At 39.7% G+C, this 44,137-nt stretch carries 49 protein-coding genes and 1 tRNA gene; 28 read left to right on the forward strand and 22 right to left on the reverse strand.

The genetic code is table 11. The features are described from left to right. Positions 1-254: 254 nt before the first annotated feature. On the reverse strand, positions 255-1,940 hold the full coding sequence (locus tag VB711_RS02060) for a glycosyltransferase family 39 protein (protein ID WP_323284013.1): 1,686 nt from the start codon (positions 1,938-1,940) through the stop codon (positions 255-257). Positions 1,941-2,020: 80 nt separating this feature from the next. Between VB711_RS02060 and VB711_RS02065 the strand changes: the two genes are divergently transcribed. Continuing rightward, positions 2,021-4,291 (forward strand): ATP-dependent helicase, encoded by a 2,271-nt coding sequence (locus VB711_RS02065; protein ID WP_416233549.1) that lies wholly within the window; start codon positions 2,021-2,023, stop codon positions 4,289-4,291. Positions 4,292-4,552: 261 nt separating this feature from the next. Here VB711_RS02065 and pdxH read toward each other — a convergent pair whose 3' ends face one another. Further along, positions 4,553-5,197 carry a pyridoxamine 5'-phosphate oxidase gene (pdxH, locus tag VB711_RS02070; RefSeq protein WP_323284015.1) on the reverse strand — a complete coding sequence of 215 codons (645 nt, stop codon included), beginning with the start codon at positions 5,195-5,197 and terminating at the stop codon, positions 4,553-4,555. A 132-nt stretch (positions 5,198-5,329) separates the two neighbouring features. On the opposite strand from pdxH, the gene VB711_RS02075 reads away from it, so the two are divergent. The 3 genes from VB711_RS02075 to VB711_RS02085 all read left to right on the forward strand — a co-directional run bounded on the left by VB711_RS02075 (position 5,330) and on the right by VB711_RS02085 (position 8,724). Continuing rightward, positions 5,330-6,427, forward strand: a complete 1,098-nt coding sequence (locus VB711_RS02075; RefSeq protein WP_323284016.1) for an AI-2E family transporter — start codon at positions 5,330-5,332, stop codon at positions 6,425-6,427. Between the two features lie 164 nt (positions 6,428-6,591). Next, on the forward strand, positions 6,592-7,389 hold the full coding sequence (locus VB711_RS02080; protein WP_323284017.1) for a ScpA family protein: 798 nt from the start codon (positions 6,592-6,594) through the stop codon (positions 7,387-7,389). Positions 7,390-7,521: 132 nt separating this feature from the next. Next, a complete protein-coding gene (locus tag VB711_RS02085; protein ID WP_323284018.1) occupies positions 7,522-8,724 on the forward strand; it encodes an MFS transporter in 1,203 nt (400 codons plus the stop codon). 120 nt (positions 8,725-8,844) lie between these two features. On the opposite strand, the gene VB711_RS02090 is transcribed toward VB711_RS02085, so the two are convergent. Both VB711_RS02090 and VB711_RS02095 read right to left on the reverse strand, forming a co-directional pair. Next, positions 8,845-9,465: a glycoside hydrolase family protein gene (locus VB711_RS02090; RefSeq protein ID WP_323284088.1), complete on the reverse strand. Its 621-nt coding sequence runs from the start codon at positions 9,463-9,465 to the stop codon at positions 8,845-8,847. A gap of 79 nt (positions 9,466-9,544) precedes the next feature. Then, positions 9,545-10,201, reverse strand: a complete 657-nt coding sequence (locus VB711_RS02095; RefSeq protein WP_323284019.1) for an NAD(P)H-binding protein — start codon at positions 10,199-10,201, stop codon at positions 9,545-9,547. A 239-nt stretch (positions 10,202-10,440) separates the two neighbouring features. Between VB711_RS02095 and VB711_RS02100 the strand changes: the two genes are divergently transcribed. Next, a complete protein-coding gene (locus VB711_RS02100; protein ID WP_323284020.1) occupies positions 10,441-11,124 on the forward strand; it encodes a DUF1997 domain-containing protein in 684 nt (227 codons plus the stop codon). 74 nt (positions 11,125-11,198) lie between these two features. Here VB711_RS02100 and VB711_RS02105 read toward each other — a convergent pair whose 3' ends face one another. Together VB711_RS02105 and VB711_RS02110 are read right to left on the reverse strand one after the other, a co-directional pair. After that, the gene (locus tag VB711_RS02105) at positions 11,199-11,573 is read right to left on the reverse strand and encodes a hypothetical protein (protein WP_323284021.1); all 375 of its coding nucleotides are present in this window, start codon (positions 11,571-11,573) and stop codon (positions 11,199-11,201) included. A gap of 23 nt (positions 11,574-11,596) precedes the next feature. Further along, positions 11,597-13,300, reverse strand: a complete 1,704-nt coding sequence (locus VB711_RS02110) for an AarF/ABC1/UbiB kinase family protein (protein ID WP_323284022.1) — start codon at positions 13,298-13,300, stop codon at positions 11,597-11,599. Positions 13,301-13,657: 357 nt separating this feature from the next. Here VB711_RS02110 and VB711_RS02115 point away from each other — a divergent pair, with 357 nt between their 5' ends. Then, positions 13,658-13,885, forward strand: coding sequence for a helix-turn-helix transcriptional regulator (locus VB711_RS02115; RefSeq protein ID WP_323284023.1), 228 nt, complete (start codon positions 13,658-13,660; stop codon positions 13,883-13,885). Here the strand turns inward: VB711_RS02115 and VB711_RS02120 are convergent. The 7 genes from VB711_RS02120 to VB711_RS02150 form a co-directional block, all read right to left on the reverse strand. Further along, the gene (locus VB711_RS02120) at positions 13,872-14,162 is read right to left on the reverse strand and encodes a hypothetical protein (RefSeq protein ID WP_323284024.1); all 291 of its coding nucleotides are present in this window, start codon (positions 14,160-14,162) and stop codon (positions 13,872-13,874) included. The two genes, VB711_RS02115 and VB711_RS02120, sit on opposite strands and share 14 nt — an antisense overlap. Further along, entirely contained in the window at positions 14,101-14,253 is a 153-nt protein-coding gene (locus VB711_RS02125; RefSeq protein ID WP_323284025.1) for a hypothetical protein, read from the reverse strand. Before VB711_RS02125 ends, VB711_RS02120 begins: the two co-directional genes overlap by 62 nt. A gap of 66 nt (positions 14,254-14,319) precedes the next feature. After that, a complete protein-coding gene (locus VB711_RS02130) occupies positions 14,320-14,616 on the reverse strand; it encodes a transcriptional regulator (protein WP_323284026.1) in 297 nt (98 codons plus the stop codon). A 201-nt stretch (positions 14,617-14,817) separates the two neighbouring features. Beyond that, a complete protein-coding gene (locus tag VB711_RS02135) occupies positions 14,818-15,039 on the reverse strand; it encodes a hypothetical protein (RefSeq protein WP_323284027.1) in 222 nt (73 codons plus the stop codon). Then, the gene (locus tag VB711_RS02140) at positions 15,017-15,307 is read right to left on the reverse strand and encodes a BrnT family toxin (protein WP_323284028.1); all 291 of its coding nucleotides are present in this window, start codon (positions 15,305-15,307) and stop codon (positions 15,017-15,019) included. The genes VB711_RS02135 and VB711_RS02140 overlap by 23 nt, the downstream gene beginning before the upstream one ends. 114 nt (positions 15,308-15,421) lie before the next feature. Continuing rightward, positions 15,422-15,688 (reverse strand): BrnA antitoxin family protein, encoded by a 267-nt coding sequence (locus tag VB711_RS02145; protein ID WP_323284029.1) that lies wholly within the window; start codon positions 15,686-15,688, stop codon positions 15,422-15,424. Further along, complete coding sequence (locus VB711_RS02150; RefSeq protein ID WP_323284030.1) at positions 15,675-15,899, reverse strand: BrnT family toxin; 225 nt, start codon at positions 15,897-15,899, stop codon at positions 15,675-15,677. Before VB711_RS02150 ends, VB711_RS02145 begins: the two co-directional genes overlap by 14 nt. Here VB711_RS02150 and VB711_RS02155 point away from each other — a divergent pair. After that, complete coding sequence (locus VB711_RS02155; protein WP_323284031.1) at positions 15,877-16,218, forward strand: hypothetical protein; 342 nt, start codon at positions 15,877-15,879, stop codon at positions 16,216-16,218. The two genes, VB711_RS02150 and VB711_RS02155, sit on opposite strands and share 23 nt — an antisense overlap. A gap of 1,158 nt (positions 16,219-17,376) precedes the next feature. Beyond that, complete coding sequence (locus tag VB711_RS02160; RefSeq protein WP_323284032.1) at positions 17,377-17,643, forward strand: nucleotidyltransferase family protein; 267 nt, start codon at positions 17,377-17,379, stop codon at positions 17,641-17,643. 159 nt (positions 17,644-17,802) lie between these two features. Here the strand turns inward: VB711_RS02160 and VB711_RS02165 are convergent, their stop codons facing one another. The 3 genes from VB711_RS02165 to VB711_RS02175 all read right to left on the reverse strand — a co-directional run bounded on the left by VB711_RS02165 (position 17,803) and on the right by VB711_RS02175 (position 21,980). After that, positions 17,803-19,569: a ribonuclease J gene (locus VB711_RS02165; RefSeq protein WP_323284033.1), complete on the reverse strand. Its 1,767-nt coding sequence runs from the start codon at positions 19,567-19,569 to the stop codon at positions 17,803-17,805. A 338-nt stretch (positions 19,570-19,907) separates the two neighbouring features. Then, positions 19,908-20,792 carry a 4-hydroxy-tetrahydrodipicolinate synthase gene (gene dapA / locus VB711_RS02170; protein ID WP_323284034.1) on the reverse strand — a complete coding sequence of 295 codons (885 nt, stop codon included), beginning with the start codon at positions 20,790-20,792 and terminating at the stop codon, positions 19,908-19,910. A 138-nt stretch (positions 20,793-20,930) separates the two neighbouring features. After that, positions 20,931-21,980 carry an aspartate-semialdehyde dehydrogenase gene (locus tag VB711_RS02175; protein ID WP_323284035.1) on the reverse strand — a complete coding sequence of 350 codons (1,050 nt, stop codon included), beginning with the start codon at positions 21,978-21,980 and terminating at the stop codon, positions 20,931-20,933. A gap of 566 nt (positions 21,981-22,546) precedes the next feature. Here VB711_RS02175 and tig point away from each other — a divergent pair. From tig to VB711_RS02205, 6 genes are all read left to right on the forward strand, one after another. Beyond that, the gene (gene tig / locus VB711_RS02180; protein WP_323284036.1) at positions 22,547-23,953 is read left to right on the forward strand and encodes a trigger factor; all 1,407 of its coding nucleotides are present in this window, start codon (positions 22,547-22,549) and stop codon (positions 23,951-23,953) included. Between the two features lie 152 nt (positions 23,954-24,105). Then, positions 24,106-24,804, forward strand: a complete 699-nt coding sequence (clpP, locus tag VB711_RS02185) for an ATP-dependent Clp endopeptidase proteolytic subunit ClpP (protein WP_323284037.1) — start codon at positions 24,106-24,108, stop codon at positions 24,802-24,804. 9 nt (positions 24,805-24,813) lie between these two features. After that, positions 24,814-26,151, forward strand: coding sequence for an ATP-dependent protease ATP-binding subunit ClpX (gene clpX / locus VB711_RS02190; protein ID WP_323284038.1), 1,338 nt, complete (start codon positions 24,814-24,816; stop codon positions 26,149-26,151). Between the two features lie 106 nt (positions 26,152-26,257). Further along, positions 26,258-27,151: an alpha/beta hydrolase gene (locus VB711_RS02195; RefSeq protein ID WP_323284039.1), complete on the forward strand. Its 894-nt coding sequence runs from the start codon at positions 26,258-26,260 to the stop codon at positions 27,149-27,151. A 100-nt stretch (positions 27,152-27,251) separates the two neighbouring features. Further along, positions 27,252-27,698 (forward strand): DUF29 domain-containing protein, encoded by a 447-nt coding sequence (locus VB711_RS02200; RefSeq protein WP_323284040.1) that lies wholly within the window; start codon positions 27,252-27,254, stop codon positions 27,696-27,698. Positions 27,699-27,748: 50 nt separating this feature from the next. Next, a complete protein-coding gene (locus tag VB711_RS02205) occupies positions 27,749-28,198 on the forward strand; it encodes a DUF29 domain-containing protein (RefSeq protein ID WP_323284041.1) in 450 nt (149 codons plus the stop codon). A 163-nt stretch (positions 28,199-28,361) separates the two neighbouring features. Here VB711_RS02205 and VB711_RS02210 read toward each other — a convergent pair. Both VB711_RS02210 and VB711_RS02215 read right to left on the reverse strand, forming a co-directional pair. Further along, a tRNA-Ser gene (locus tag VB711_RS02210) sits at positions 28,362-28,446 on the reverse strand. A 96-nt stretch (positions 28,447-28,542) separates the two neighbouring features. After that, positions 28,543-29,463, reverse strand: coding sequence for a TIGR04168 family protein (locus tag VB711_RS02215; RefSeq protein WP_323284042.1), 921 nt, complete (start codon positions 29,461-29,463; stop codon positions 28,543-28,545). Positions 29,464-29,718: 255 nt separating this feature from the next. Between VB711_RS02215 and nadA the strand changes: the two genes are divergently transcribed. Continuing rightward, a complete protein-coding gene (gene nadA / locus VB711_RS02220; RefSeq protein ID WP_323284043.1) occupies positions 29,719-30,687 on the forward strand; it encodes a quinolinate synthase NadA in 969 nt (322 codons plus the stop codon). Positions 30,688-30,987: 300 nt separating this feature from the next. Here the strand turns inward: nadA and dcm are convergent, their stop codons facing one another. Then, positions 30,988-32,283: a DNA (cytosine-5-)-methyltransferase gene (gene dcm / locus VB711_RS02225; protein ID WP_323284044.1), complete on the reverse strand. Its 1,296-nt coding sequence runs from the start codon at positions 32,281-32,283 to the stop codon at positions 30,988-30,990. A gap of 46 nt (positions 32,284-32,329) precedes the next feature. Between dcm and VB711_RS02230 the strand changes: the two genes are divergently transcribed. The 6 genes from VB711_RS02230 to ureC are packed head-to-tail and all read left to right on the forward strand — an operon-like array spanning position 32,330 to position 37,439. Beyond that, positions 32,330-33,169, forward strand: coding sequence for an urease accessory protein UreD (locus VB711_RS02230; RefSeq protein ID WP_323284045.1), 840 nt, complete (start codon positions 32,330-32,332; stop codon positions 33,167-33,169). An 18-nt stretch (positions 33,170-33,187) separates the two neighbouring features. Further along, complete coding sequence (gene ureA, locus VB711_RS02235; protein ID WP_323284046.1) at positions 33,188-33,490, forward strand: urease subunit gamma; 303 nt, start codon at positions 33,188-33,190, stop codon at positions 33,488-33,490. Positions 33,491-33,531: 41 nt separating this feature from the next. Next, a complete protein-coding gene (locus tag VB711_RS02240; protein WP_323284047.1) occupies positions 33,532-34,701 on the forward strand; it encodes an AAA family ATPase in 1,170 nt (389 codons plus the stop codon). Further along, positions 34,698-35,354, forward strand: coding sequence for a DUF4276 family protein (locus VB711_RS02245; protein ID WP_323284048.1), 657 nt, complete (start codon positions 34,698-34,700; stop codon positions 35,352-35,354). Before VB711_RS02240 ends, VB711_RS02245 begins: the two co-directional genes overlap by 4 nt. Before the next feature lie 14 nt (positions 35,355-35,368). Then, positions 35,369-35,674 carry an urease subunit beta gene (locus tag VB711_RS02250; protein ID WP_323284049.1) on the forward strand — a complete coding sequence of 102 codons (306 nt, stop codon included), beginning with the start codon at positions 35,369-35,371 and terminating at the stop codon, positions 35,672-35,674. Between the two features lie 58 nt (positions 35,675-35,732). Further along, on the forward strand, positions 35,733-37,439 hold the full coding sequence (gene ureC, locus VB711_RS02255) for an urease subunit alpha (protein ID WP_323284050.1): 1,707 nt from the start codon (positions 35,733-35,735) through the stop codon (positions 37,437-37,439). A 78-nt stretch (positions 37,440-37,517) separates the two neighbouring features. Here the strand turns inward: ureC and VB711_RS02260 are convergent, their stop codons facing one another. From VB711_RS02260 to ndhC, 3 genes are read right to left on the reverse strand one after another with little or no spacing between them, the layout of a single operon-like run. Further along, positions 37,518-38,045, reverse strand: coding sequence for an NAD(P)H-quinone oxidoreductase subunit J (locus VB711_RS02260; protein ID WP_323284090.1), 528 nt, complete (start codon positions 38,043-38,045; stop codon positions 37,518-37,520). Continuing rightward, a complete protein-coding gene (gene ndhK, locus VB711_RS02265; protein WP_323284051.1) occupies positions 38,042-38,770 on the reverse strand; it encodes a photosynthetic/respiratory NAD(P)H-quinone oxidoreductase subunit K in 729 nt (242 codons plus the stop codon). The genes VB711_RS02260 and ndhK overlap by 4 nt, the downstream gene beginning before the upstream one ends. Further along, entirely contained in the window at positions 38,761-39,123 is a 363-nt protein-coding gene (gene ndhC, locus VB711_RS02270) for a photosynthetic/respiratory NAD(P)H-quinone oxidoreductase subunit C (protein WP_323284052.1), read from the reverse strand. The genes ndhK and ndhC overlap by 10 nt, the downstream gene beginning before the upstream one ends. A 262-nt stretch (positions 39,124-39,385) precedes the next feature. Between ndhC and VB711_RS02275 the strand changes: the two genes are divergently transcribed. The 7 genes from VB711_RS02275 to VB711_RS02305 form a co-directional block, all read left to right on the forward strand. Continuing rightward, positions 39,386-39,730: a rubredoxin gene (locus VB711_RS02275; RefSeq protein WP_323284053.1), complete on the forward strand. Its 345-nt coding sequence runs from the start codon at positions 39,386-39,388 to the stop codon at positions 39,728-39,730. A gap of 52 nt (positions 39,731-39,782) precedes the next feature. Then, positions 39,783-40,805, forward strand: coding sequence for a photosynthesis system II assembly factor Ycf48 (locus tag VB711_RS02280; protein WP_323284054.1), 1,023 nt, complete (start codon positions 39,783-39,785; stop codon positions 40,803-40,805). Positions 40,806-40,895: 90 nt separating this feature from the next. Continuing rightward, positions 40,896-41,144 (forward strand): cytochrome b559 subunit alpha, encoded by a 249-nt coding sequence (gene psbE, locus VB711_RS02285; RefSeq protein ID WP_323284055.1) that lies wholly within the window; start codon positions 40,896-40,898, stop codon positions 41,142-41,144. A gap of 9 nt (positions 41,145-41,153) precedes the next feature. After that, entirely contained in the window at positions 41,154-41,291 is a 138-nt protein-coding gene (gene psbF / locus VB711_RS02290; RefSeq protein WP_015115279.1) for a cytochrome b559 subunit beta, read from the forward strand. 9 nt (positions 41,292-41,300) lie between these two features. Further along, entirely contained in the window at positions 41,301-41,420 is a 120-nt protein-coding gene (locus VB711_RS02295) for a photosystem II reaction center protein L (RefSeq protein WP_015209609.1), read from the forward strand. A gap of 73 nt (positions 41,421-41,493) precedes the next feature. Continuing rightward, the gene (locus tag VB711_RS02300; protein ID WP_323284056.1) at positions 41,494-41,613 is read left to right on the forward strand and encodes a photosystem II reaction center protein J; all 120 of its coding nucleotides are present in this window, start codon (positions 41,494-41,496) and stop codon (positions 41,611-41,613) included. 468 nt (positions 41,614-42,081) lie between these two features. Further along, the coding region (locus tag VB711_RS02305) for a tetratricopeptide repeat protein (RefSeq protein WP_323284057.1) at positions 42,082-44,137 on the forward strand (2,056 nt) is incomplete at its 3' end.

Genomic DNA, 44,137 nt, shown 5'->3' on the forward strand with positions numbered 1-44,137 from the left:
CTCAAGAGGGGAGGGGATTAAGGGGTGGGGTAATACGTTTGTGGGACAACGATTAGAGCCTAAGTTGACACCAATGAGCAATGCTAAACCCCTACCCCACGGTTAATTTATCGGTAAAAGCATAATTACCCACAACCTGAAACAACCTATTTTGGTAAAAACAGATTATGATTAATTTGTACAGTGGGTAAGCCCTAATATAAATTTATTGGCAAGTTGTGTTTTAATGCCTTCCATGTTTGTGTAGTAGTGATTTATAATTCCCAGAAACTTTTCAAACTCTGACAACGATAAAGTTGATAAGGAAATCTTCCGATGCGATAATGTTGGTTAATATCTATATTGCAGGTCATTTGTTGACTAAGTTGTAACTGTGGTGAAAAGTCTTTTCTGATCATGCTTGCACCGACAATCCATAGATTTAATTGAGATACGTTGGGTGTGGAAATTTGAGAAAGCTTGTTTTTAAGAAGATCAAAACTGGGGGGTTTATTTATAAAAGCTAAACTATCCATGTTGTTATTTCTTACTTGATCTAAAGCTAAGGCAAAACTTAATCCTGCTGCTACTTCTTGATAATTATCATAACCTATCACTAACATTAAGGGTTTGGTTGGTTCTAGGTTGAGGTTTTTCGCAACTTGCTCTGGTTGAAATGGTTTTTGAAATGCTAAATTAGAAACAACAAAAACACAACTAATTAATCCTACCAACAGAAATATATATATTGAATTTATGCGTTTTAAAAATAAATTTTTATTTCTTGTGAAACTTGCTGCTAGTAAAACACAGAAGCTAGGATAATAAACAAAACTATAGCGAGGAATAATGGTGATATCTTTACCTAAAATATAGGCAATAAATAAAAATTGCAATAAGACAAATCCGGTAAAACTTAAAAGGGTGAATATGGGTAGGTTAGTTTTATTTTCTAACCAGAGAAATTTTAATGGTGGTAAGATTTGCCAAGTTACCCAAATAGTAAAGATTAACATTAACAATCCAGAACAAATGGCAATTACTAAAGATGGATTTTCTACAGGAAAAATAACGATCATTAATACCCAATTCATTAAGGTTTGATAAATTGGGGCAATGTGATTAGTGGTAGGCAACCAGCTAGTATCTGAACTACGAAAATGGCTGAATATGACTGATAACCAAGGAATAAAACTAATAATAATGGCTGTGGTAGATAAAACTAATTCTAGAATGACTCGACGCTGATTAATAATTTTCGATTTAGTCTGATAAAGCAATAGTGAAATTGTAAGAATTTGGGCGATGAATGCTATTATGAAAAAATAATGAATATAAAGACCGATTATATTAATAATTCCCCAAATTAACCAAACCCAAAGTCTAATTTTGGAACGTGTGGATATATCTTGCTGTATTTGTATTAGTCCCACTAATGCTAAAGTGATTAAGAGCATGGGTAGGGTGTAATGCCTTGCTTCTTGGGAAAGGTAAACAGCAAAAGGGGAAACGGCCATGATCCATGCTGCCATAATTCCCGATTTTGGGGAAAAAGCGAGACGGTTAAGGGCATAAATGGCTAGAATTGTAGTGATACCAAATATAACTGGTAGCGATCGCACTTTTGTCACCCATTCCGCACCCCAAGGATGCAACCACCCTAACCATTTGTACATCATACAAAAAAATAGTGGTGGGTGAGTAGATTGACTGGCAAGGTTTTCAGCAATTTGACTGCAAGTTATCCCAGGGACAAAAGTAAAAATTTCTGATACAGCGTTGAGGGGAAAAACTGTATTTAAAGGTAAATCAGCGTAATTTTTACCCAAACTAAAAATAGCAGTAATTACCTCATCCATCCACAGAGGTTTTAAATCTAAATACCAAAAGCGGAAAATAGCCCCCAGTAAAACTGCACCGAATAAACTGAAATAATGTTTGTCAACTCTGCCATTTGCCATTAGAACGGGTTTAAAAAGTAAATATGTTAAATCAAGAAACGAGAAATTCTATTGAGCAGTTAGAACAGAATATCATCAAAATGAGCGATCGCTTGCGTCCTGGACAAAAGCAAATGGCTGAGTGGAAATCCGGTTCATTAGCGGTTTCTGCTGTTCCTGGTGCGGGTAAATCCACAGGAATGGCCGTAGCTGCGGCCATAGCCATAGCTCGTCAATATCAACATTCTCTAACTACACAAACCAATTATCGCCGACAATTAATTATAGTCACCTTTACCCGTTCTGCTGCCGCCAATATTAAATTTAAAATCCGCCAAAATTTAAAAGAATTATCTTTACCACAAACAGGTTTTGCAGTTTACACCTTACATGGATTAGCCTTAAATATTGCCAGTCGTCATCCAGATTTATCGGGGTTACAATTAGAAAACGTCACCTTAATTACCCCCAACCAAAGCCACCGTTTTATCCGCACTGCTGTAGAACAATGGATTGTTAACCATCCCGGCATCTATTCTCGCTTACTCGAAGGTCAAAATTTTGACGGGGAAGAAACAGAAAGATTGCGTCGTCAGTCAGTATTAAGAACAGAAATATTACCAGATTTAGCCTATACCGTCATTCATGAAGCCAAAAGTTCCGGGATATCACCCGACAAATTACGGTTATGGAATCAACAAACAACAGATGAATATCAAATATTAGAAGTAGGCGCCGGACTGTATGAACAATATGAAAACTTAATGCGTCATAGGTCAAATAGAACACCAGACTGTATCGACTACGATGATATGATCTTAGCAGCTTTGCGTGTTCTCGACAATAAGAGCGGTCAACGTATCGAACAAAACCAAATTTTCGCCGTTTTTGAAGACGAAGCTCAAGATTCTAGTCCATTACAAACTCAATTACTAGAAATATTGGCTCAAAAAGGAGAAAATTCTTATAACTTAGTGCGAGTTGGCGACCCTAATCAAGCTATTAACTCCACCTTTACTCCCGCAGACCCGATTTATTTTCGTGATTTTTGTAAAAAGTGTCACCTTGAACAACGACTGGCAACAATGGATCAAGCTGGTCGCAGCACCAAAATTATTATCAACGCAGCTAACTTTGTTTTGGAGTGGGTGAATAATCAGTGGTCACAAACAACAGGAGAATTACCATTTCTACACCAGATGATTCAACCAGTTGGGATAGATGATCCTCAACCAGATGCTAATCCAGCACCCTGTGGTCAAGGGTTGGAACTATATAGCCCCCGTGATATTCATCATACAGTTGAGTTACTTTCTCACAAAGTAATTGAATTATTTACCCAAGATCCTAAATCTCGCGCTTCGGTGTTAGTCAGGGAAAATCGTCAAGGGAAATGGTTGGCTACAGCTTTAGAGTCGATATGTCAAGAGCATAAAATTAGACTTTATGATGTGGGAGAAAGAGAACGTCGATCTCATGTTCCCCAAGAAATTTTATCATTATTACAATTTTGCGATCGCCCCCATTCTCCAGATTATCTCAAAGCCAGTCTTGATGTCCTCGTCGCACGTCAATTAATTCCCACCCAAGACATCAACACCCTAGCCAGTATGCCTGAAGAATTTCTCTATCCAGGACCCTTAGCTGCACCCCAACTAGAAACAGTTCAGAAAGCTGCCCATTTATGTCGTAGTATCCTCCGCGCCCGTCTCCAACTTCCTCTGTATCAAATTATTTCCTTTTTAGCCTTAACCCTCAATTATAACCAAGCAGAACTGGCTACAGCCGACAAACTGGCAGAACGTATCAACCAGCAAATATTCGGTGATAATACAATGGGGGCGATGCTTTCGGCTTTAAGTGAGATTGTTAGTTCCGAACGATTTGAACCAGTGGATACAGAAAATTTAGAAGAACAATACACCAAGGAAGGTCAGTTAACAATTATCACCATGCACAAAGCCAAAGGGCTAGACTGGGATTATGTATTTCTACCCTTTCTCCACGAGAATCTGATTCCCGGTAAATTTTGGATTCCTCCCCAAAGCCAATTTTTAGGTGATTTTACCTTATCAGAAGTTGCCCGCGCCCAAATTCGGGCTGCACTCCATACAAAAACTGTACCGGAAATTAGTCAAGCTTGGGAACAGGCAAAATATTTAAAAATCGCTGAAGAATACCGATTACTCTATGTTGCCATGACTAGAGCCAAGCGGTTGTTATGGATGTCAGCCGCTCAAAAAGCACCCTTTACCTGGAATAAACCCGAAAATCTACAATCTTCCGCCCCTTGTCCAGCATTTGCAGCCTTAAAGCGTCATTTTATAGCAGGAGTCAGGAGTCAGGAGTCAGGAGTCAGGAGTAAAACCTAGACTTCTTGCAAAAGTCGTAATTTTCAAATTCTTCTTTGCTTCTTTGCGCCTACTCTGCGAGATCGCGAAGCGCGATTGCGTGAGCTTTTCAAGTATATTCTTGGCGACACCAAAGTATTTATGCAAGAGGTCTAATGTCCTTTACCTGCTAAGTAATGAGACAGAATTAATTACACAACTAATTTTTCTGTTCCCTGTTCCCTGTTCCCTGTTCCCTCTCTCAACGAATGAATTTAATTTTGTCCGACTACTTACAAAAAGTTAAGGTGATAAACGTTCTATTTTCCAACTGCCATGATCTAACTTAGTATACAGCAAGCGATCGTGTAAACGGCTGGGTCGTCCCTGCCAAAACTCTATTTCTTTCGGTATCACCCGAAACCCTCCCCAGTGAGGTGGTCTAGGAACTTCCTGATTTTCATATTCGCGCTGTAATTGTTGTAATTGCTGTTCTAATACTTCCCTGCTGGCAATGACTTGACTTTGATTAGATGCCCATGCACCCAAACGATTGTTAGGGGGACGCATATTAAAATACTTGTCAGATTCCTCTGGGGCGATTTTTTCTACAGTGCCAACAATCCTCACTTGGCGTTCTAATTCTGCCCACCAAAAAACTAAGGCTGCATGGGGATTTATGGTTAATTCTTGCCCTTTATGGCTGTTGTAGTTAGTAAATAAGACAAAACCCCTTTGGTCAAAGTCCTTTAATAGCACCATTCTCGCCGAGGGTTTACCATCTGGTGTACAGGTGGCAAGACTCATGGCGTTGGGTTCTGGTAGTTGGGCTGTTGTGGCTTGAGTAAACCAAGTTTGAAATTGTATAAAGGGATTGGGGTCAACCCCGTCTTCATGCAAATCTTGTAAGGTGTAGTCTTTGCGGAGGTCTGCTATGGTTCTATCCATTGAGGTTTAGTTTTTTGTTTTCAAATATACTTAATACAATTATTAAAAAAAATATTTATGATTACAATGAGTAATAACTTGAGTTTTACAAATTTTCTCTAATTTTCTCTACGAATCTTTTATTTAAATCAGATGCGCCGTTCAGCCTCTCTGCAAACTCTGTTAATTTACGGTCTGAGTGGCCCGATTATTGCTCTTAATGTTTGGCTGCTCTCTGTACTGTTTCGTTTTTTTCAAAACCCAATTACTATTTTAAGTATTGCGGCAATATTGGCTTTTTTACTTAATTATCCGGTAAAATTGTTTGAAAAAGCTAGGATTACCCATACTCAGGCAGTAATTATCGTTTTATTTATCACCTTAACTTTGTTCGTGGTTTTGGGTGTTACTCTTGTACCAGTTGTCATTGATCAAACAATTCAACTGTTAAATAAGATCCCTGATTGGTTATCGGCAAGTCAGGAAAATCTAGAAAAATGGGAGACATTAGCCAAGCAACGGCGATTACCTGTTGATTTAAGAGTCATAAGTGGTCAAATTAATGGCAGTATTCAAAATTTGGTGCAGCAAATAGCTTCTGGGGCTGTGGGGGTGGCAGGGACACTGCTATCAGGATTAATTAATGTAGTCTTGGTAATTGTCCTGGCATTTTATATGCTGCTCTATGGCGATCGCGTCTGGTATGGTCTAATAAATCTGTTACCATCTTCCATTGGAGTCCCTTTCAGCAAATCTTTACAACTCAATTTCCATAACTTTTTCCTCAGTCAACTATTATTAGGACTGTTTATGGTGGTAGCCCTTACCCCTATTTTCTTATTTCTGAGAGTACCATTTGCTCTATTGTTTGCGATCGTCATCGGAATTTCTGAACTTATTCCTTTTGTCGGAGCAGCTTTAGGTATTGGTTTAGTCACAATCTTAGTATTACTACAAAATTGGTGGTTAGGGTTTCCAGTAGCATTAATGGCAACCATTATGCAACAAATCAAAGATAATCTCTTAGCACCTAAATTATTAGGTGACTTTATCGGACTAAATCCCATTTGGATTTTTATCTCTATTTTAATGGGCTTTGAGATTGCCGGATTGTTAGGAACATTAGTTGCTGTACCTATCGCTGGTACTATCAAAGGCACTTTCGATGCCATCAAAAACTATAAACAGAGTGAATCTGTATCTAACTTTACTATTAATTACGACTCGCCACCAGATCAAGAGGAAGGCTGAGTTGACAAAAGACCTCTTGCAAAAGTCGTGATTTTCAAATTCTTCTTTGCGTCTTTGCGCCTTTGCGTGAGCTTTTCAAGAATATTCTTGGCGACACCAAAGTATTTATGCAAGAGGTCTAAAGTTTATGGTTTAAACAAGACCTGATCTAAAATTGACAATACATGGATGCTGCACAGCTATTAAAAACAATTACACACCTCATTGACCAAGCCGAACAAGGAGAAATTGACCCTTGGGATGTACAGGTAATTGAGGTAATTGACCGTTATTTAGAACTAATGGCTCCTGAAGCCACAATCAGAGGTTATGAATCTGACTTATCCCAATCTGGACAGGCTTTTTTATCCGCATCAATGCTAGTTTTATTTAAAGCTAATACATTAATGCAATTATCTACAGTCAATGATGCTACAGAAGATTTAGATGATGCTATTTTTCCAGATGAAGATGGGGCATTACATCCTGCTCATCGTCTTTATTTAGAGCGCCATTTGCGTCGTCGTCCCTCAGCAATGCCACCACCAAAGCGTCGTGTGACTCTGCAAGAATTAATCGATCAATTGCAGATCATGGCTAATCAGTTGAAACTGGTAGATAAAGTTAAAAAACCTCAGCGTCCTAAGCGTCAGGCTAGTGTACAAGCTATGCGCGAGGCACTAGAATTAGCTCACCAAGAAAATTTGACAGAAGTGGCAAGAGAAGTAGAAGAAGTGTTACATTTTTCGGCTAAAGAACTAAATTTAGAGGAAAATTGTTGGAATTTAGAACAATTGGTACAGATGTGGACAAAGGCAAAGCAACCAGATCAAACTAATTCTAGTCATGAGTCGGAGCATAGTCACTTAGTTAGTGTATTCTGGGCATTACTCTTGCTTTCCGCTCAATCTAAAGTGGAACTTTTTCAAGAAGAATTTTACCAAGAGATTAAAATTCGCCTACCTTTTAAAGAAATAGTTTAATTGGGGTTAGCTCAAAATGTACCACAAATGGAAGAGGAATGAAACGCAGATTAACGCAAATTAACGCGGATGAAGGATCAATTACAGATTATTTTTGTGGTGGGTTTAATCGAAAACTACTGTTAAGTAAAAATGCTCCAAAAAAATGCTGCTCTAAGGTTTGTTATTTTACTCGGATTTGTTAGCCTTTGTGCTGATGCTACTTATGAGGGTGCGCGTAGTATTACAGGCGTTTATCTGCAAGTTTTGGGAGCAAGCGGTACTGTAGTTGGTTTAATAGCCGGGTTTGGGGAGTTAATTGGCTACTGTTTTCGCTTGGTAATTGGTTATTTTAGCGATAAAACAGGCAAATATTGGATGATTACTACTTTAGGATTCTTCTTAAATACAGCAGTAGTACCTCTGTTAGCCTTTGCAGGAAGATGGGAAGTAGCAGCAGCTTTAATGATTGCTGAACGCACAGGTAAGGCAATACGGACTCCTCCACGGGATGCCCTACTTTCTCACGGTGTTAGTCAATTGGGTAGTGGATTTGGTTTTGGTTTACATGAAGCAATGGATCAAACTGGTGCGGTTATGGGTCCCTTAGCTGTAGCCGCAGTGCTTTATTTCCATGGAAGTTACCAGAATGGCTTTGCAATTTTGATTGTTCCTGCTGTTCTAGGATTGGTAATGCTGTTAATATTGCAAGTTATTTACCCCAATCCCCAGGATTTTGAAGAAGAAACCTTAGAAAATCAAGAAGAAGGGTTTCCGCAGGTTTTTTGGATTTATCTTGGTGCTGTAGCCCTAGTAGCGGCTGGATATGCGGATTTTCCTCTCATTGCTTATCACTTGCAAAAACAAGAAATCGCTACAGGTACAACAATTCCTCTATTTTATGCTTTAGCTATGGCAGTCGATGCTGTAGCAGCACTGATATTTGGGTATCTATTTGACCGCAGTGGAATATTAATTCTAGTTGTTGCGGTCTGCTTTTCTTGTTTATTTTCGCCTTTGGCTTTTTCTGATCATAGCACCTTTGCGTTAGCAGGAATGATTTTGTGGGGTGTGGGTATGGGCGCACAAGAATCTATTCTCAAAGCTACTGTTGCGAAGCTGGTATCTAAGAATAAAAGGGCTTCTGCTTATGGGATATTTAGTGCAGGTTATGGTTTATCGTGGTTTTTAGGTAGTGTTTTAATGGGTGTTTTATATGATAGGTCTATTATTTTATTGGTGATCTTTTCTGTTATCAGTCAGTTGATGGCAATCCCGTTTCTATTGTGGGTAAAATGGCAAGATAGATCGGCTAAACTAGAATTAAAAATTGAAAATGACCAGATATTCTCATAATAATTCTATTAGTGTCCAGATCTGCAATTTCTTTAAGAAGTCGGGGATCTTGTTTATCACGAATGATTTATGACCGCTATAAGTAGTTTATTAGGTGGGTTTTGGTGGGCAATGCCCACCCTACTTTGTTTTGATGTTTGATTTGGGAGATAATGTCGAATTGACAGATTTTAATTCTTCTTGTAAGACTTTTTGATAAACTTTGGGCAAAGAACTGGTGTTGGAATTAGTTTCTATCCCATATCCTAAACTTGTCCAAGTGGGAGAAAGTTGGCGTAAAACATCATTTAACTTTTTTTGACGTAGGAGTTGAGAAATGTCAGTTTTCCATATTTTCTGATCTTTTAACCAACGGTAAACCACTACGTCTTGATATTCTGGTTCAAAACTATAGTTAACCCAAAACATCACTTGGTTCGGTTTGGGATGATAGCGAGGGGCAATTTCATACCAAGTTGTATTGATGATTTGATATCTACCCGCAGCAGTGGAACAATTACCTGTATTGGGTCCTGTGACAATGGTGACGCATATTTCAGGATGTCGGCTGAGATCATTGACCTGTTGACCACCATACAATACAGAATAAGGACGATTACTGGTGGATTCACTGGCGGAGATGGTTCGCATTAAGGCACGAATGTAAGGGTCTCCTCCTTTCATCACCAAAACGGGCTGTTTACGTTCAAATATGGGATCCGAGGGCGATCGCACATCTCCACCAATATACCACTGAAACATATACACAAAGCCAAGGAGGGCAGCTATTGGGGCAATTAATTTTTCTACGCCTTTAAATTTCAAACTCCTAACTCCCAACTCAGCACTGTTGAAATAATTCCCTAAAACTTTTAGCTGTAGCCTCTGGTTTAGCCACAATCTCGACAATTTTATTATGTGCTGCCGTTTCAAATAAAGATTCTACACAAACCTGAGCCACTTTTTGCCGGGGAATGCTACCATCAAACAATGTATCAGCACCCTGCATCACTATTGGGTCGGTGTTATCTTGATTTTTTAGCCCCCCAGGTCGCACAATTGTATAGGTGAGTCCACTTTTTTGGATATATTCTTCGGCTTGTTTTTTCCAAAACAAAATTAACCAAAACAGGTTCAAAGGATGGAAAAACTGGGAAATACATAAGGAAGAAACCAAGACAAAATGTTGAATTTGCTGGGATTTTGCGGCATTTACTAAGTTTTTTGTACCTTCAAAATCTACTTTATAGGGACCAGTGGGGTCAAAGCTGGGTTTTGCACCAGTAGCGCATAATATTACAGTGCTATCACCCAATGCGGCTGCAAGGCTTTCTGGTTCTAATATATCGCCTACAACTAATTCAACTTCTGGAGGAATAATCGCTCTAGCTTTCTCGATATCCCGCACCAAAGCACGAACGGGTATATTCCGTGATACCAATTCTTGGACGATACGACGGCCTGTTTCACCGGTTGCTCCTGCGACAAATGCTTTCATAAAGTTTGTGATCCTGGGAAACTAATATAACTTAATTGTGATGATTTTTGGATAAAGTTGTGATTTGTATCGTAGTGCGATCGCTCTTTATATGGCAACATGAGAATCGATAATATTAACCTAGCCATTACAGGAGATTTTCTTTAACTTAGCATCTTGGTGTAAAAATCTCCATTCAGGGGAACTTTTAATCTAAACAAACGCCAAACTCAAAATATATAAAAACAAAAATCGGATTTATGGTTTCACAAAATAGGAAATTTCAATCCTTAGACATCAACGAATCGGGTTTACCCGGAAACTCCAATGTCGCGGACGGTGAACCGTTTTTTCAGCAATCCAATCCAGGGATAACAAAATTTTATGTTCGTTACCAAGACTGTATGGAAATGTACGCTCCTACAGCTAGTGTTATTGATTATCTAAATAATCACTCTTTATGGTTTGCTAACTGTGCTGAACCGATGACGGTGCAATCATTGGGAGAAAATGCTTATGCTTTAGTAATTGGTCGTTTTAGCTCTTTTGGTTATGAGGTTGAGCCAAAAATTGGCTTGGAATTATTACCCGCAGATCAGGGAATATACCGTATCCGCACTATCCCCATTCCTGATTACCATCCCCCCGGTTATGATGTGGACTATCAAGCATCATTACAGTTAGTTGAAGATATACCAAGTGATGTATCTACTAATGTCAATGAAGTTACCAAAGTTGAATGGCAATTGGATTTGAGGGTTGAGCTTAATTTCCCCAAATTTATCCAGCGTTTACCTCACTCTTTAATTCAGTCTACAGGCGATCGCTTACTTATGCAAATTGTTCGTCAAGTTTCCCGCAGGTTAACCCGAAAGGTGCAAGAAAATTTCCATCAATCTTTGGGTATACCGTTTCCGCTAAATTGTCACAAGCACAAAAAATAAGTTACTCGTAAAATCCATCAATCCTCATTAATCATAAAATCCGTGAAATCAGTGAAATCCATTTAATCCGTGATTTATGACCAAGAATCTAAATCGAGCGATCGCATTCCTTGACGTTGGACAAATACTAGCAAACTACCTAACTGTAACCACACTAATAAGCAGGTTAATAGGCTAATTGGTAAACCCACTCCTAAAGCTAGGGGAGAAGGAAAACCGAATATTTCTAAACCGCAGGAAAGAAATAAACACACTCCAGCAGTTATACCTAGAAAGGGGACAAATAACTGTTTTAATGAGGAACGAGGTTTGATATTTTCTTGGTTTTCACTAGGCCATTGCTGCACAATTACTTTTAACGTACCGGATAAGGCTAAACCAGAAGTTAATGCGGTGAGAAACCCTGCTAGAAGCAGAAAATATGGTGGTTGCAGTGGATAATAGTACATGAACACTCCTGATTTGTTAAAAATTAGTTTTTACTGGCAGCAAGGGGTTGATCTTTTGGCAGAATAGCCGCTACGCTTTCTTTGGAGAAATCTGTTAAAAGAGCGATCGCTACATCTAATAATCTATTTGCGGGTAGGTCATCTTTGACTAAGTTCCACAAGCTTTGCACTTCTTCGGTGTGTAAGCGGTCATCTTCAGTTAAAGCCAAGACTAACTGACGACGCAGAAACTTACCTTCTTCCGATAACATAAATTGCAACCCTAATTTGGCTGTGGGTAAGACATCAAAGTTACTATCGGTGCGAGCGATCGCTATTAAATTCTCTAACCTTTGCCATTGAAATTTACCATTTTTAAATAACACATTCAATAACCGTCGTCTTAATCCCGGTGATTCCCCGGTCAACAGTCGTCTTGCTACATAGGGATAAGCCACTTCCACAATTTTAAACTCTGGATTTAGGCTTAATGCAATTCCTTCTTGGGTAACAAGGGAACGAATGATCAAGGCAAATTTAGCAGGAACTCGAAAAGGATATTCATACATCAATTCCGAAAATTCATCGGTAATTGTTCTGAAATTAAAGTCCTTGACGTTCTTACCAATGGCGTTTCCTAACACCGCTTCTAAAGCTGGTACGATGGGGGCAATATTCGTATCTGAAGTTAAAAAACCCAGTTTTACAAAGTCTTCCGCTAGATCAGTGTAATCCTTATTCACCAAATGCACTAAGGCATCTACTAGGTTTTCCTTGGTACTTTCCTCCAACTGATCCATCATCCCAAAGTCAATGTAAGCCATCCTACCGTCAGGGACAGCAAATAAATTACCTGGATGGGGGTCAGCATGGAAAAACCCATGTTCTAAAAGTTGTTGTAAGCCGGAAGTTACGCCAATTTGAATTATTGCTTCTGGGTCTAAACCTACTTCCCGGATCTTTGTAGTGTCTGTGAGTTTGAATCCATTAATCCACTCCAAGGTTAAAACATGAGTGGTGGTATAGTGCCAGTAAATAGAGGGAACTTTTACCTGGAGATCGTCGCGGAAGTTACCAGCAAATTTTTCGGCGTTGCGACCTTCGTTAATATAATCAATTTCTTCAAATAACTTTGTCCCAAACTCATCTACAATCAGTGTCAAATCATGACCTAGATTGAGAGGTAGCCAAGGAGAAAGCCAACTAGCAGCCCAACGCATTAAATACAAGTCCCGCATCATTACAGGTCGTAGGTTGGGACGTTGTACCTTGACGGCTACTTCTTCTCCACTCCGCAAACGCCCACGGTAGACTTGACCTAAACTGGCAGCAGCTACTGGTTTGGGCGATAATTCGCTAAAAACATCCCAAATCGAACGTTCTAGCTCGGTTTCAATAATGTGGTATGCCAGATTATTATCAAAGGGTGGTAACTGGTCTTGTAGTTTTACCAGTTCTTCTAAGAAATCTTTGCGGATTAAGTCGGGACGAGTGGATAGGGCTTGACCAACTTTAATAAATGTTGGTCCGAGTCGGGTGAGCAGTTCTCGTAGCTGGATAGCTCGTTTTTCTTTGTGCTGCTCAATTTTATTTTGCCATTCGTCCCATTTCAGACCGAGTATAAATCCTGCAAAACACCAGATAATTCTTACCAGTCGTCCCCAAATTTCCCAGGGACGATAACGAAAGTAACTAGCGATCGCCTCTGGATTATACTGTTTAAGTTGAGCAGGTTGATACTGACCCACGCCTTTTTTCGCCTCTGGAACTTGGTTAAGTTAAAAAATAAAAACTATTTGCCTCTTACTAAGTAGTACACAAGGCAATTTCTAGCCGGATCTTACTGCCCGGAGCTTGTTTATCATTTTCTTAATCATACTTTAGAAAAGTACAAGTCTTTATCTAAAAACTTAATAATTTTATCATTTCTTAATATTTTTAGAAGTAAGGATGAAGGATTTTATCTCCTGTAAGAGTATCCAGGGTAAGCCAGCTACCAAACCCATCTGTTTCTTACCCCGTGCGTCATTCCTAGAGTTGATTCAGAAATTTATGGTACTTAAAGTCTGTGGACTCATAAGCAGCAATAGTTTTTAATCGCTGTTATGACAATACCTAATCATACAAATGTTAAGAAAAAATTCGGCGATCGTCTACGTCAAATTAGGCAAGCCCGTGGACTATCCCAGGAAGAATTAGCACATTTATGTCACTTAGATCGTAGCTATATCGGAGGAGTCGAGCGTGGAGAAAGAAATATAAGTCTTTTAAACATTCACAAAATAGCAGACGCTTTAAATATTTCACCCAGAGAGTTTTTTAATGACGACTAAAATACCAGAAAATATACGCGGATTTAAGATTTCGTCTTTGAGAGAGCATGGAAGAACCAAAAATAGATTCAATCCAAGAAGTAACATCTATAAAACGAATAGATTCCATTGCCTGTTTTACGAGATTTGTGGTAATTTTCAGTGTAAAGAGAGGAATCAATAAAATACTAGCGTAGCGATCGCTCTCCATCATTCCACCTACAGAAAGGCGATTCCTACGGATTGCTTGCGCGATCGCACTCCATTTTCCATAACGAAAGAAAAGCGATACCTCCAAATTGTTCTTGAATAGCTTGTTCAGCAGCTATTACTTCTGAGGAACTAATTCTTCTAGCATGATTAAAAGGAAATTCAGCTTTCTTCTTCATATTGTTGACGCTCCAATTTTGTTGCAAGTCTAGCACTGATAATTCTAATTTTGAGTTTATAAACTATTAATTAATCATTTCCTTTAAGGCTAGATTAATTATTTCCTCACTGACTCCGTGACGTTTCAGATTTTCAATAAAATCAGCGATTCCCTGATTACGACTTTCTAGATAATACAAAATTGCTGCGATGGGGGATGGAGGATCTATAGGATAATATTTTTGTTCATAAGCTTCTACTAAAGTTGTTAAAATATCTAATTTTTCATATTCTGGTGTATTTGGTTCAGCATCAAAAACCTGTTCAATTTCTTTTAATGCTTCTTGATAATCTGTTTCAGTTTTAATCGTTTTTAAATTCATAAGCTTTTAATTCAGAATGTTTGTATTATATCTAAATTGCGATCGCACTTTGGGGTAAAATAAAGATCGCTTTTTGGCAATGAGTTACTATATCTACAGTGAGCGATCGCACTTTCCCAACAACAAAAAGGCGATCTGCTGAAAGCAGCAGCGCTTGCGCTATCGCGTTAACCCACAGCAGGTATCGCTTTTCAAGACAGTTTATATTTCAGGAATAGCTGATAATAAACAACGTAAAGCGCGATTTACTGCTTCTGATGTTTGAAAAATTTTAGCAACATCAGGATCAAGGGTAATAGTAATTCTATTTTCTGGTGTTGATGCAAAACGATTAGGACGAGCTTTGCTATAATCGAAATCATATTCAGGCAATAAATCGTCTGATTCAAAAGAATCTTCGTTAATATTTGGTGTTTTGTTCATAATCCTGTCTTTCTTTTTTGGTGGTTAAACGAGAACTGAAAATACGGATTAAACCCTTTTCTCTTTCAGTAAAGCAAACTACAAGTAAACGATTTCTATTAGAATAACCAATAATAATTTCCCTTTGTTCACCGAAAGAATGAGCTAAATCATCAAATATCAATGCAAACGGATCATCAAATACTGTTTTTGCTTCCTCAAAATTTACTTTATGTTTATCAAAGTTTATTTGTGCTTTGTTATCATCCCATTCAAATTCTAACTTCATATAAATTAGAAATTATAACCTACTTTTAGTATAGGCGATCGCTCTCCGTTCTTCCTAAAAATCGCTCTCTGATTCCAGCAACAAGGCGATCGCTCTTTTTTACAGTACAAAAAGCTATGAAACAAGTTTTAGTAATGCTTCATTAATAATTGTTTGATATCCAACTCCCTGTTTTTCTGCTTCAGATTTTGCCCAAGTAATCACTTGAGGATGTAATCTAATAGAAACTGATTGATATTTTTCTGTTTCACTTTTAACTGGTCTTCCTCGTCGAGTGTAATTGATTCCAAACTGTTCTTGAATAGCTTGTTCAGCAGCTATTACTTCTAATGGAGTAATTCTTCTAGCATGAGCAAAAGGAAATTCATCATTCTTCTTCATATTGTTGACGCTCCGATTTTGTTGCAGGTCTAGCACTGATAATTCTAATTGTTTCGCTTCTCATTGTATAAACAACAACCAATAAACAATTTTTATAAGATTCTCCAATAATCCATTCTCTTTCTTCTTCTATGGAATGTTCTGGATCTGAGTTAAAAATTAAGTTTTTTATACAAAAGGCTATATCTATGGTAAGCGATCGCTCTCTCATTCCAGCAACAACGCTATCGCACATTCCCAACAACAAAAAAGCGATCGCTCTCTCATTCCACCAAAAAGGCGATCGCTCTCTGACCTCAAAACCAAACAGGCGATCGCACTCTCATTCCAACAACAAGGCGATCGCTCTCCGTCTACAGAAAGGCGATCGCTCTCTCATTCCAACAACAAGGCGATCGCTCTCCGTCTACAGAAAGGCGATCGCTCTCTCATTCCAGCAACAAGGCGAACTGACAGCGATTCTCATTTTGAAACGATTTTACGCCATTTCAGCGATCCCCGAGTTTGTTAAGAATGGTAAAACCCTATAACCGCAAGGGTTTCAATGTCATGAAACCTTAAAATGAGAATTGCTGGCGAACTGACAAGTCAGCGCTTCGCTATCGCACTTTGGGGTAAAATGAGGATCGCTTTTTAGCAATGAGTTACTATACTTATGGTAAGGCATCGCATATTCAATCCCTGTCAGCGTAGCTCATCGCAGGTATCGCACTCTCCCAAAAAATCGCACTCTCTAATTTTCACAAAACACCGTGTGGGTAGGGGTTTAGCATTGCTAAACCTTTGCAATTATTGACGTTAAACGAGCGATTAGTAGGTTAAATTTCGCTACACTAGGCCATTAAAGTTTAATAACATAGTCAAGGCAAACGCATCTTATTTTTAGAATGCTTACAGGACAAAAGTTTCAACCATTGTTTATTTTTGCAACTAAAATTTGAAACCCTTATTAGGCATGGATTACAGGATTTAGATGCGTTTGGTGGCGGACTACCTATTCGGGGACTATTTTACGCTATTTGAGGCTTGTTATTGAACGATTTACCCCGGATTATTGAGCGGTTACGACTAATGAATTAATGTTCCTATTTTACTGGCTGACTTTCCAACCACCGCTTTCCCTTGCTCGTTACTACATATTGAGGATGTAAAGACTTTGAAAGTGACTTTGATTCTATAAATCCGCTACTCTCTAAATTCTTTAATAAATTTATCAGTTTTCCGTCTATGGAAATTGAATGACCACGTATCGCTAGAATACGCTCTAGTGGATACCACCCTACTCCTTTACCATTTATAGGGATCATCTGAAGTAGAGTTACCATATCAGAAATCTCTTCTGTGCTAAAGTCCATATATTTTCAAAGTTAGTAGTATGATTAAGTGCATCCGTTATTCCTAAGAGTTATTGGGGATTGTCATAATTTGCTTTAATGTTGAGTTTCTTTACGTCAAACCAACCTACGAGGAATTGCGATTCTACTTAATGGAAATAATCGAACGTGTCAAGATCACTACAAAGTGAAGGGGAACTGATCTTGATAGCGGCCTAACCATCTATGAAAAACACAACTCACTCCAATCTATATCTGTTGGTTCACTTGCCATGAAAAATTTTGACCAACGGATGGTGGGAATTTCTTCAATTTATATTACAGTTAAAGTAGGGAATTCGTGAAGACTGGTTTATGGGAATAGAAGAAATATTAAAAATTGCAGCTAAATATGGCGCTTATGATGTGAGCATTTTTGGTTCAGTGGCTAGGGGTGAAGCAACACCAGATAGTGATGTAGATTTTTTAGTAGAACTAGATTCTCAATGCAGTTTATTTGACTATATAGCTTTAATTCAAGATTTAGCCGCATTATTAGGACGAAAAGTTGATGTTACTGAACCAGAAAATTTACATGAGTTAATTAAAGATAAAGTATTAAATGAATCTGTCCGATTATGAAAGATGAGCGTTTAGAGGATGTTTTAAAAGTTTTGGGCGACTAGAAGTCGCTACTACACAAGCTAAGTCCACCTGCGTGGATTAATGAAAAATCAAGGGTTTGAAACCCACGGAGGTGGGTTTTGTCTGTGTAGCCGCGACTTCTAGTCGCCAGGGCTTCTACGAAGCGACTTGTGCAGTTGTGCGAGTCCGTCGTCTTCTGCCATCAGATACCTTGACAGGTGGTTCATCGGGAATTTGCATCAACAAAGTCACAGTTGGTTGACATTGTAACTCTCGACGGATAGAACGTGCCAACTCTTTTTCTAAAGTTCCTTGCACACCACCCCAATCTATATCTCCTGGTTCATTACCTGTGACAAATTCTGACCAACGAACAGTGAGAATTTCTTCAATCCGTTGCTGTACCCATTTTAGCAGGAGCGATCGCTCTATGCTCGTCACCACACCCCGCAGATGAATATCCGGTTTAGCCAACAGTTTACCATTCCAATCAATGGCCGCAGCGATCGTAATAATCCCTTCTGAAGCCATGCGTTGCCGTTCTTGCAAGACTTTGGAACTGACCATACCAGAACTGGTTGTATCCACCAACTCAATCCCAGATTGGACTTTACCCGCTACACGGATAGATTCTTCCGTTAATTCAATTACATCACCATTCTGGAGAATCACCATATTCTCCGCCGGAATCCCCATACTCTGAGCGGTTTCTGAGTGTTTCACCAACATCCGATGTTCACCGTGGAAAGGCACAAAGAACTTAGGACGGGTTAAAGCAATCATCAGTTTTTGATCTTCTTGACAGCCGTGACCAGAAACGTGAATCCCTTTATCTCTACCATAGACCACCTTTGCCCCTTGAATCATCAATTTATCAATGGTGTTCACCACCGCAATCGTGTTACCGGGAATGGGGTTAGCAGAGAAAACTACCGTATCTCCTGCCCGAATTTTGATGTGGGGATGTTCTTGGTTAGCAATTCTGGTCATGGCTGCCATCGTCTCACCTTGAGAACCAGTTGTGAGAATCAACACATTCTCATCAGGCATACCACGGACAGAGTGCAAGGGTTGAAATATCCGATCCTCACACTTGATATAACCTAAATTCCGGGAATGGGCGATCAGGTTGAGCATGGAACGCCCTACAACTGACACTACACGGTTATGCTTTTTCGCCAGTTCCAAAACCATGTTGATGCGATGCACACTAGAAGCAAAGGTGGTGACAAATAATCGCCCGGTTGCTTGACTAAATACTCTGTCTAAATTGGGAAAAACAGAGCGTTCCGAAGGTGTAAATCCTGGTACTTCTGAATTTGTAGAATCACTTAACAAACACAGTACACCTTTTTCGCCGTGTTCTGCCAGACGTTGCAGGTCAAAGTGTTCGCCATCTACCGGGGTATGGTCAATCTTAAAGTCGCCCGTATGGATAACTACACCCAATGGGGTATGTATGGCAACGGTGAAACTATCAGCAATGGAGTGGGTATTGCGAATATATTCCACCATGAAGGATTGTCCAATTCTCACCATATCACGGGGACGGACTGATCTTAATTCGGTGCGATCGCGCACTCCTGCTTCTTCTAGTTTACCCTCCAACATGGCCATTGCCAGCCTGGGTCCATAAATCACCGGAATTTCAAATTGTTTGAGGTGAAAAGCTATCCCCCCAATGTGGTCTTCATGACCGTGAGTAACGATCATTCCTCGAATTTTGTGGCGATTTTCTCTGAGATAGGTCGTATCCGGCAATACTATGTTTACCCCGTGCATAGCCTCGGTGGGGAAGGCTAATCCTGCATCTAACAGCACTATTTCGTCATTATACTCGAACACACAGGTGTTTTTGCCGATTTCATGCAAACCGCCTAGTGGAATAATTTTTAGGGCGGACTTTACTTCGTTTTTAGTCATTTTCTCCTTGATATTGTCGCTTGTTTTTTTGGTATTAAATACAACACTAAATCTATAATTTAATTCAGTTCGTTTTTTTGAATAAAAGGAATCTGAAACTGAATGATTTTCATATCTTCCAGCTGTAGCATAGATATTTAAATTGACATTTACCTAACAATTAATCTCTGTCATTTATTATGTATTTTTTATCAACAATCAATTACTCAGTCTTTAATCTAAGTAGTCGGACAAAATTAAATTCATTCGTTGGGAGAGGGAACAGGGAACAGGGAACAGGGAACAGGGAACAGAAAAACCAGTTGTGTAATTAATTCTGTCTCATTACTTGTTTGCATTCAGATTAAACTCAGTTTTTCCATCACTACCTCCAACTTTTGACAAATTTCTGGTTCAGCTTCCCATAGTGGTAAACGAGTTGAACCAACTTCCCAACCTTGTAGTTTTAATGCTTGCTTAACAGGAATGGGGTTTGTATTTAAAAATAAAGCTTTAAACAATGGGAACAGACTGAGATGAATATCAGTAGCTATCTGAATTTTTCCCATATTAAAGGCTTGAATCATCTGCTGTAGTTGATTACCTACCAGATGAGAAGCTACACTTACCACACCCTTAGCCCCAACTGCTAACAGAGGCAAGGTTAAAGAATCATCTCCAGCGTAAATCTGAAATTCCTTTGGTGTCAAGCGGCGAATTTCACTGGACTGGTCTATGTTCCCACTGGCTTCTTTAATGCCCACAATGTTGTCAATTTCAGCTAAACGGACAACTGTTTCTGGACTGAGATTTTGACCGGTACGACCAGGAACGTTATACAACAACATGGGTAGGTCTGGACAGGCTTTTGCTATGGACTGAAAGTGATGATATAACCCCTCTTGGGGGGGTTTGTTGTAATAGGGAACAACTTGTAAAGAACCATGTACTCCTATTCTAGCTGCTTTTTGTGTCGCCGCGATCGCTTCCTTGGTTGAATTAGATCCACAACCGGCAATTACTTTAGCTTTCCCCGCTACAGCTTGCAATATTTCAGTGAACAACTGGTATTCTTCGTCCCAACTCAAGGTGGGTGATTCCCCTGTTGTTCCACAAACTACTAATGAGTCTGTGCCATTGTCACATAGATGTGCTGCCAGTTTTGCGGCTACATCATAGTTAACGCTGCCGTCTGTTTTAAACGGCGTGATCATCGCGGTTACAACTGTACCAAAATCTCCCACCCTCTTTATCACTCCTGATTAGCCCTTTTTGTTGTTTGTATCTTTGGTGGTTCTACTTTAATAACCTATTTGCAAATTACTTTCAAGGGTGATTCGCGTATTAATTCGGGAATCAAAAATTTTTACCACCTAATTTTTTTATTTCTCCCTTGCCACATAGGTATTTCTCTGGGAAAGGAGATTTTTTTCTACTAATAATTCGGCAATTTGCACTGCATTCAAGGCCGCACCTTTACGAATTTGATCACCGCACAGCCATAGTTCTAACCCACAAGGGTGGGAAATATCCTGACGGATTCTGCCGACTAAAACTTCATCCCGACCACTGGCTTCCATTGGCATGGGAAAATAATTTTTTTGCCAATCTTCTACTAATTTAATTCCCGGTGATTGAGCTAAAATTGCTCTGGCATCATCTGGGTTAAATGGTGTTGCAAATTCTAGGTTAATGGCTTCAGAGTGGGCGCGGAGTACGGGAACCCGTACACAAGTTGCCGTAATTCTAATTTCTTGATTGCCAAAAATTTTCCGGGTTTCGTTGACCATTTTTAATTCTTCTTCACAATATCCCAAATCGGTTAGGGGGGAGTTATGAGGAAAGAGATTAAAGGCTAGGGGGTAGGGCAACACTTGGGCAATTGGTTCTTCTCCTTGTAGTATAGCTTTACTTTGGATCTTTACTTCTTCCATGGCTTGGGCACCAGCACCACTAGCCGATTGATAGGTAGCGGCAACAATCCGTTTAATTGGGTTTACTTGATGGAGTGGCCAGATTGCTACTGTCATTAAAATCGTGGTGCAGTTGGGGTTGGCAATAATCCCTTTGTGATTAGCTATGGCTTGGGGATTGACTTCTGGGACTATTAGGGGAACATCGGGGTTCATGCGGAAGGCGCTAGAATTATCAATGACTATGGCACCCTGGGCTACTGCTACTCCTGCCCAGGTTTTGGAGATGCTACCCCCGGCACTGGCTAAGACTAAATCTACTTGATCAAAGGAGCGATCGCTCACTGCTTCTACTGGTAAACTTTCTCCTTTAAACTTTAGCGATCGCCCTGCACTCCGTTCTGATGCCAACAATTTTAAATCACTAACTGGAAAATTCCGGCTCGCCAATAATTCCAGTAATTCTGTTCCTACTGCACCAGTCGCCCCCAAAATAGCTACACGATAGGATTTAGACAAACTTAATTTCTCCTTTAATGTTTACGTGAATAACATTTTTTGTATTAATTTAAACTTCCGCTCCTGTCTAAAATAGGAGGTGTCAACTAGATTTTGGATATGTCCTTGCCTTTTTTTAACCTTAATGTATATTTAAGAATTTTCAAATAGTTATTTTTTGCTTTTATTTTTTAACCTAATGAATAATTCCAGTTGATAATAATTATCTTTGGGATGGACTATTAACTCAAATCATATACTACTATACAATAACTTGCAACTGAGTGAAAGAGAAAAAGACTGTCAATCACAGGTAACAGGTGAGAGGAGATCAATTATTCTTGCGTTTGTCGCCTTTTTCCCTGCCCCCTGCCCCCCAGGTCAGTAAAATTATATCAGTAAAGTGTTCAGTCTTTGGCCATTGGCTGTAAACTGGATCTTTGCTTAGGGCAATAGTCCCGTCCAGGGGTCTAAAACATGAGACAGTAAGTTAGCAAAGCAAGCAATGGCTATAATTGAGTCGTTGGGCTGGTTCTTGTCTGTGGTCTGAAGATAAAAACACGAGAAAATAGAGACAAAGCAAAAGCATGAAAGTTACCCAGGAAAAACTTCCCGCCAGCCAAATTGGGTTGGAAATAGAGATTACACCAGAAATTACCAAACAAAAATACGACCAGGTAATTAAAAAATTAACTACCACGGCAAATATTCCTGGGTTTCGCAAAGGAAAAGTACCCCGGCAGATATTGCTCCAGCGTTTAGGTATAAGTCGGATTAAAGCCACGGTCTTAGAAGAAATTATTCCCGATGGAATCGAGCAAGCAGTCAAACAAGCGGCTATTACTGCCATTGGTCAACCTCGATTACTCACCTCCTTTGAGGATTTAATCAGTAAGTATGAACCTGGTAAACCCCTAACTATTTCTATTTCTGTGGATGTGGCACCAGAAATTAATATCACGCAGTACACTGGTTTCCAAGTCCAAGCGGAAGAAATTAAGTATGATCCAACTCGTGTGGATCAACTGCTGGATCAGGAACGGCAAAAAATGGCGACCTTAGTGCCGGTAGAAGGAAGAGAAGCGCGATTTGGAGATGTTGCTATAGTCGATTTTAAAGGTGTACTAGGCAAAGTTGAAGGTGAAGACGAATCTAGCGAACCAAAACCAATTCCCGGTGGAGACGCGACGGATTTTCAAGTTGAATTGCAAGAAGATAAGTTTATTCCCGGTTTTATATCAGGGATGATTGGGATGAACCCTGGAGAAACCAGAGAAGTTGCGGCTCAGTTCCCAGATCCCTATGGTAACAACGAGTTGGCTGGTAAAGCGGCGCTGTTCACTGTCACCCTGAAAGAAATCAAACAAAAAGAACTACCGGAATTAGATGATGATTTTGCTCAAGAGGTGAGTGATTTTGAGACAATGGGCGAATTGCGCTCCTCATTAGAAGAGCGTTATCAAAAAGAAGCCGCAGATCAAACCAAAATCAACCAGCAAGAAGCCCTGTTAAGGGAATTACTCAAGCACGTAGAAATTGATCTACCAGAAACCTTGGTGGAGAAAGAAATTGATATGATGGTGACTCAATCAGCTATGCGGCTGTCTGAGCAGGGCATAGATGTGAAAAAACTATTGACTCAACAAGTTATATCAGAATTAAGAGAGCGATCGCGCCCTGATGCCATAGAACGGATAAAACGCTTCCTGTGTCTGGAAGAAATTAGTAAACGTGAATCTATCACAGTCACAAAGGAAGAAATAGAAGTCAGATTGACAGAACTTTTAGAGCAATATACCGATGAGGAAATAGACCAGGATAGACTGCGCTTAGTCGTGGCAGATGAATTATTATCCGGTAAAGTCCTCAATTGGCTCGTAGAAAACTCATCTGTAGAATTAGTTACCGTCGGGTCTGTAAGTGCTACCCAACAAACAGAGTCAGAACCGCCAAGCACCGAAACAACTATCGACATAGAAGCGGTGAATCTGTAGGAGAAAGCTCTTAACAGAGAAACATTATCCCCAATCCCCATTTGATATAAGGCATAATGGTTAATACATAGCTAAAATCAAAATTTCCATTTCCAAAACAAGCAGCCATAATGGCTGCAAAACCCGTCCTCATTGTTGTTAAATATTATTGTATGCTTAGATCGCAGTCGGGAAATTACCCCATCACCAGCTTGAGTCCCATAGCCATTAGCTCCCACTTGAGCAGCCCTAACAATATCGTGCCAATGGTGGTCGAACAGTCTGGCATGGGAGAAAGGGCTTTTGATATCTACTCCCGCCTACTGCGAGAGAGGATTATTTTTTTAGGAACGCCGATAGACGATACAGTGGCTAACTCAATTGTTGCCCAACTGTTATTTCTAGACGCAGAAGACTCAGAAAAAGATATTCAATTATACATTAATTCTCCTGGCGGCTCTGTTTACGCGGGCATGGCGATTTACGATACAATACAACAAATCCGTCCCGATGTTGTTACTATCTGTTTCGGACTAGCGGCAAGCATGGGGGCATTTTTGTTAACATCTGGAACCGCCGGCAAGCGGATGTCTCTCCCTGACTCGCGAATAATGATTCACCAACCCCTGGGTGGCGCTCAAGGACAAGCCATTGACATTGAAATTCAAGCTAGAGAAATTCTGTACATTAAGGGGAATTTAAATCAGTTGCTATCAAAACATACTGGTCAACCTTTAGACAAGCTTGAAGCAGATACAGAACGCGACTTTTTTATGTCGGCAGAAGAAGCGAAGAACTACGGCTTGATCGATCAGGTCATTTCTCGGCAAAATCTTCCCACAGCAGGGGAAAACGTCACCATTCTGAAATAAGAGGCTGGTATGTCTAAGTACGACTCCCATTTAAAATGTTCATTTTGTGGCAAGTCTCAAGAGCAGGTGCGTAAATTAATCGCAGGGCCGGGAGTCTACATCTGCGATGAATGCGTTGACTTGTGCAATGAAATTCTAGACGAAGAATTACTGGATACAAGTGCAGCTTCTCCACCAGCCACGCACTCAGAACCACCAGAAAAACGTCGCGCTCGTTCATCTAATCTCTCGTTTAATCAAATACCTAAACCGAGAGAGATTAAAAAATATTTAGATGAACACGTAATTGGACAAGATGAAGCCAAAAAGGTGCTTTCAGTTGCAGTTTACAACCATTACAAACGATTGGCCGTGATTCAGTCCAAGGGTAATGGTAAGGCTGGGGCTGAAGATCCAGTAGAACTGCAAAAGTCGAATATTTTGCTAATTGGTCCAACTGGTTGCGGCAAAACCCTTCTAGCTCAAACTCTGGCAAAAATTCTGGATGTTCCCTTTGCTGTGGCTGATGCTACTACACTCACAGAAGCAGGGTATGTGGGAGAAGATGTAGAAAATATCTTACTGCGGCTGTTACAGGTGGCAGATTTAGATGTGGAGGAAGCCCAGAGGGGAATCATCTATATTGATGAAATTGACAAAATCGCTCGTAAAAGTGAAAATCCGTCAATTACTAGAGATGTTTCTGGGGAAGGGGTACAACAAGCCTTACTGAAGATGTTAGAGGGAACGATCGCTAATGTACCTCCCCAAGGCGGCAGAAAGCACCCTTATCAAGACTGTATCCAGATTGATACCAGTAATATTTTGTTTGTCTGTGGTGGGGCTTTCGTGGGTTTGGAAAAGGTTGTAGATCAGAGAGTCGGCAAAAAGTCAATTGGTTTTGTGCAGCCAGGAGAAGGCCAAAGCAAGGAAAAACGGGTAGCGGACACATTGCGCTATTTAGAACCGGATGATTTGGTGAAATTTGGCATGATTCCCGAATTTATTGGGCGGATTCCCATGGTAGCGGTAGTAGATCCCCTGGATGAAGAAACACTGATGGCGATTTTGACCCAACCACGCAGCGCCTTAGTCAAGCAATATCAAAAGTTGCTGAATATGGACAATGTTCAGTTAGAATTTAAACCAGATGCCTTGAGAGCGATCGCTCAAGAAGCCTACCGTCGTAAAACAGGCGCGAGGGCATTACGAGGTATTATCGAAGAACTGATGTTAGATGTCATGTACGAGTTACCATCTCGTAAAGATGTGACACGCTGCACAGTTACCAAAGAAATGGTTGAAAAACGTTCAACTGCCGAATTGATAGTACATCCATCTTCACTCCCCAAACCCGAATCAGCATAAATTCTACCTGAATGCTGAGTTAAAGGGTCTAAGTGATGGGTAAAGTTAGGAGTAAATAATCAATAAAGACTCCTAACTTGTATCTTCATAATTTCTAAACTTGAAAATGTCTTATATAAGTGTTCGTGGTGTTGAGCATTATTACGAGTGGATGAGAAAAAACCCTGATTTGGTCAAGCCAGTCATGGTTTTTATTCATGGTTGGGCTGGTTCTGCTAGATATTGGCGAACTACGGCTGAAGCTTTATTAGACGAATTTGACTGTTTGCTCTATGATATGCGGGGATTTGGGCGTTCTGCGGGTAAACCAGCTATTGCTCAAGCCAGCGAGTCTGTAGTCGAAACCGCATCAACCCAGGCAAAATCGGCAGCAATTGAAGAACTAAGTTATGAATTAGAAGATTATGTTCAGGATTTAGCAACTTTATTAGATGAGTTGCAGCTTGAACGGGTTTATGTTAACGCTCATTCAATGGGTGCTTCGATTGCGACGCTATTTTTTAACCAATATCCCCAAAGAGTTGAAAAAGGCATTTTAACTTGTAGTGGTATTTTTGAATATGACGAAAAAGCCTTTGGTGATTTTTATAAATTTGGTGGTTATGTAGTTAAATTCCGTCCTAAATGGTTGGCGAAAATACCATTAGCTGACAGAATGTTTATGGCGAGATTTTTACATCGTCCGATTCCCAAATCTGAACGTAAAGCTTTTTTACAAGATTTTATTGATGCTGATTATGCTGCAGCCCTGGGAACAATTTTTACTTCTGTTAGTCAAGCCCAAGCGGAATTAATGCCCCAAGAGTTTGCTAATTTAAAAGTACCAACTTTGCTCGTTGCTGGGGAATATGATATCATTATTCCGGCGGCAATGGGTAAACAAGCAGCATCGTTAAATGACCAAGTTAAGTTTACGATGATTCCTGATACAGCGCATTTTCCGATGTTGGAAGATCCAGACACTTACTTGGAAAAGGTGCGAGAATTTTTAAATAATTAATATTTAAATATATATTTATCATTCCATAAGACTTACGCCACACTGCATTACAGATAATAAAAGACGAGTTTTCGGTTTTTTGTAGATAGGGAGTAAATTTATGACAGTTACTACTAATTTACAGCAACTCTATCAGACTGATGATTATTTGTGGCTATTAGAGACTATTGAATTATTAAAACAAAATCGTTTAAATGAGGTGGACTTAGACAATTTAATTGAGGAATTAGAAGATTTGGGAAGCGAAAAGAAAAATGCAGTTGAAAGTTTTTTAGAACAAATTATTAGGCATTTATTATTATTGCACTATTGGACAGAAGAATATGAAAGAAATGGTCATCACTGGCAAGCAGAAATCGTTAATTTTAGGAATCAACTGAAACGACGTTTAACTGGTAATTTACTTAATCATTTAACTAAAGAAATGTTAGAGATTTATGCGGACGCTTTAGAATATGTAAAGGTAAAAACTAAGTTTCAGGTTGATTTTCCTGAAAAATGTCCTTATACTCTTGAACAGTTGTTAAATAAAGACTATTTAGGTTAATTGGTACGCAATATTTCTAGACTACAATGAAATCATTAAAAGGTGAAGTTATGACAGTTACTACTAACTTGAAAAAACTCTACGAAACTGATGACCATTTGTGGTTATTGCAGACTATTGAATTATTAAAACAAAATCGTTTAAATGAGTTGGATTTAGAAAATTTAATTGAGGAGTTAGAATCATTGGCAAAAAGGGATCAACATAAAGTTAAGAGTTTACTTGAACAAATTATTAGACATCTTTTATTACTACAATATTGGACGGAAGAATATGACAGAAATAAAAATCATTGGCGTTCGGAAATTAGGAATTTTCGAGTACAGTTAAAAGATAGATTAACAACTAATTTGTATAATTATTTGACTTCTATTTTTGAAATTATTTATCAAGATGCTTTGGGCTACGTTCAAGAAAAAACTGGATTTACTGTTAATTTCCCTGAACAATGCCCTTACAGTTTTGAGCAAGTTTTAAATATTAATTATTTACCTAATTGAAGATGATCATCAAACTATCAAAAACCGTTTAGGAGTCCTATATTATTAAAGCATTTGTGTCTATAGGAAATGGATAAACATTAATCTTGCGTAAGTCCTAATGTTTTTAAATTGCTCTCTGCGACTCTGCGCCTCTGCGTGATATAAAAACTATTCAATACAACGGAGAGGGGGAGATTCGAACTCCCGGAGGTTTTAGCCTCATCCGATTTCAAGTCGGACGCAATCGACCACTCTGCCACCTCTCCAATAAGCTGTCAGATTCTTGCTTGTGGTTCAGCAAAAAAACCGACAGATAACATTCTATCCTATTTTTAGGAATTTAGCACTACTGAGGGAAATATTTAGAAGAGACTAAGTGAACGCTCATAAAAAATTTCCTCCGTTACCACCTGAAACCCTTGATCTAGCCACACTAGAGAAGCTTGCGTGACCATATTCCCCTCCAGAGTAACAAGAGAAAAATTCCGCAGCTTGACACCGTTAGTTTCCACAATTCTAGGTACAGTTGCGGCATTGAGATAAATTGTTCCCTCTGGACTTCTAAACACAGCCTTGCGCTGCACCTTTTTAGTATGACGCAGGGTACGGTGCATATGACCAAAGGTGACGAGGGGGACGGTTTTTCCAGCAGTGAGACTTTGAGAAATGGCCTCGGCTAAATCTGGATCACCGAAATCACCACCGATGGGATGCCAATCTTTACCACAGGGGTCTTCAGCGCGATCGCCCAATCCACTTGGTCCATTGTGACCCAAAAAAATAATCGTGTTGTATGCAGCACTTTTCATCGCTTTGACGATTTTATCTGCTGACTCTTCTAAACTACCGACACCGTAGCGTTCCTGACAGATTTCAGCAAATCTCCACTCAGGACCCCCCCAGGTAAAAGGACGACCACCCACGACGGTTAAATTCCAAGCCGGAAAATCCAACTTGCTGTAACCTACTTGACACACTCCTAATAAATCTAGTTGTTCCTGTACCCGGTCTTCCTGAGAACGGTTGTAAGGACACTTTTTGCGTCCCCATTCTGTGGCTGTAAACCATGCGTCATGATTTCCCATTACTGCTGCTTTAGGGAGATCGAGAGAAGCGATCGCTTTTACCACTTCCACCGATTCATTGCCGAAATCTCCCACAAACAGCACCAAGTCAACACCCAAATGCTTGAGTGCTATGCCATCTTCTACTTCCCATTGGTCGTGAACATCGCCAACTACAGCAATTTTCAGGGTTATTGATTGATTTTTCTGACTGGTCATGCCACTTTAAAAAGCCATATATCTACCAGGATATGAAACTCCGCCAAATTTGGATATAGCTTTGTGAACATCAACCGTCCACTATTTTTGGTAAAAACTACTATAATTAAATCAATATAGCGGTATGCAGTTGAATGAGATACAAATTGAAACTTAAAAATCATACAGGATAAGGCTTTCCCTTCTGCCTCCTGCCCTCTGCCTCCTGCCTCCTGCTATAAGATCACAATTTGCAACTACAACTAACTTTTAACTGTGTTTACAACTGCACTTGCCCAAAGACAAAAAACCCCGCAAGATGAACTACCACTAGATTTGTTTGCGGCTATTGAGGAACTGAAAACCGAACTCAACGCGGTGATATTGGCACATTACTACCAGGATCCCGACATTCAGGATCTCGCGGACTTTATCGGGGATTCCTTACAATTAGCCAAAGCCGCAGCAAATACCCAAGCTGATACTATCGTTTTTGCTGGTGTTCATTTTATGGCAGAAACGGCCAAAATCCTGAATCCTGATAAATTGGTGCTTTTACCAGATTTGAATGCTGGTTGTTCTTTAGCAGATAGTTGTCAACCAGAGGCTTTTGCGGCTTTTAAAGCTAAACATCCAGATCATCTAGTTATTTCTTACATTAACTGCTCTGCCGAAATTAAGGCGATGAGCGATATTATTTGTACCAGTTCCAATGCTGTGAAGATTGTAGAACAAATACCTAAAGAGCAGCCAATTATTTTTGCTCCCGATCGCAATTTGGGACGCTATGTGATGGAACAGACGGGGAGGGATTTGTTACTGTGGCAAGGTAGCTGTATTGTCCATGAAACCTTTTCAGAAAAGAAAATTGTCCAGTTAAAGATTACCCATCCTCAAGCCGAAGCGATCGCTCACCCAGAATGTGAAACCAGTGTCTTACGTCATGCCAGTTTTATTGGTTCTACAGCCGCTTTACTCAAATATTGTCAAAACAGCCCCAGCCAGCAATTCATCGTGGCTACAGAGCCAGGTATCATTCACCAGATGCAAAAACTAGCTCCCAATAAACACTTTATTCCCGCACCACCCTACAACGACTGCAACTGTAACGAATGTCCGTTTATGCGGTTAAATACTGTAGAAAAGTTGTATTTAGCCATGAAAAACCGTACCCCTGAAATTACCATGTCTGAAGACATTCGCCTAGCTGCACTGCGACCTATTCAAAGAATGCTAGAAATGTAATTCCCCGTTGAATATTTTGTGAAAAGCCCCTTTTTTGTCTTTACTCATAACGGGAAGATTTCATAGACCTCTGGTGAAAAAGAATGTAGAGATGAGAATCCTTACATCAGGAACGTCTCTACAATGGTTTCTAATTTATTAACTGGTTAAATTCAAGTCTTTGAATGTAATTTAACTCAAGTTGCTAGTTATTAATTTTTCGGATATTTTATAGTCTGTAGGGTGCGTCAGACGGAATAATTTAGGCTAAAATGACTAATTTTAAGTTTCTGACGCACCTTATTTCATCTAACTAGCAACTTACGTTAATAAAAGTAATTTTTGAATTACTATTCTTTCGATAATTTCTTTAACTACAGGAACTCCTACTGTATTTCCCAGTAAATCAAAGGCTTTATTAATAGATAAGTTAATTTGATATTCTTCAGGAAAGCCAAATAATCTCAACCCCTCTTTAATTGTTAAATATCTTAACCCTTCACCATCAACTACGGCTAATCTTTGCATATCTGTAGCTACTAAAGTTGGTGCGATATCATGGGGATTAAGTATTTTATTAATCGGAAAACTGAGTTTACCAACTACAATATTGTATCCTTTTGGTAAATCAACTCTATATTCTCGTTTTTCCACATTTTTACCATCTTTATTTACCACTTTTTGAATATCTTTAGGATGCTCATATTTTAAATAACCTTTATCTACTAAATCATCTAATATTTGTTTTAAATTATCATGTTGATAAAAGGTTTCAATTTCATCTAAACTTAATGGTATTCCATCCATCCACTTAATACCCTTTTTAGCAGACCAATTTTTTCTTCTTCTTTGTTTTAGTAATAAATTTAATAATTCTCTTTGTTCTAAACTAACATTTCCTTTTAGTTCTAAATCCCAACTATGAATATTATCTTCTCCTCCTCTTTTATCTTTAATAGATTTCCCATACAGTTGATTAATAGGATATTGTGCTAATAATTTTTTTACGAAACTTGTTTGTAAGGTTGGATGACCTTTTTCTAAAACATCTAATAAAATAGATTTCTGCTTTTTAATAAAATCCAAAGAAATAAATTCGTTGTTAGTTCCAACTATATAAACTCTTTTTCTATCTTGAGGAATACCAAAATCTTTAGTATTTAAAATTCGATAGGTTACTTTATAACCTAATTGTTCTAATTTATTTAAAATGGTTTTTAATGTTCTACCGTCATCATGTTTAACTAAACCTTCTACATTTTCTAATAAAAATCCAAAAGGTGATTTATCTGTTAAAATTCGTTCAATTTCAAAGAATAAAGTTCCTCTCGTATCTAAAAATCCTTGTCTAGTTCCCGCGCTACTAAAAGGTTGACAAGGAAAACCAGCTAATAAAATATCAAAATCAGGAATTTCCTTAGTAGATATTTCTGTAATATCACCCCAGATGTTAGCTTCATTAAAATTGTTTTGATAAACTTGAATAGCCGTAGATTTAATTTCTGAAGTAAAAACACAGTCGCTTTTAACTCCTAAAGCTTTACAGCCTTGTTCTAAGCCTAATCTCATTCCCCCAATTCCTGCAAACAAATCAATAAATTTAATAGTATTAGACATTATATGTTAACATAACCTATATAGTTTTGAATAGTAAATACATTGAATGATTGTTGATACCCAAACAGATAAAAAATGGCATGGAAAAATTAATTTAGTCTATGCTAAACGCGAAGATTCTACCCAATTAGTCTACAACTATAATCAAGCTCCTTTTAAGATTCAACGTCCATTTTATCCAGAAGGTGAAAAAGTTTGCCATAGTGTGATTTTACATACTGCTGGGGGCGTTGTGGGGGGCGATCGCTTATCCTCCCAAATTCACCTCCAACCCAATACAAACGCATTAATTACCACAGCATCAGCTAGTAAAATATATCGCAGTAATGGTTTACCAGCAAGACAAACCGTTGAAATTGAAGTAGATGCTGGTGCTTGTTTAGAGTGGCTACCCCAGGAAACAATTTTATTTAACGGTGCCATTTATCGTCAAGATTTGCGGGTAAATTTAGCTACTGGGGCAAATTTTATAGGCTGGGAAATTACGCGGTTTGGACGTAGTGCGAGGGGGGAGAAATTTTTGCAAGGAGAAGGGCGATCGCACACCGAAGTTTGGCAAAATAATATACCATTATGGATTGATAGACAATACTTACCAGGTAGGGAAGAAACTTTCCACAGTCACCACGGTTTAGCCGGAAAACCAGTTGTGGGTAGTCTAATTTGGCTGGGAAGCCCCGTTTCTGGGGAAATGATCGAAACAGCGCGATCGCTATTTACACAGACCCCCCTAGCAGGTGTAACTCGTTTACAACATGGATTTTTGTGTAGATATCGCGGTGATTCCACATCCCAAGTGAGACAATGGTTTACGGCTGTGTGGCAAATGCTGCGAGTATCTTTATTAAATCGTCATCACTGTATACCAAGAGTTTGGCAGCTTTAAACCACAAAGGAGGAAAAAATGCAACTTACACCCCAAGAAAAGGACAAGTTATTAATTTTCACTGCTGCTTTAGTCGCAGAAAGACGGAAAAATAGAGGTTTAAAATTAAATTATCCCGAAGCAATAGCTTTAATTTCTGCGGCTATTTTAGAAGGTGCAAGAGATGGACAAACGGTAGCAGAATTGATGAGTTACGGTACAACATTATTAACGCGAGATGATGTCATGGAAGGTATTCCAGAAATGATTCATGATGTCCAAGTAGAAGCAACTTTTCCTGATGGCACAAAATTAGTAACCGTACATAATCCGATTCGTTAGAAAAAATTAAAATAGGAGGAAGTACAAATCAAAAAATCAAGATGAGATTAAAATCAGTCAATATTCAAGGTTATCGACCTTTCAGGAATTTTGAAGCACCGTTAGAACCGCTAGAAATTATTGTTGGTGCTAATGGTGCGGGGAAATCAAGTTTTTTTGAATTTCTAAAATTTTTACGCGATAGCCTTTATCATGATATCCCTCCCGAAATAATTTCTGGTTCTATTGGACAGCAGATTTTTCATATTCCAGGATCAGCTAAGTTTGAATGGGATATAGAAATTGATACAGGTCGTCCAATTGGTATTAGATATTTAGGGGAATTGATGGGTCCGATTGGTCGAACTCAAGTTTCCTATGAAAGAGTAGAATCATCTCAACCTTTTAGCGATATATACAGTAGTCCATACACATATATGGATATTCGAGGTAATAAAGGACTGGTTCAAAACCCTGAAACGGAAAAATTCACACAACAAGAAATCGCTTTAAAACGACCTAATCAGCTTGCTTTAAGTGCCATCACAAATCCATCATTGGAAGTTTTATATAATTTACGTGATTATATTCGTGAATGGAGGTTTTATAGTTCTTTTAATATCGCAAATGATAAAATCCGTAAATCAGTACCAATTGAACAAGATCCTATTTTACATGAAGATGCAGGTAATTTAAGTTCAGTTCTGCACTACTTAATGACTGAACATAGACCAGCATTTGATGAACTACAACAACATTTACGTTCTGTAATTCCTGGTTTTAAAAGTTTAACAGTAAAAGCACGTGGTGGACCAGGAGAAGTGATAGCTTTTTGGCAGGAATCAGGAATTGATCAGGAGTTAAGTCTTGCTGATTTATCAGATGGAATTTTGCGTTTAATTTGTTGGATTTGTTTATGTGTACAACCAAATCCTCCATCTTTAATTTGCATTGATGAACCAGATCAAGGTGTACATCCTCGTACCCTTCCTGTACTTGCTGCTTTACTTGAAAAGGCTTCTGAACGTACTCAAATTTTATTAGCTACTCACTCATCTTATTTTCTCACACAGTTTGATATTTCTCAAATAGCTGTAATGAGAAAAGAAAATGGAGAAGCAAAGTTTATTAAACCTGGTAATTCTCAAGTTCTCAAAGATATTCTTGATGATTTTGGTTCAGATGAAATAGAACAATTACACCGTAGTGATGAATTAGAGAGACTTCCATGAGAGTTGAAATTTATGTAGAAGGTACATCTGATAAATATGCAATGGAAGCACTATTAGCACCTTTAATTGATCAAAAATTACAGCAGGGTATTAGTATTAAATTTTTTGCAGTTAAGGGAAATGATAATGATAGAGGAGGAGATGCTAAAAAAGATTTATTGACAAAAACACCAATTAAAGCAGTCAATATTATCTGCAATCAGCCCGATTCAATTGTGATAGTTATGCCAGACCTATATCCCAAAAATAAAGGGTTTGCACATGAAACAATTCAAGAACTAGAAAATGGTGTTTTAAATAATTTTAATCAGGTATTACAGTCTAAAGGAATTAATGATAATCGCTTAAAAGAGCGTTTTCGAGTCTTTTGCTTTAAACATGATTTAGAAGCCTTAATTTTAGCTGCTGAATCCCAACTAATAAGCATACTTGGTGCTAATTCTTTTTCCGTAATATGGATAACACCAGTTGAGGAACAAAATCATGATATTCCACCTAGAGATATTGTAGAGAAAATTTTTCGAGAATGTGGTAAAAAATATAAAGGTTCTGTAGATGCACGAAGAATATTAGAAAGTGCTAGATATCAAGATATAGCAGAACTATGTCCTCAAGCTTTCAAACCATTTGTAGAGTTTTTAGAAAATCTGTAAAGGAGGAAAAAATTATGATACCCGGAGAAATCATCACCCCAGTAGGGGAAATCGAACTAAATGTAGGTCGTCCAACCACCAAATTAACAGTAGCGAATACAGGAGATAGACCAATTCAAATTGGTTCACATTTCCACTTTTACGAAGTCAACACAGCCTTAAATTTTGACAGAGAAACAGCGCGAGGAATGCGATTAGATATCCCTGCCGGCACAGCCGTGAGATTTGAACCAGGAGACGCAAAAGAAATCACCCTAATCCCCCTAGTTGGTACACGCCAAATCTACGGCTTCAACAACAAAATTGACGGAAACCTCTAAACCTTTCTCTGCGCCTCTGCGCCTCTGCGCCTCTGCGTGATAAAAAAAAGGATTTGATATGACCTACAAAATGAACCGCCAAGCCTACGCTGAAACCTACGGACCAACAGTAGGAGATAGAATCAGACTAGCTGACACAGAATTATTTATAGAAGTAGAACAAGACTTCACCAATTATGGCGACGAAGTTAAATTTGGTGGGGGAAAAGTGATTAGAGATGGGATGGGACAATCCCCCATTTCTAATGCTGATGGTGCGGTAGATTTGGTAATTACTAACGCCTTGATTCTCGATTGGTGGGGAATTGTCAAAGCAGATATCGGCATTAAAGACGGCAAAATTTATAAAATTGGTAAAGCTGGAAATCCCTATATTCAAGACAGCGTAGATATTATTATTGGACCTGGAACAGAAGCCTTAGCTGGGGAAGGAATGATTCTCACGGCTGGGGGAATTGATACCCACATCCATTTTATTTGTCCTCAACAGATTGAAGTAGCGATCGCCTCCGGGATTACCACAATGCTGGGTGGGGGAACAGGACCCAATACAGGGACAAATGCCACTACCTGCACCCCAGGACCCTGGAATATTTACCGAATGCTGCAAGCCGCCGATGCCTTCCCCGTCAACTTAGGATTTTTAGGCAAAGGCAACACCAGTCAACCCCAAGGACTAATCGAACAAGTCGAAGCCGGTGCAATGGGGTTAAAACTCCATGAAGATTGGGGAACCAACCCCGCAACTATTGATACCTGTCTCACCATTGCCGACGAGTATGATGTGCAAGTAGCTATTCACACCGACACCTTAAACGAAGCCGGATTTGTTGAAGAAACCATTGCAGCCTTTAAACATCGTGCCATTCACACCTACCACACCGAAGGCGCTGGAGGGGGACACGCACCCGACATTATCAAAGTTTGCGGACAAACCAACGTTTTACCATCTTCCACCAACCCCACACGGCCTTACACCGTCAACACCCTAGACGAACACCTGGATATGTTGATGGTATGTCATCATCTTGACTCTAGTATTCCCGAAGATGTCTCTTTTGCTGAGTCCCGCATCCGTCGAGAAACCATCGCTGCTGAAGACATTTTGCACGACTTAGGCGCGTTTAGTATGATTGCTTCCGACTCCCAAGCGATGGGACGTGTGGGTGAAGTGATCATTCGGACTTGGCAGACAGCACACAAAATGAAAGTACAACGCGGAAGCCTTGGAACAGATACAATTGCAGACAATTTCCGTGCCAAAAGATATGTAGCTAAATACACGATTAATCCCGCCATTACCCATGGAATCGCCGAGTATGTGGGGTCAGTGGAAGCAGGAAAATTAGCAGATTTGTGTTTGTGGAAACCTGCCTTTTTTGGAGTCAAACCAGAGATTGTGATTAAAGGGGGAATGATTGCTTGGTCGCAAATGGGTGACGCTAATGCTAGTATTCCCACACCCCAACCAGTTTATATGCGGCCGATGTTTGGTAATTTTGCCGGGGCGCGTCATGCAACATCATTAACTTTTGTTTCCCAAGCTGCTAAAATCAGAGAAATTCCTATTCAATTAGGGTTGAAAAAAACAGCAGTTGCCGTTTCTGGAACACGCCAATTAACTAAACGGGATATGAAATTAAATGATGCTTTACCGCACATTGAAGTTGACCCCGAAACATATCAAGTTAGGGCAGATGGGGAATTATTAACTTGTGAACCAGCAACGGTTTTACCAATGGCGCAAAGGTACTTTTTATTTTAATTAGGGCTTGCTTAATAAACCCAAAACATTACCCCTCTCCACCACTGGAAAGGGGTTACTTAAATCAGCATTCCAGCCTTAATAAGCGTCTTGTAACTCGTAGAAATCAGGGGAGATGTAATCCTTCCGCAGAGGCCAACCTACCCAATCTTCCGGCATCAAAATCCGCTTCAGGTTAGGATGACCTTCGTAGACGATACCGAACATATCATAAGACTCGCGTTCTTGCCAATCAGCAGTCTTCCAAATCCAGTACACTGAAGGAACAACCGGGTTTTCTCTGGGTAAATAAACCTTCACCCGCACTTCTTCCGGTCTATCAGCATTATCACCAACCTTAATTAAGTGATAAACACTCACCAAATCTTGTCCTGGCCCCGTGTCAATTCCTCCTTGAAACTGGAGATAATTAAACCCGTAGGCATATAAAGCTGTAGCGGTAGGAAGCAAGAACTCTGGTGGAACCTTAATAATTTCTACCCCATTAGCATCTGGTGATAAAAACTCATGGTCAAAGCCATTTTCTGTTAACCACTGGGAAACCTGACCAGCTTTAACTAAAGATTCCTCAGCCGCAGGAACTGGTTTAGATTCTTCAGCCACTATAGATTTTCCTCCTTTTTCTTCTCTATCAACAGTGCTGGGGGTATGGGCATACCAATAGCTTCTGTCAATTCCTTGGGTGGAGTGAAGCGAGTTTCTGACTGTAAATACTTACCAGTTAAAATTTGCTCAACTGGCTTCATATTATGGGTTGTACTGTAGTAGCGGTGAGTTTGCTTAATTTGTCCCCGTTCTTGCATTGATTCATTAGCAATCTTTTTCCGCAGTTTGATAATTGCGTCAATAATCGCTTCTGGACGGGGAGGACAACCAGGCAAATATACATCCACTGGAATCAGCTTATCAACACCGCGCACAGCAGTAGGAGAGTCAACGCTGAACATTCCCCCAGTAATTGTACAAGCACCCATAGCAATTACATACTTAGGTTCAGGCATTTGTTCATAAAGACGCACCAATTGAGGAGCCATCTTCATGGTAATTGTGCCAGCAGTAATGATTAAATCAGCTTGCCTGGGGCTAGAACGGGGAATTAGACCAAAACGGTCAAAATCGAAACGAGAGCCAATTAAAGCGGCAAATTCGATGAAGCAGCAAGCCGTACCAAATAGTAAAGGCCACAAACTAGAAAGCCGCGCCCAGTTGTAGAGGTCATCAACCGTAGTCAAAATGACATTTTCTGACAATTGTTGAGTGACAGTAGGATGCTCAATAGGGTTGCTGATTCGCTCTTTGTCTGGGGTGATGATGTTAGAATTTAAGACCATTCCAAAGCTCCTTTACGCCATGCGTAAACTAGGGCGATGACGAGAATCGCAATAAAAATCAGGGCTTCAATAAACGCCAATAACCCTAAACGGTGGAAAGACACCGCCCAAGGATATAAGAACACCGTCTCCACATCAAAGACAACGAATACTAGGGCAAACATATAGTAGCGAATGTTGAACTGAATCCAAGCACCGCCAATGGGTTCCATGCCCGATTCATAAGTGGTGCGCCTTTCAGGGCTTTTACCACTGGGTCTGAGGAGCTTAGACGCTGAGAGCGCCAGGGCAGGTACTAGGCTACAGACAATGAAAAAGCCTAGAAGATACTCGTAACCGCTAAGGACAAACACAATGGATATATACCGCTAATGGTTTAATTGAGCAGATTTTAGGGGCTGAATCTATTTTGAATAGATAATGTTCTTTTACATTATATCTTTTAGGCTCGTCTGAGTCCCCAGAACAAAATGATTATCACTAATTCTCAATAAGTAGGTAATGTCTGATCGCTCATGGGTATTTGATTCCTCCAGGAAAGTGAAAGAAAAGTCTAATAATTATGTCATAATTTTTAACGTATATTTAAGATTTTCTCTCTGCGAGGCATGGGCTATGAGCGAACAAGCTGAACAAGCTGTTGAAACTCCAGGGTTAGACCGCTTTGAGTGTCGCGCCTGCGGTTACGTATATGAACCTGAGAAGGGAGACGATAAACATGATATTCCGGCGGGGACGGACTTTGCAGACCTACCTGTAAATTGGCGTTGTCCTGTTTGTACTGCCAAAAAGGTAGCTTTTAGCAACATTGGCCCGGCGGGTACAGTATCTGGGTTCAAAGAAAACTTAAACTACGGTTTAGGTGTTAATAATCTGACTCCAGGACAAAAGAACATTTTGATCTTCGGTGCTTTAGCTCTGGGCTTTTTGTTTTTTATCAGTCTCTATGGTCTACAGTAAGACCCGCAATTTTTGTTACTTAATTCAGAGAAAATTTACGTCAATAATACTGATGCTTTCAATTGTGAGAAAATGGCAAGGAATATTTGCCGCATTAATAGTGGTTTTCCTCTGTATAGGGTGCAGTAAAGTTCCCTCTATCAGTTACAATCCCTGGCAAGTTATTAACGTGCCAACCAAGGCGAAACTGTTGGATATTGGCTTTACTGGTAATCCACAGCATGGTTATTTGGTCGGGAGTAGTGCTACTTTATTAGAAACCAATGATGGTGGAAATACTTGGAAGCCTCTACAACTGGAACTAGATGATCCCCGCTATCGGTTTAATGCTGTCAGTTTTGCAGGGAAAGAAGGTTGGATTGCCGGTGAGCCTTCGTTGCTGTTGCACACTACCGATGAAGGTCAATCTTGGTCACGGATTCCTTTAAGCGAGAAGTTACCAGGTAGCCCCATCACTATTACCGCTTTAGCTGAGAATGTGGCAGAATTAGCGACTGATGTGGGGGCAATTTATCAAACCACAGATGGGGGTAAAAACTGGAAAGCTCAGGTAGAAGCGGCTGTGGGTGTGGTGAGAAATTTAGAGCGATCGCCCGATGGTAAATATATCGCAGTTTCCGCCAAAGGTAGCTTTTACTCGACTTGGGAACCAGGACAAAGTGCTTGGGCTCCCCATAACCGTAATAATTCTCGACGGTTAGAAAATATGGGTTTTGGTAATAATGGTCAGTTGTGGTTACTAGCCAGGGGTGGACAAGTTCAATTTAGTGACTTGACTAAACCAGAGGAATGGCTAGAGGTACAATATCCTGAGTTATCCACAAGTTGGGGTTTACTTGATCTAGCCTATCGCACTCCTGATGAAATTTGGCTTGGTGGCGGTAGTGGTAATTTACTACGCAGTACCGACGGCGGCCAAACCTGGGAAAAAGACCGTGAAGTGGAAGAAGTAGCAGCTAACTTGTATAAAGTGGTGTTTTTCAACCCAGATCAAGGTTTTGTGATTGGCGATCGCGGTGTTTTACTCAAATATAACCCCCAAGTGAAACCCGCTTCCCAACCAGAAGCAGCTTAGTTAGGCTCAGATTTCTGAGAAGAGCATTGCAAGTTGTTAATTTGTAGGATAATAAACTCAATAGTAGTTTTTGTAAAGGTAGCGATTTAGATGTCAGGTACCACTGGAGAAAGACCCTTTTCCGACATTATCACCAGTATCCGTTACTGGGTAATTCATAGCATCACCATTCCGGCTTTGTTTATTGCAGGTTGGTTATTTGTCAGCACTGGTCTGGCCTATGATGTGTTCGGCACACCCCGTCCTAACGAGTATTTCACCCAAGCTCGTCAGGAAGTGCCAATTGTTAAGAACCGTTTTGAAGCAAAACAACAAGTAGAAACATTTATTGGAAAGTAGTTTGAAATCATGACTAGCGGCAATAACATCAATCAACCAGTTACCTATCCCATTTTTACCGTCAGATGGTTGGCAGTTCACACTCTAGGTGTTCCAACTGTATTCTTTTTAGGCGCGATCGCTGCCATGCAATTTATTCAACGTTAGGAGCATTTTATGGAAAGAAGCCCCAATCCCAATAATCAGCCAGTTGAGTTAAACCGGACATCCCTCTATTTAGGACTACTATTAGTCTTTGTTTTGGGTATCCTATTTTCCAGTTACTTCTTTAACTAATTGGAACGGCTGTGATTAAGTTTCGTTGTTTCAATCTGTCTGCGTAGATTTTTTATTAAGAGAGGAAAAAGCTGTGTCTGGAAGTGGAAGAATTCCCCTGTGGGTCGTCGCTACGATCGCAGGTTTGGGTGTAATAACAGTTGTCGGTATTTTCTTTTACGGATCTTACGCTGGAATCGGTTCTTCTTTGTAATGCTAACTAAAACAGAATTTTATAGCAGGAGTCAGGAGTCAGGAGTCAGGAGTCAGGAGTAAAAACCTGTTGTGAAAGAAGTTTCATGAATGGCTTATACCAAACTGCGCTAACAATTGATTTCTTAACCACCTTGGCGATCGCTATAATTACTTCTGGGATTATTAGCATTTGTTTAAAAATCGACATTAAAAGGCCGCCTGTCTCTGTGAGATGGGCGGCAATTTTGTATTATAGTAGTTTGAGTATTCTACAAATTTTCTAGCGATCGCTGCTACGCTAATTAAACAGCTACGTTTTTTACTAAGATAGTCCGCAACTTTTTGTAAAACCGAATATTTTTATAAGTACCTGAGCAAAAACCCACGAAGGTGGGTTTTGTCTGTGTAGCCGCGACTTCTAGTCGCCAGGGCGAGTATGAATTTAGACTTTTCAAACACCCTCTAATATCTATAATCACCCTTTATCATGTATTCCCCAAAAAAGCCCAAAAGCCTACGAGATATTATTAAAGAACGCCAACAATCGGGTTTTGTGGGTCGTGAAGACCAAATTAAGCATTTTCGAGAAAATCTGACTCTTCCTGTGGAAAGCAGAATGTTTTTGTTTAATATTTGGGGTCAAGGTGGTGTGGGTAAAAGTACCCTGCTGAAGCAGTTTCGCAAAATTGCTGAGGATGCAAAGACTATTACCGCTTATATTGACGAAGCAGAAAAAACAGTACCCGATGTCTTGGGACGTTTAGCAGAAGACTTGGAAAATAAGGGTTACAAACTGCCCCAATTTTCAGAACGCTACAAAGTTTACCGCCAAAAACGCCAAGAGTTAGAAACTGACCCAGATGCACCCCAAGGATTTTCGGCTTTTGTAGGGAAAACATTCGCTAAAACTGGTTTACGTTTAGCGCGGCAAATTCCTGTGGGTGGGGCTATGGTAGGGTTAGTAGATGAGGATGCACTGGCTAACCAAGCAGGGGAATGGAGTTCTTATATTGCCAAAAAGTTGACCAATAAAGATGAAGTGCTTTTGGTGAATGAACCTGTAGAAATCCTCACGCCGTTGTTTTTAGAAGATATTGTTAAAATTACCGAAAAAGTTGATATTGCTCTATTTCTTGACACCTACGAACGGACTGGAGAATTTCTGGATAGTTGGTTACGGGACACTTTAGAAGGTCGCTATGGTGAAATACCTCCGAAGTTATTATTCATTATTGCCGGTCGAAATGAGTTAGATCAAAATCTTTGGGCGGGTTATGAGGGTGTATTGGCGCGTTTCCCGTTAGAAGCATTTACAGAAGAGGAAGCTAAACAATATTTAACTAGGAAAGGGATTACTAATAATGCTGTGGTGGAAGTAATTTTGAGTTTGTCTGGACGTTTACCCCTACTGGTGGCAATGTTAGCAGATGCTCATCCTACTGACCCCAAGCAAATCAATGAGCCGAGTAACAGTGCGGTGGAACGGTTTTTAAAATGGGTAGATGACCCCAAACGGCGGCAGGTTGCCCTTGATGCGGCTCTTTCGCGGTTTTTAAATAGGGATATTGTGGCTGCATTGCGGGGAGAAGAAGCAGCAGATGAGTTATTTAACTGGCTAAAAGAAACATCTTTTGTAAATGAGCGCACTGACGGCTGGGTTTATCACGATATTGTGAGAACGCAAATGTTACGTCACAAACGCCTAACTTCGCCCCAAGGTTGGGCTGATTTGCATGGTAAGTTGGCAGGGTATTATGGCAGTTTACGGGATGGGTTGGAATTAGCAGAAGAGAACAAATACACTGATCCCATTTGGCAAAATTACGCTCTCAATTGTTTGTATCACCGTCTATGTCAATCGCCCCAAAAAAGTTTGAATCTGGCTTTGAATGAGTTTTTAGCAGGTTTAAAAAAGAAACGCAATTTTGCAGAAAGTTTTGCCGAAATAATGGTACAAGCTGGTAAAGATGCGGATTTTCGAGAAGTTAAAGATTGGGGAGAGCAGTTAGTTAATGGGTTAAAGGCTTATGAAGAAAAAAACTATGAAGTTGCTGCGGAAATGTTTACAAAGCTTTTGAGTAATAACAATTTAGATGTAAAGGGGCAAGCAGTAGCTTTAGGTCAGCGTGGTTATATCTATAATCAATCTAGTCAATATTCAAAAGCTTTAGCAGATTTAAGTGAAGCAATAAAGTTATCTTCTGAAGAATCTGAGTATTTTGCAAATCGAGGTTGGACTTACTGTTTAATGGAACGATACCCAGAAGCACTGCAAGACTTTAATCTGGCTATTGAATTTGATCCTAAATCTACTAGGGCGATCGCAAATCGGGGTGAAGCTTACCTTTCGATGAAGCAATATCCAGAAGCACTGCAAGACTTGAATCTCGCCATTGAACTTGATCCTAAACTTGCTTGGGCGATCGCAAGTCGGGGTGAGACTTACTACTTAATGGAACGATACCCAGAAGCACTTAAGGACTTTAATCTGGCTATTGAACTTGACCCTAAACTTGCTTGGGCGATCGCAAGTCGGGGTGATA

The organism is Cronbergia sp. UHCC 0137, from assembly GCF_034932285.1.
Taxonomy (GTDB): Bacteria; Cyanobacteriota; Cyanobacteriia; order Cyanobacteriales; family Nostocaceae; genus Cronbergia.

Excerpts from the sequence above, each read along its gene's own strand:
- VB711_RS02060 (WP_323284013.1), bottom strand. The coding sequence starts at position 1,940 with ATGGCAAATGGCAGAGTTGACAAACATTATTTCAGTTTATTCGGTGCA.
- VB711_RS02065 (WP_416233549.1), top strand. The coding sequence starts at position 2,021 with ATGAGCGATCGCTTGCGTCCTGGACAAAAGCAAATGGCTGAGTGGAAA.
- pdxH (WP_323284015.1), bottom strand. The coding sequence starts at position 5,197 with ATGGATAGAACCATAGCAGACCTCCGCAAAGACTACACCTTACAAGAT.
- VB711_RS02075 (WP_323284016.1), top strand. The coding sequence starts at position 5,330 with ATGCGCCGTTCAGCCTCTCTGCAAACTCTGTTAATTTACGGTCTGAGT.
- VB711_RS02080 (WP_323284017.1), top strand. The coding sequence starts at position 6,592 with ATGGATGCTGCACAGCTATTAAAAACAATTACACACCTCATTGACCAA.
- VB711_RS02085 (WP_323284018.1), top strand. The coding sequence starts at position 7,522 with ATGCTCCAAAAAAATGCTGCTCTAAGGTTTGTTATTTTACTCGGATTT.
- VB711_RS02090 (WP_323284088.1), bottom strand. The coding sequence starts at position 9,465 with ATGTTTCAGTGGTATATTGGTGGAGATGTGCGATCGCCCTCGGATCCC.
- VB711_RS02095 (WP_323284019.1), bottom strand. The coding sequence starts at position 10,201 with ATGAAAGCATTTGTCGCAGGAGCAACCGGTGAAACAGGCCGTCGTATC.
- VB711_RS02100 (WP_323284020.1), top strand. The coding sequence starts at position 10,441 with ATGGTTTCACAAAATAGGAAATTTCAATCCTTAGACATCAACGAATCG.
- VB711_RS02105 (WP_323284021.1), bottom strand. The coding sequence starts at position 11,573 with ATGTACTATTATCCACTGCAACCACCATATTTTCTGCTTCTAGCAGGG.
- VB711_RS02115 (WP_323284023.1), top strand. The coding sequence starts at position 13,658 with ATGACAATACCTAATCATACAAATGTTAAGAAAAAATTCGGCGATCGT.
- VB711_RS02125 (WP_323284025.1), bottom strand. The coding sequence starts at position 14,253 with ATGAAGAAGAAAGCTGAATTTCCTTTTAATCATGCTAGAAGAATTAGT.
- VB711_RS02130 (WP_323284026.1), bottom strand. The coding sequence starts at position 14,616 with ATGAATTTAAAAACGATTAAAACTGAAACAGATTATCAAGAAGCATTA.
- VB711_RS02135 (WP_323284027.1), bottom strand. The coding sequence starts at position 15,039 with ATGAACAAAACACCAAATATTAACGAAGATTCTTTTGAATCAGACGAT.
- VB711_RS02140 (WP_323284028.1), bottom strand. The coding sequence starts at position 15,307 with ATGAAGTTAGAATTTGAATGGGATGATAACAAAGCACAAATAAACTTT.
- VB711_RS02145 (WP_323284029.1), bottom strand. The coding sequence starts at position 15,688 with ATGAAGAAGAATGATGAATTTCCTTTTGCTCATGCTAGAAGAATTACT.
- VB711_RS02155 (WP_323284031.1), top strand. The coding sequence starts at position 15,877 with ATGGTAAGCGATCGCTCTCTCATTCCAGCAACAACGCTATCGCACATT.
- VB711_RS02150 (WP_323284030.1), bottom strand. The coding sequence starts at position 15,899 with ATGAGAGAGCGATCGCTTACCATAGATATAGCCTTTTGTATAAAAAAC.
- VB711_RS02160 (WP_323284032.1), top strand. The coding sequence starts at position 17,377 with ATGGGAATAGAAGAAATATTAAAAATTGCAGCTAAATATGGCGCTTAT.
- VB711_RS02165 (WP_323284033.1), bottom strand. The coding sequence starts at position 19,569 with ATGACTAAAAACGAAGTAAAGTCCGCCCTAAAAATTATTCCACTAGGC.
- tig (WP_323284036.1), top strand. The coding sequence starts at position 22,547 with ATGAAAGTTACCCAGGAAAAACTTCCCGCCAGCCAAATTGGGTTGGAA.
- clpP (WP_323284037.1), top strand. The coding sequence starts at position 24,106 with ATGCTTAGATCGCAGTCGGGAAATTACCCCATCACCAGCTTGAGTCCC.
- clpX (WP_323284038.1), top strand. The coding sequence starts at position 24,814 with ATGTCTAAGTACGACTCCCATTTAAAATGTTCATTTTGTGGCAAGTCT.
- VB711_RS02195 (WP_323284039.1), top strand. The coding sequence starts at position 26,258 with ATGTCTTATATAAGTGTTCGTGGTGTTGAGCATTATTACGAGTGGATG.
- VB711_RS02200 (WP_323284040.1), top strand. The coding sequence starts at position 27,252 with ATGACAGTTACTACTAATTTACAGCAACTCTATCAGACTGATGATTAT.
- VB711_RS02205 (WP_323284041.1), top strand. The coding sequence starts at position 27,749 with ATGACAGTTACTACTAACTTGAAAAAACTCTACGAAACTGATGACCAT.
- VB711_RS02215 (WP_323284042.1), bottom strand. The coding sequence starts at position 29,463 with ATGACCAGTCAGAAAAATCAATCAATAACCCTGAAAATTGCTGTAGTT.
- dcm (WP_323284044.1), bottom strand. The coding sequence starts at position 32,283 with ATGTCTAATACTATTAAATTTATTGATTTGTTTGCAGGAATTGGGGGA.
- VB711_RS02230 (WP_323284045.1), top strand. The coding sequence starts at position 32,330 with ATGATTGTTGATACCCAAACAGATAAAAAATGGCATGGAAAAATTAAT.
- ureA (WP_323284046.1), top strand. The coding sequence starts at position 33,188 with ATGCAACTTACACCCCAAGAAAAGGACAAGTTATTAATTTTCACTGCT.
- VB711_RS02240 (WP_323284047.1), top strand. The coding sequence starts at position 33,532 with ATGAGATTAAAATCAGTCAATATTCAAGGTTATCGACCTTTCAGGAAT.
- VB711_RS02245 (WP_323284048.1), top strand. The coding sequence starts at position 34,698 with ATGAGAGTTGAAATTTATGTAGAAGGTACATCTGATAAATATGCAATG.
- VB711_RS02250 (WP_323284049.1), top strand. The coding sequence starts at position 35,369 with ATGATACCCGGAGAAATCATCACCCCAGTAGGGGAAATCGAACTAAAT.
- ureC (WP_323284050.1), top strand. The coding sequence starts at position 35,733 with ATGACCTACAAAATGAACCGCCAAGCCTACGCTGAAACCTACGGACCA.
- ndhK (WP_323284051.1), bottom strand. The coding sequence starts at position 38,770 with ATGGTCTTAAATTCTAACATCATCACCCCAGACAAAGAGCGAATCAGC.
- VB711_RS02275 (WP_323284053.1), top strand. The coding sequence starts at position 39,386 with ATGAGCGAACAAGCTGAACAAGCTGTTGAAACTCCAGGGTTAGACCGC.
- VB711_RS02280 (WP_323284054.1), top strand. The coding sequence starts at position 39,783 with ATGCTTTCAATTGTGAGAAAATGGCAAGGAATATTTGCCGCATTAATA.
- psbE (WP_323284055.1), top strand. The coding sequence starts at position 40,896 with ATGTCAGGTACCACTGGAGAAAGACCCTTTTCCGACATTATCACCAGT.
- psbF (WP_015115279.1), top strand. The coding sequence starts at position 41,154 with ATGACTAGCGGCAATAACATCAATCAACCAGTTACCTATCCCATTTTT.
- VB711_RS02295 (WP_015209609.1), top strand. The coding sequence starts at position 41,301 with ATGGAAAGAAGCCCCAATCCCAATAATCAGCCAGTTGAGTTAAACCGG.